The sequence below is a fragment of the Cellulomonas sp. EB106-03-03-XG116 genome (assembly GCF_058792015.1).
In genome coordinates this window covers 1-57671 of the sequence record NZ_JBYTEP010000011.1, presented here as the reverse complement: position 1 = coordinate 57671, position 57671 = coordinate 1, and the positions used below count along the sequence as shown (strand labels likewise).

Genomic DNA, 57671 nt, shown 5'->3' with positions numbered 1-57671 from the left:
GGGCCGGGGCGGGTGCCCCGGCGGGCGCGACGACGCCCGGGAGCCCGGTGACGCCCTCGGGTGCGACGACGCCGGCGACCCCGGTGGCACCGGTGGCCCCCGCTGGCCCCGCGGCCCCCGCTGCCGCGTGGACCCCCGCCGGCACGCCCGGCGACCCGGCCCCCGGCGACGTCCCCCCGCCCTCCCGGCGCAGCCGGCGGTTCGCCGCCGCGGACGACGCCGTGCCGTCGGAGCCGGTCGACCCCGCCGAGCGCACCGCCGCCCTCGCCCGCGCGGACGCCGCGCTCCAGGCCGGCGAGGCCCAGGCCCGCACCGCGGCCCTTCGGCGGGCGGACGCGGCGCTGCACGCCGCGGGCGCGGCGGACACGGCCGGCGCGCCTGGCACGGCCGGCGCGACCCCGGGCGGCGACGACCCGGACGGCCCCGACGCCGCGACGCCGTCCCGCGGCCGGCGCCGGTGGGTCGTCGTCGGTGCGATCGCCGCCGCGGTGCTCGTGCTCGGCGGCGCCGGTACGGCCTGGTTCCTCACGCGCGACGACGCCGGCGGCACGGCGGCCGCCCCGCCGGACGTGGTGCTGCCGTCGCCCACCGCGTCGGTCGCCCCGGCGGCCCGCGCGGCGACCACGGCGTTCGCGAGCGCGCTGCCCGGCACGCTGCTGCAGTACGCGCTGGCGTCCTCCGCCGACGACGAGGCCTGGCTCGCCCAGGGCGCCGTCGAGGCCTACGCCGAGACGTACACCGACGGGGCCGACGGCACCGTCACCGTGCAGGCCGGCCAGTGGGAGACGCCCGAGGAGGCCGCCGCGGCGCTCGCGGCGGTCACGGCGACGCTGCCGACCGCGGACGCCGCGGCCGCGGCGGACACCGCGACCGGGGAGGCCACCGCCGGCGCCTCCGCCGACCCCACCGCCGCGGGGGGACCGGCCGTCCTGCTGCAGGGCGAGGTCCTCGTCGGCGGTGCGCCCGCCGGGACGGTCACGGTCGTCGACGCGGGGGACGGCACCGGCGTCGCGGCGTGGAGCAACGGCACCACCGTCTTCCTCGTGCGCGGCCCGGCCGCGGACATCCGCAACCTGTACGCCGCGTACCCCCTCTGACGCACGGCGTCCGCGCGCCCGTCCCCGCGGGCCGGCCGCGCGCGGCGAGTCCCGCGCGGCCGCTCCGGGGCGGCGCCTCCCGCGCGGCACCCTCCCGCGCGGCCGCCGCCGCGCGCCCGCCGAGCGAGCAACCGACACGTCGACCGAGTAGTCAGCGGCTGCTCGCCCGACGCGTCGGCTACCCCCTCGCCGCGCAGCCCCGCACCGCACCGCCCCCGCACCCCGCGCCGCGCACCCCCGCGGCGCCGGGGGTGGGTCCGGCGGGCGGTCCCGTCGGGCGCCGCCGCGGCGCGTGGGGTAGACCGGAGACCGGCGGCCCCGACGGCGCGACCGCCCCCCACGCCCGCCGCCACCCCGCGGCGCGCCCCTGCGGCGCCGACCCCCCGGCCGGCGCCGTCCGACCGAGGAGGACCATGGCACGCATCGGCACCACCGACCTGGACGTCCTGCCGCTGAACCTGGGCGGCAACGTGTTCGGCTGGACCGCGGACGAGCGGGCCTCGTTCGCCGTCCTGGACGCGTTCGTCGAGGACGGCGGCAGCTTTGTCGACACCGCGGACGTCTACTCCGAGTGGGGCGACGGGCACGAGGGCGGCGAGTCCGAGGCGACGATCGGGCGCTGGATGGCCGCGCGCGGCAACCGCGCGGAGGTCGTGGTCGCGACGAAGGTCGGCAAGCTCAGCACGCGCCGCGGCACCTCCCGGGCGGTGGTCCGGGCCGCGATCGACGACTCGCTCAAGCGGCTCGGCACCGACTACGTCGACCTCTACTACGCGCACGAGGACGACCAGGACACCCCGCTGGAGGAGACGGTCGCCGCGCTCGGCGAGGTCGTCGCGGACGGCAAGGCCCGGTACGTCGCGGCGTCGAACTTCTCGCCCGAGCGGCTGGCCGAGGCGCTGCGGATCGCCGACGACCTCGGGGTGGCCCGGTTCGTCGCGCTGCAGCCGCACTACAACCTGGTGCACCGCGGCGCCTACGAGGGCCCGCTGCAGGAGCTCGCCGTCCGCGAGGGGCTGGGCGTGCTGCCGTACTCCTCGCTCGCGAGCGGGTTCCTCACCGGCAAGTACCGCGACGGGTCCCCGGCCGTCGACAGCCCCCGCGCCGGCTCGGCCGGGCGGTACCTGGACGACCGCGGGCGCCGGGTGCTGGCCGCCCTCGACGCGGTCGCCGCGGCCCACGGCACGTCGGTGACCGCCGTGAGCCTGGCGTGGCTGCGGGTGCAGCCGGGCGTCGTCGCGCCGATCGCGAGCGCGCGCTCCGTCGACCAGCTGCCCGACCTGCTCGCCGGCGCGGCGCTGGAGCTCGCGGACGACGAGATCACCGCGCTGTCGGACGCCTCCGCCTGACGAGGCCGCCGACCACCTCCCCGACGGAGGGATCCACTCGCACGGGCACGCCCGGGCGTGCCCGTGCGAGTCGATCCATCCGCGAGGGCGGAGCGAGGGGCGCAGGCCCCCGCGCGCGCCTCAGCCCGCCGCCGGCGCCCCCGCGGCGCCCACGGCCAGCGCGCCGGCCGCCCCGGCCAGCGGCAGCCGGACGGTGAACGTCGTCGCCCCGGGGGTGCCGTCGACCTCGATCGTGCCGCCGTGCGCCGTGACGACGGCGTGCACGATCGCCAGCCCGAGGCCCGTCGACCCCGCGGCCCGGTTGCGCGAGGCGTCGCCGCGGGCGAACCGCTCGAACAGCCGCGACCGCAGGGGCTCGGCGATGCCCGGGCCGTCGTCCCGGACCCGCAGCACGGCGCGGTCGCCCTCCCGCGCGACGGCGACCACCACGGTCGTGCCGGGCGGCGTGTGCACGCGGGCGTTCGACAGCAGGTTGACCAGGACCTGCCGGAGCCGGTGCTCGTCGCCGACCACCGACGCGGCGGGCGGCCCGTCGTCGTCCGCCCCGTCGTCCGCCGGGCCCTCCAGCGCCCCCAGGTCCAGCCGCCACGCGTGGTCCGGCCCGGCCGCGTGCGCGTCCGCCACGGCGTCGACGGCCAGCGCCGCCAGGTCGACCTCCTCGGTGTCCAGGTCGCGCCCCGCGTCCAGCCGCGCGAGCAGCAGCATGTCCTCGACCAGCGAGGTCATCCGGCGCGCCTCCGACTCCACCCGGCCCATCGCGCGCACGACGTCGTCGGGCAGGTCGCCCGGCAGGCGCTGCACCAGCTCGGCGTAGCCGCGGATCGAGGCCAGCGGCGTGCGCAGCTCGTGGCTGGCGTCCGCGACGAACCGGCGCACCTGCGTCTCGGACTCGTGCCGGGCGGTCAGCGCGGACTCGACGTGGCCGAGCATCCGGTTGAGCGCCGACCCCACCTGGCCGACCTCGGTGGCCGGGTCGGTGTCCTCGTCCGGCACCCGCTCGCGGATGTCGACCTCGCCGCGGGACAGCGGCATCTCGGAGACCCGGGTCGCGGTGGCGGCCACCCGGTCCAGGGGCCGCAGCTCGCGCCGCACCAGCACCGTGGCGAGCGCGGCGGCGACCAGCAGGCCCAGGACCGCGACGACCACCTCGACCACGACGTAGTCGTCGACGGTCGACGTGATGCCCGCGAGGGGGACGGCGGTGACCGAGGTGCTGCCGTTGCCGGACTCGACGGCGATCGCGCGGTAGCTGCCGAGGTCCGGGAGCTCCACGGTCCCCGGGTCCTGGCCCGGCTCGACCGCGAGCAGCGCGGCCAGCTGCTCGTCGGTGAGGCCCTGCACGTCGCCCGAGGCGTCCAGGTAGCCGGCGACCGGCGTGCCGTCCGCCGTCTCGAACACGCTCACGGTGCCGACGTCCTGGCCGGGCAGCCCGAACGCGGGCGGGACGCTGCCGCCGCCCTGCGTCCCGTCGTCGGCCTCGGACCCGGTCCCCGATCCGTCGCCGGACCCCGACCCGTCGCCCGACCCCGCCGTCGGCGCCCCCGACGGCAGCTGACCGGGCATCGTCCCGCGGTCGAGCCGGTCGGGCGCGGCCGCGGCCCGGCGGCTCGCGTCCTCCAGCCGCTGGTCGACCTGCGTCATCAGGGAGCTGCGCAGCGCGAGCGTCGACACCAGCCCCATGACGGCGGCGACGGTCGCCAGCAGCGCGACGACGACGGCCACCAGGCGCCGGCGCAGCGTCCAGCGCGGGCGGGCCGGCCGGGGGCGGGCGCTCACGCCGCGGGCTTGAGGACGTACCCGACGCCCCGCAGGGTGTGCAGCATCGGCGTCCGGCCCTTGTCGATCTTCCGGCGCAGGTACGAGACGTACAGCTCGACGATGTTCGCCTGGCCGCCGAAGTCGTACTGCCAGACCCGGTCGAGGATCTGCGCCTTCGACAGCACGCGCTTCGGGTTGCGCATGAAGTAGCGGAGCAGCTCGAACTCGGTGGCGGTCAGGCGGATGTCGTCGCCGCCGCGGCTCACCTCGTGCGAGTCCTCGTCCATCCGCAGGTCGCCGACGACCAGCACGGCCTCCTCGCGCTCCGAGACGGCGCCGGCGCGGCGCAGCAGCGCGCGCAGCCGGGCGACGACCTCCTCCAGGCTGAACGGCTTGGTGACGTAGTCGTCGCCGCCGGCGGTGAGGCCGGCGATCCGGTCCTCGACGGCGTCCTTCGCGGTGAGGAACAGCACCGGGACGTGCGGGTGGGTGGCGCGGATGCGGCGCAGCACCTCCAGGCCCGACAGGTCGGGGAGCATGACGTCGAGGAGGATCACGTCCGGCTCGAGGGTCCGGGCCTGCTTGATGGCGGCCTGGCCCGTGAGGGCGTGCTCGACCTGCCAGCCCTCGTACCGCAGCGCGGTGGAGAGCAGCTCGGCCAGGGTGGCCTCGTCGTCGACGACGAGGGCCCGCACCGGCTGGCCGTCCGGACGGGTGAGGGCGTCGCGCTGGAGCGTGGAGGTGGTCATGGCACGAGCATGGGCGCGCGACCTGGGGCGCCCCTGACGTCGTCCTGTGGGAATCCTGTGAGCCGCGCAGGTGCGCGCCCGGGGGTCGCTCAGTCGCGCTCGATCACGGACAGGACGTTCCCCGACGGGTCGGTGAACCAGGCGATCAGCGGACCGCCGCCCCGGAACACGCCGTCCTCGTCGGTCTGGGTGGGCGTGCCCTCGTACCGCTCGAACCGCACGCCGCGGCCGCGCAGCTCGGCGACGGCGGCCGGCACGTCGGCGACCGGGAAGTTCAGCACGGTGAACGAGGCGGGCACGTGCGCCTCGCCCTTGGGGTAGAGCAGCACGTCCCGGCCCGACAGGTGCAGCAGGAGCATCCCGTCGCGCTCCTCGGCGTCGAGGCCGAGCACGTCGGCGTAGAAGGCGCGGGCGGCGGGCACGTCCGCCACGGAGTAGCCGCTGAAGGACTCGCTGAGGTCGAGCATGACGGACTCCCTCGTCGTCGTGGCCCCGCGGCGGCGTGCGGGCCGCGTGCGGGCCGGGTCCGCCCAGCGTGCACCCGGGACGGCGCCCGCGGGAAGATCGGGCGGCGTCCGGCCTCGTCCGGCCCCGTCCCCGCGCACGGCCGTCGCCGACCTGGTGGAGGATTCGTGTGCGGCCCCGGCGCCGCCCGGACCGCGGCGACCCGCTCGCCTACCGTGGTCCCCATGCCCCGCCCGACCTCCGCCCCGGCGACCCCCTGGCGCGCCCCCGAGGCCGCCGACGGGGGCCCGGGCCGCGTGGACCCGCCGGCCCGCTGGCGCACCCCCGCCGGCACCGCGCGCCGGGTCGCGTCGGCCCTGCTGGTGGCGCTGGTCGCCGTCGCGGGCATCGGCGTCACGTGGCGGGTGTTCGTCGGCACCGAGCAGGGGCAGGCGGTCGACCAGGCGTCGCTCGACGGCGCGCACATCGGCCAGAACCGGCTCTGGGAGGTCGCCGAGCCGGTGCTGGACGTGGTCTCGGTCGGCTTCATCGCGGCGGCGATCGTCGCGTGCGCGGTGATCGCGTTCGTGCGGCGCCGCTGGGGTCTGGCGCTGGTCGCCGCGGGCGTGCTCGCCGGCGCGAACGTCACGACCCGCGTCCTGAAGTACGGGGTGCTCGACCGGCCGGACCTGGGCTACGGCCCCGAGTTCAACACGCTCCCCAGCGGGCACACGACGGCGGCGGCCTCGGTCGCGGCGGCCGTGCTGCTCGTCGTGCCGCCGCGAGCCCGGCCCTGGGCGGCGGTGCTCGGCGGCGCCTACGCGGGCGCCACGGGCGTCAGCACGCTCGTCGGGCAGTGGCACCGGCCGTCGGACGTCGTGGCGGGCCTGCTGGTCGTGCTGGCGTGGGGCGCGCTCGCGTGCGCGGTGCTGGCGCTCGGCGTCGACACCGCCACCGATCGCCGCCCGCCGACGGCCGCCCTGCGCACCGTCCCGCGCGCCGGCCGCCCCGCCCGCGGGGACGGTCCCGGCACCGCCGTGGCGGCGTGGCTGCTCGCCGTGGTGACGGCCCTCGCCGGGGGCGCCGCGGCGGTCGCGCTGCGCCGCACCTGGCTCTCCGACGACCCGGTCGGGTCCACGGCCGCGCTGCTGACGTCGTACGGTGGCGGGGCGCTGGGCATCGTCGCGGTCGCGGCCGCGTCGTCCGGCGCGCTGCTGGTGCTGCGCCGGTCGGCCACCTCGGGGTCGGACCGGGTGGGACCGACGTCGTAGAGTTCCCCCGCACCGGCGGTGACATGCTGTCGCCGCCCGCACGCCCGGTCACGGGTCGGCAGTCCGAAGGAAGCAGGAGCGCATGTCCGCAGGTCGCAAGCTGGTCATCGTGGAGTCGCCGGCCAAGGCGCGCACGATCGCCGGGTACCTCGGCGACGGCTTCGACGTCGAGGCCAGCGTCGGTCACATCCGTGACCTGCCGCAGCCCAGCGAGCTGCCCGCGGAGATGAAGAAGGGCCCGTTCGGCAAGTTCGCGGTCGACGTCGACAACGGCTTCGCGCCCTACTACGTCGTCGACTCCGACAAGAAGAAGAAGGTCACGGAGCTCAAGCGGCTCCTCAAGGACGCCGACGAGCTCTACCTCGCCACCGACGAGGACCGCGAGGGCGAGGCCATCGCGTGGCACCTGCTCCAGGAGCTGAAGCCCAAGGTGCCGGTCAAGCGGATGGTGTTCCACGAGATCACCCGCGAGGCCATCACCCGCGCGCTGGAGAACACCCGCGAGCTCGACGACCGCCTGGTGGACGCGCAGGAGACCCGGCGCATCCTCGACCGGCTGTACGGGTACGAGGTCAGCCCGGTGCTGTGGCGCAAGGTCCGCCAGGGCCTGTCCGCCGGCCGCGTGCAGTCCGTGGCGACCCGCCTGGTGGTCGAGCGCGAGCGCGAGCGCATGGCGTTCCGCGCCGCCGACTACTGGGACCTGACCGCGACCTTCGCGGTGGCCGACCCCGACGAGCCGTCCTTCGGCGCCCGCCTGGTGCAGCTCGGCGAGCGGCGCGTGGCCGCGGGCCGCGACTTCGGCGACGACGGCGTGCTCAAGGGCTCCGGCGCGTCCCGCCCGGTGCACCTGGACGAGGGTGCCGCGCAGGCCTGGGTGTCCGCGCTGGACGGCGCCGGGTACGCGGTGCGCTCGCTGGAGACCAAGCCGTACACCCGCCGCCCGGCGGCGCCGTTCACGACGTCGACGCTGCAGCAGGAGGCCAGCCGCAAGCTGCGGATGTCCTCCCGGCAGACGATGCGCACCGCGCAGACGCTGTACGAGAACGGCTACATCACCTACATGCGGACCGACTCGCCCAACCTGAGCACGCAGGCGGTCGACGCCGCGCGCCGCCAGGCGGCCGAGCTCTACGGCGCGGACCACGTCCCCGACGCCCCGCGCGTCTACGCGTCCAAGAGCAAGGGCGCGCAGGAGGCGCACGAGGCGATCCGCCCCGCCGGTGACAACTTCCGCACCCCCGCCCAGGTGGCGCGCGAGCTGTCCGGCGACCAGTTCCGGCTGTACGAGCTGATCTGGAAGCGCACCGTCGCCTCGCAGATGGCCGACGCCCGCGGTTCGACCGCCTCGGTCCGGATCGCCGCGACGGTGCCCGCCCCGGAGCTGCCCGCCGGCAGCACCGCGGCCGACGCCGCGACCGCCGGCGCCCCGACCGACGCGCTGTTCGCCGCGTCCGGCACCGTCATCACGTTCCGCGGGTTCCTCGCCGCGTACGAGGAGGGCCGGGACGTCGACCGGTACGCCGCGGACGCCGAGGGCAAGGCCGCCGAGGGCGCCAAGGAGACCCGGCTGCCGCAGATGGCCGAGGGCGACCCGGTCACCGAGTCCGACCTCACGGCTGACGGCCACCGCACGTCCCCGCCGCCGCGGTTCACCGAGGCGAGCCTGGTCAAGGCGCTCGAGGAGCGCGGCATCGGCCGCCCGTCGACCTACGCCGCGACGATCTCGGTCATCCAGGACCGCGGCTACGTGACCAGCCGCGGCCAGGCGCTCGTGCCGAGCTGGCTCGCGTTCGCCGTGACCCGGCTGCTCGAGGAGAACTTCGACCGGCTCGTCGACTACGACTTCACCGCCTCCATGGAGGAGGACCTCGACGCCATCGCCGCGGGGCAGAAGGACCGCGTCGACTGGCTGACCCGGTTCTACTTCGGCTCCGCGGCGGCCCAGGGCCCGGACGGCGACGGCCTGCGCGAGCTCGTCGCCAACCTCGGCGAGATCGACGCCCGCGAGGTCAACTCGATCGAGATCGGCGACGGGATCACGCTGCGCGTCGGCCGGTACGGGCCCTACATCGAGGAGTCCGGCGGCGAGCCCGGCCCGGACGGCAACCCGCGCCGCGCGTCGGTGCCGGACGACCTGGCGCCCGACGAGCTGACGGCCGAGAAGGCCCGCGAGCTGCTGGAGACCCAGCCCGAGGGCGACCTCGTGCTCGGCACCGACCCGGCCACGGGCACGACGATCGTCGCGAAGAACGGGCGGTACGGGCCCTACGTCACGGAGCTGCTGCCCGAGCCCGAGCTCGACCCGGGCCTGTCGGCGGCGGCGAAGAAGCGCGTGCTCGCGGCGGCGCCCAAGCCGCGCACCGGCTCGCTGCTGAAGTCGCAGTCGCTGCAGACGATCACGCTCGACGAGGCGCTGCAGCTGCTCAGCCTGCCGCGCGTCGTGGGCACGGACCCGGAGACGGGCGCCGAGATCACCGCGCAGAACGGCCGCTACGGCCCGTACCTCAAGAAGGGCACGGACTCCCGCACGCTGCCGTCGGAGGAGGCGATCTTCACCACGACGCTGGAGGACGCGCTGGCGATCTACGCGCAGCCCAAGCGGGGCCGCGGGGCGACCGCGACGCCGCCGCTGCGCGAGCTCGGCGAGGACCCGACGTCGGGCAAGCCGATCGTGGTCAAGGACGGCCGGTTCGGCGCGTACGTGACCGACGGCGAGACCAACCGCACCCTGCCGCGGGACACCACGCCCGAGTCGATCACCCGCGAGCAGGCGGTCGAGCTGCTGGCCGAGAAGCGCGCGTCGGCGCCCAAGAAGAAGCCGGCCGCCAAGAAGGCCGCGGCGCCCCGCAAGAAGGCGGCCGCGAAGAAGTAGGGGTCCTCAGACCTCGAGCACGACCCAGCCGGGCCCCGGGACGTCCACGGACGCGCCGGGGCCCGGTCGCGTCCCCGGCGCGACGGCCGGGTCGGAGTGCGCCGCCACCACGGCCCCGGCGGGCACCGCCAGCGGCCACGGCCCGGCGTCCAGGCTGAGCGCGACCAGCAGCGCGGCGCCGGACCGGTCGGACGCCCGCGCCTCGTAGGCCAGCCGGGTGTTCGTCACCTCGACGACCCGGGTCCGCGCGGTGTGCAGCCACGGGTGCCGGCGGCGCAGGCCGAGCAGGGCGGCGTGCCGGTCGTGCGTCGTCCGGCCGTCCGGCGCGACGTCGGGCCCGGCCAGGTCGGCCGGCGTCGGCGGGTACGGCGGGCGCACCTCGTCGTCGCCGCCCGCGCGGTCCTCCTTGACCCCGCGGTAGGCCTGCTCGTCGCCGTAGTAGACGGCCGGGGTGCCGCCGACCGTCGCGAGCACGACCAGCGCGTGCCCGGCGAGCGTCGCGTCGCCGACCCGGCTGGTGATCCGGGTGACGTCGTGGTTGCCGACGAACGTGTACGGCACGAAGTGGTCGAGGAACCCGTCGTGCCGGCCGAGCGTCCACACCAGCTCGTGGAAGTTGCGCTCGGCGATCGACGACCAGGTCGCCTTCCACAGCTCGTACTGGGTGACCGCGTCCAGCCCGGACCCCGCGACGAACGCCGGGTAGTCGCCGTGGATCACCTCGCCCACCAGGTACGCGTCCGGGTGCGCGGCGCGGACCCGCTCGGTCACCCGCGCCCAGAACGCCGTCGGCACCGCGTACGCCGCGTCCAGCCGCCACCCGTCCGCGCCCGCGTCCAGCCAGTGCGTCATCACGTCGGCGACCAGGTCGACGACCCGCGGCTCGTCGTGGTTCAGCGTGACGAGCGAGCGGTGCCCCTCGAAGCAGTCCCAGTCGGGGCCGTCGTCGGTCCAGCGGATCCGGAACAGGTCGGCCTCGGGGGAGCCGGGGCCGCCGGCCAGCGCGGCGCGGAACAGCGGGTGCTGGTCGCCGACGTGGTTGAACACCCCGTCCAGCAGCACCCGCACGCCCCGGTCGCGGGCCGCCGCGAGCAGCCGGTCCAGGTCCGCGCGGTCGCCCAGGCGCGGGTCGACCCGGTAGTGGTCGACGGTGTCGTAGCCGTGCGTGCCGGACGCGAACACCGGGCCGAGCGCCAGGCCGTTGAGGCCGAGGTCGACGAGGTAGTCCAGCCAGCGCTCGACGTGCCCGAGCCGGTGCGCGACCGGGGCCGCGGGGTCGAGGGCGCGCTCGGCGCCCGTGAACCCCAGCGGGTAGACGTGCCACCACATCGCGTGCTGCACCCACGGCGCGGCCATCGGCGTCCTCCCTCGTCAGCGGCTCCCGCGACCCTCGCAGGTCGCGGGCGGCCTGTCACCCCGGGAAGCGGCGCGCCCCGCGGCCGCGCGGCCTCACCCGCCGACGTAGCGCAGCGGCGGGCGCCCCGAGCTGCCGTACCGGGGCGCGCGCCGGCACGCGCCCCGGCCGGCGAGGTGCTCCAGGTAGCGGCGCGCGGTGACCCGGGACAGCCCGGTCACGGCCGCCGCCTCCTCCGCCGTCAGGCCGTCGGGCGCGGCGCGCAGCGCGGCCCGGACCCGGGCGAGCGACTCCGCCGCGAGGCCCTTCGGCAGCAGCTCGCGCGCCGGCGGGTGCAGCGTGGCGAGGAGCGCGTCCACCTCGCCCTGGTCGACGACGGCCCGGCGCCCCGTCGCGGCGGCGCGGTACGCGGCGTACGCGCCGAGCCGCTCGCGCAGCGTGGCGAACCGCAGCGGCGTCACCAGGTAGTGCACCGCGCCGAACCGCACCGCCGCGCGCACGGCGGCCCGGTCCCGGACGGCCGTCGCCACCAGCACGTCCGGGGCGCCGCGCAGGTGGTGCAGCGCCCGGCACACGTCGAGCCCCGGCCGGCCGGGCAGCGCCAGGTCGAGCAGGACGAGGTCCACCCCGCCGCGCACCGCCCGGGCGAGCGCGGCGTCGCCGTCGCCCGCGACGCCCACGGTGCGGAAGCCGGGGACCCGGTCCACGAGCCGGCGGTGCTCCCGCGCGGTGCCGGGACGGGCGTGGGCGACGAGCACGCGGAGGTCGCCGCCCGGCCCGGTGCCCGCGTCGGGCCTTGCGGCGCCGGACGGCGAGCGGGGCGGGCGCGGGGCGAGGGGGTCGTCGCCGGCCGGCATGCCCCCAGTCTCGGCGCGGCGCGGTACCCACCCAGGGGCGCTGAGTGGTCGGGGCCGGTCGGGCTAGGGGGTGGGCTGCGGGCGCGTCGCGGGGTGCGTCGCGGCGACCACAACGACCGCAACGCCCGGTTTACCCCGGTCTGCCACCCCCAGGGGGTCGCGGGGGCCACCAGGGTCGGGCACGTCCGGCCCCGGTGCACCGCCGCCCCGGGGCGCCGCCCCGCCACCGGAGGCCCGCCGCGCATGGACCAGGACACCGCCGCCCCCGGAGCGGGCAGCGCGCCCGTCGCCGATCCCGGCGCCGCTCCCGCCCCGGAGCGCCTGCGCCCCGTGCCGCTGGTCCGGGCCGCGGTCCCCCTCGTCGTCGGCCTCGCGCTGTGGTGGGTGCCGCCGCCCGCGGGCGTGGACGCGCCCGCCTGGCACATGTTCGCGATCTTCGTCGCGACCATCGTGGGCGTCATCGCCCGACCGCTGCCGATGGGCGCGGTCACGGTCGTGGGCCTGGTGGCGACGGTCGTCACCGGCGTCCTGGAGCCCGCCGAGGCGCTGCAGGGGTTCTCCAACACGACGATCTGGCTGATCGTCGTCGCCTTCTTCATCTCCCGCGGCGTGATCAAGACCGGGCTCGGCGCCCGGCTCGCGCTGTTCTTCGTGTCCCGGCTGGGCCGCAGCCCCCTGGGCCTCGCGTACGGCCTCGCCGCCACGGACCTCGTGCTCGCCCCCGCCACCCCGTCGAACACCGCGCGCGCCGGCGGGATCATCCAGCCGATCGTGCGGTCGATCGCGTCGTCCTACGGCAGCGAGCCCGGGCCGACCTCGCGCCGGATCGGCTCGTACCTGACCAGCACGGCGTTCCACGTGAACGCCGTGACCTCGGCGATGTTCCTCACCGCGATGGCCGGCAACCCGCTGGCGGCGCAGCTCGCGGGCGACCAGGGCGTCGACATCTCCTGGGGCACCTGGGCCCTGGCCGCGATCGTGCCGGGACTCGTCGCGCTGGTCGTCGTCCCCCTCGTGGTGAGCGCCGTCGACCCGCCGGAGGTGCGCCGCACTTCCGAGGCCGCCGAGCGCGCGCGCACGGCGCTGCGCGCGCTGGGGCCGCTGTCCGCGGGGGAGAAGGTGATGACGGGCACGATCGTCGGCCTGCTCCTGCTGTGGACGCTGGGCGACGCGCTGCTCGACCTGTCGGCGACCACGACCGCCCTGATCGGCCTGGTCGTGCTCCTGCTCACCGGGGTGCTGACCTGGGACGACGTGAAGTCCGAGACCCAGGCCTGGGACACGCTGGTCTGGTTCGCGGTGCTGGTGATGATGGCGACCCAGCTCAACGCCCTCGGCCTCATCCCGTGGCTGAGCGGGGAGATGGCCGCCCTGGTCGGCGACATGGGCTGGCAGCAGGCGTTCGTGCTGCTGACGCTCGTCTACTTCGCCACCCACTACCTGTTCGCGTCCAACACGGCGCACATCTCCGCGATGTACGCGGCGTTCCTCGCGACCGCGATCATGGCCGGCGCTCCGCCGGTGTTCGCCGCCCTGGTCCTCGGGTTCATCTCCAGCCTGTTCGCCTCGCTCACGCACTACTCCTGCGGCCCGGCCCCGGTGCTGTTCGGCTCCGGCTACGTCCCGGTCGTGCGCTGGTGGCGCACCGGCGGGGTGGTCGCCGTCGTGAACATCGCCGTCTGGATGGGCGTCGGCGGCCTCTGGATGAAGGCGATCGGCCTGTGGTGACGTCCCCGCCCACCGGCGACGCCCCGCCCACGGGCGACGCCCCGCCCACCGGCGACGCCCCGCCCACCGGCGACGCCCCGCCCACCGGCCGCACCCGGCGCCCGGCCCGACCCCCGCACGCCCCCACCCCGCCCGGACCGAGGAGAGCACCGTGACCGACACCCCGACCGAGATCCCCGCCGGCTTCCGGCTGGAGCACGACACGATGGGCGACGTCCTGGTGCCCGCGGACGCGTGCTACCGGGCGCAGACCCAGCGCGCCGTGCAGAACTTCGCGATCTCCGGCACCCGGCTGCACCCCCGGCACGTCGCCGCCCTCGCCGAGATCAAGCGGGCCGCGGCGCTCGCGAACGCCGAGCTCGGGGTGCTGCCCGACGACGTGGCGGCCGCGATCGCCGCCGCGGCGGAGGAGGTGGCGGCCGGGCGGTGGGCGGACCAGTTCCCGGTGGACGTGTTCCAGACCGGCTCCGGCACGTCGTCCAACATGAACGTGAACGAGGTGCTGGCCACCCTGGCGACCGCGCGGCTCGGCCGCCCGGTGCACCCGAACGACCACGTCAACGCCTCGCAGTCGTCCAACGACGTGTTCCCCGCCTCGATCCACGTCGCGGCGGCGCAGGCGGTGCTGACCGACCTGCTCCCGGCGCTCGGCCACCTCGCCGAGACCCTGGAGACCCGGGCGGCCGAGCACGCCGACGTGGTCAAGGCCGGCCGCACGCACCTCATGGACGCCACGCCGGTGACGCTGGGCCAGGAGCTCGGCGGGTACGCCGCGCAGATCCGGCTCGGCGTCGAGCGGGTGGTCGCGGCGCTGCCCCGGCTCGCCGAGCTGCCGCTGGGCGGCACCGCCGTCGGCACCGGCATCAACACCCCGCCGGGGTTCCCGCAGCGGGTCATCGCGCTGGTCGCCGACCACACCGGCCTGCCGCTCTCCGAGGCCCGGAACCACTTCGAGGCGCAGGGCGCGCAGGACGCGCTGGTCGAGACGTCGGGCGCCCTGCGCACGGTCGCGGTGTCGCTGGTGAAGATCTGCAACGACCTGCGCTGGATGGGCTCGGGCCCGCGCACCGGCCTCGCCGAGATCGCCCTGCCCGACCTGCAGCCCGGGTCGTCGATCATGCCCGGCAAGGTGAACCCGGTGATCCCCGAGGCGGTGCTCATGGTCGCCGCCCAGGTGATCGGGAACGACGCCGCGGTCGCGTTCGCCGGCACGACCGGCACGTTCGAGCTCAACGTGATGCTGCCGGTGATGGCGCGCAACCTGCTGGAGTCGGTCGCGCTGCTCGCGACCGGCTCGGCGCACCTGGCCGACAAGTGCGTGGCCGGGTTCGTCGCGGACCGTGACCGGTGCCGGCAGCTGGCGGAGTCGTCGCCGTCGGTGGTCACCCCGCTCAACCGGCTGATCGGCTACGAGGCCGCCGCCGCGGTGGTCAAGCACGCGGTGGCCCACGACCTCACCATCCGCGAGGCGGTGCTCGGGCTCCGGCACGTCGACGAGGGCCGGCTCACCGTCGAGCAGCTCGACGCGGCCCTCGACGTGCTGGCGATGACCTCCCCGGCGGCGCGCTGATGCAGACCGTCCGGACCGACGTCGCGGTGGTCGGCGGCGGGGGCGCCGGGCTCCGCGCCGCCATCGCCGTCGCGGAGGCGCACCCCGAGCTCGACGTCACGGTGCTGTCGAAGGTGTACCCGATGCGCTCGCACACCGTCGCCGCCGAGGGCGGGGCGGCGGGCGTGGTCGGCGCCGACGACTCGCTGGAGCAGCACTTCGCGGACACCGTCTCCGGCGGCGACTGGCTGTGCGACCAGGACGTCGTGCAGTACTTCGTCGAGCACGCGGCGCACGAGATGTACCGGCTGGAGCGGTGGGGCTGCCCGTGGAGCCGCACCGACGCGGGGGCGGTGGCCGTCCGGCGGTTCGGGGGGATGAGCCGCCCGCGCACGTGGTTCGCCGCGGACAAGACCGGGTTCCACGTGCTCCACACCTTGTTCCAGACCTCGCTCCAGCACCCCTCGATCGCGCGGGCGGACGAGTGCCTGGCGCTCGAGCTCGTGGTCCGGGACGGCCGGGTGGCGGGCGTGCTCGCGTACGACCAGCGGGAGGGCTGCCCGGTCCTGGTCGAGGCGTCCGCGGTGGTGATGGCCACCGGCGGCGCCGGCCGGCTGTACGCCCAGAACACGAACGGCGCGATCGTCACCGGCGACGGGATGGCGATGGCCTACCGGGCCGGGGCGCCGCTGCGGGACCTGGAGTTCGTGCAGTACCACCCGACCGGCCTGCCCGGCTCCGGCATCCTCATCACCGAGGGCTGCCGCGGCGAGGGCGGCACCCTGCTCAACGCGGACGGCCGCCGGTACCTGCAGGACTACGGCCTGGGTCCCGAGACGCCGGTCGGCGAGCCGCGCAACAAGCACATGGAGCTCGGCCCGCGCGACCGGCTGTCCCAGGCGTTCTGGCACGAGCAGCAGGCGGGCCGGACGATCCCGACCCCCCGCGGCGACGCCGTGCACCTCGACCTGCGGCACCTCGGCCGCGCGCACCTGCGCGAGCGGCTGCCGCTCATCTGCGAGCTCACCGAGCAGTACCTCGGCATCGACCCGGCCACCGCGCCCGTCCCGGTCTGCCCGAGCGTGCACTACTCGATGGGCGGCATCGAGACGGACGTGACGACCGCGACCCCGCTGCCCGGGCTGTTCGCCGTGGGGGAGTGCGCGTCCTCGGGCCTGCACGGCGCCAACCGGCTGGGGTCGAACTCGCTCGCCGAGCTGGTGGTGCTGGGCCGGGTGGCCGGGGAGCGGGCCGCCGCGACCGCCCTCGCGGACCCGACCCGGGCCGACCCGCGGGTGCGCCGGGACGCCGCGGACGCCGCCGCGCGGCACCTGTCGCTCATGGGCCGGGGCAGCGAGCCGCAGGTCGCGATCCGCGAGGAGCTCGGCCGGGCGATGGACGACGGCGTCGGCATCTTCCGCACCCGCGCGGGCATGGAGCGCACCGCCGCGGTCGTCCGCGGGCTGCGGGAGCGGTACGCCGACGTGCGCGTGGTCGACACCTGCCCCGTCTACAACACCGACTGGGCCGGGGCGGTCGAGCTCGGCGCGATGCTCGACGTCGCGGAGGCGCTGGTGGCCTCGGCACTGGCACGCGAGGAGTCCCGGGGCTCGCACCAGCGGCTCGACGGATTCGGCGAGCGCGACGACGAGCGGTTCCTCGCGCACACCCGCGCGTGGTGGACGCCCGACGGGCCGCACCTGGAGCACACCCCCGTGACGATCACGACCTCGCCGCCGGCGACGCGCGCGTACGGCGCCGCGGGCGCGGCGGCGGGCGCCGAGGGTGCGGCCGAGCGGGCCGAGGGGCCGGCCGCGCGCGCCGAGGGGGTGGGCCGGTGAGCGGCGAGGTGCTCGGCACGATCACCCTGCGCGTCCGGCGGTACCGCCCCGACGTCGACGAGGCGCCGCACCTCGTCGACTACGAGGTCCCCTGGGGCCAGGACACCTCGGTGCTCGACGCGCTCACCTGGATCAAGGACCACCTCGACCCGACGCTCGCGTTCCGCTGGTCCTGCCGGATGGCCATCTGCGGCTCCTGCGGGTTCGTGCTGAACGGCACCCCGCGGCTCGGCTGCGAGCACTTCGTCCGCGACTACGCCCCGGGCCCGCTCGTCGTGGAGCCGCTGGCGAACCTCGCCGTCGAGCGGGACCTCGTCGTCGACCTCGAGCCGTTCCTGGCGTCGCTGGAGCGGGCGCGGCCGTGGCTCGTGCCCGACCCGGACGGTCCGCCCGGCGAGACCGGGAACCGGCAGACGCCCGAGCAGATGCTGGCGTACCACGACTACGCGATGTGCATCGACTGCCTGCTCTGCTACGCCGCCTGCCCGCAGGTCGCGCTCGAGCCGGACTTCCTCGGGCCCGCGGCCGTCACGGCCGCCGTCCGGTACGACAAGGACTCCCGGGACCACGGCTCCGACGACCGGCTGCCCGCGCTCGACCGCGAGGACGGGCTGTGGGCATGCACGTTCGTCGGGGCGTGCTCCACCGCGTGCCCCAAGGGCGTCGACCCGGCGGCGGCGATCCAGCAGGCCAAGGCGGCGACCGCGGCGGCGTGGGCGGCGGAGTTCCTGCTGCCGCGCCGCGGGGGCCGGCCGTGACCGCCCGCCGCCCGTACCGCCCGCCCGTCCGCCGGACCTGGTTCCTGGCCACCGGCGGGTACCGGGCGTACGCGCTGCGCGAGGCGTCCAGCGTCGTCGTCGGGCTGTTCGTGCTCAACCTCGTGATCGGCCTCGTGTCCGCGCACCGCGGGGTCGACGCGTTCACCCGGTGGGTCGAGCTGCAGAGGTCGCCCGCCGTCGTCGTGCTCACCGTCGGGGCGCTGCTGATGGCGGTCGTGCACGCGACGACCTGGTTCCGGGCGACCCCCGCGATCATCCGGGTGCGGCGCGGCCGCCGGCACCTGCACCGGGGCTGGGTGGTGCTCGCGCACTACGTCCTGCTCGCGGCGTTCGCCGTCGTCGTCGTGCTCTGGCTCGGGAGGTCCTGATGCGTCGCTGGGAGGGGCGGACGAACGAGCCGCTGCTCTGGGCCCTGTTCGGGGGCGGCGGGATGCTCGCCGTGTTCACCGTGCCGGTGCTCGTGGTGACGTTCGGCCTGCTGGTGCCGTTCGGGGTGTTCGGCGAGCCCGCCGAGGTGCACGCGACCGTGGCCGGGTTCGTCACGCACCCGCTCGGGGCGCTCGCGATCAGCCTGGCGCTCGGGCTGGTGCTGTGGCACTGCTGCCACCGGACCTGGCACGCGCTGCGCGACCTCGGGCTGCACCCGCCGGAGGTGGTCCGCGCGGGGATCTACGGCGTCGCGCTGCTGACCCCGGCGATCACGTACGCGCTCTGCCTCGCTGCCTGACCGCCGCGGCGGGGCACCCCCGGGCCCCCCGGGAGTGCCCCGCGCGTCGTCCGTGCGCCGGGTCCGTGCTCCAGGTCAGTGCGCCCGGTGCGGCACCGGCTCCGGCAGGCCCGCGTCGGCCCGGACCCGGCGGGAGAAGCCCTCGATCGACCGCAGCGCGTCCACCAGCTCGGGCACCCGCACGGTGAACGGCATCGCGTGGATCGTCTCGCCCTCCGCCGTCGCGGCCTCGGCCACCCGGGTCAGGTCGTCGACGTCGCCGGGCGTCAGCCCGATCTCGGTCAGCGTGTTCGGCAGGCCGACCCGCGTCGTGAACTCCACGAACTCCCGGATCTCCTCGACCGGCGCGCCCTCCAGCACGAGCTGGGTCACCGAGCCGATGTTCACCTTCTGCCCGTGGGTCAGGCCGTGCGTCTGCGGCGCGGCGGTGAGGCCGTTGTGGATCGCGTGCGCGGCGGCGAGGCCGCCCGACTCGAAGCCCAGCCCGGACAGCAGCGTGTTCGCCTCGACGACCTTCTCCACCGACGGGGTCACCAGGTGGTCGCGCACGGCGTCGATCGCCGGCAGCGCGTGCTCCCAGAGGATGTCCCAGGACAGCCGGGCGAGCGCGGTGCCGGTCGCGGTCGGCAGCCCGCCGGCCATCGTCGTGCCGTCCCCGCGGGCCACGGCGCGGGCCTCGATCCAGGTGGCGAGCGCGTCGCCGACGCCCGCGACGAGGAACTTCACCGGGGCGTTCGCGACGAGCCGGGTGTCGACGAGCACCAGGTCCGGGTTGTGCGGGAAGAACCGGTACTCCTCGAAGCCGCCCTCGTCGTCGTAGATCACCGAGAGCGCCGAGCAGGGCGCGTCCGTCGAGGCGACGGTCGGCACCGACACCCAGCGCGTCCCCGCGAGGTGGCCCGCGGCCTTGACCGCGTCGATCACCGACCCGCCACCCACGCCCACCACGACGTCGGCGCCGACCTCCCTGGCGCGGTCGGCGATCGTCTCGACCGCCTGCGCCGTGGCGTAGACGCCGAACCCGTCGCGGGTCAGCGGCAGCCCGGCCACGTCGAAGGACCGGGTCACGGCGTCGCCGACGAACGACCAGACGGTGTCGTCGGCGACGACGAGCGGGGTGCGGCCGATCGGCGTCACCAGCTCCCCGAGCCGTTCGATCGCGCCCGGGCCCTGGGCGTACCGGGCGGGGCTGATGAGGGTGCGGACGGGCGGGTGCTCCTGGGTCGCGGACACGGCTCCTCCTCCTGGGGTCGCGTCGGCGCCGGGCCCGTCGGTCGCGGTCGTCTTCGGCCGCCGACACCTCCACCGTACGGACCACCGGTGCCGGTCCGCCAGCGGCATGGGCGCTGGTCGGGGGCGCGCAGTAGGGTCGCGGCATGGCACTCACCGAGGACCCGCGCACCGCACCGTCGATCCGCTGGGGCATCCTCGGCGCGGGGGGCATCGCCGCCGCCTTCGCCGACGCGGTGCGGAGCAGCACCCGCGCCCCGATCGTCGCCGTCGGGTCCCGGGACCGCACCCGGTCCGAGCGGTTCGCCACCGCCCACGGCATCCCCACCACGCACGTCGGGTACCGCGACCTGGTCGAGGACCCGCAGGTCGACGCCGTGTACGTCGCCACCCCGCACTCCGAGCACCGCGAGCACGCCCTGCTCGCGATCGCCGCCGGGAAGCACGTGCTGGTCGAGAAGGCCTTCACCCGCAACGCCGCCGAGGCGGAGGAGGTGTTCGCCGCCGCGCGCGCCGCCGGGGTGTTCGTCATGGAGGCGATGTGGACGCGGTTCCTGCCGCACGTCGCCGCCGTGCACCAGGTGATCGACTCGGGCGAGATCGGCGAGATCGTCGCCGTGCACGCGGACCACGGCCAGTACTTCCCGTTCGACCCGGCGCACCGGCTGTACGACCCGGCGCTCGCGGGCGGCGCGCTGCTCGACCTCGGCGTCTACCCGGTGGCGTTCGCCCAGGACTTCCTCGGCGTGCCCACCCAGGTCCGCGCGGTCGGCGCGCTGACCGAGACCGGCGTCGACGGGCAGCTCGCGATCGTGCTCAGCTACGGCGACCGGACCCAGGCCGCGCTCACCACGACGCTCTGGGCGAAGACCCCGACGACGGCCGCGATCTCCGGCACCGAGGGCAGCATCACCATCGAGGGGTCGTTCTACGCGCCGACGTCGTTCCGGGTGGACCGGCGTGACGGCCGGTCCTGGACGTTCGACCAGCCGGTGCAGCACGGCCTGCAGTACGAGGCGGCCGAGGTCGCGCGGCGGGTCGCCGAGGGCGCGACCGAGAGCCCGCGGATGACGTGGGCGGACACGCTCGGCGTGCTCCGGACGATGGACGAGGTCCGGGCGCAGGTCGGGGTCGTCTACCCCGGCGAGTGACCCCCGGGGGGCCGGGGTGTCGGCGGGGGTGGATACCCTGGCGCGCGTGACGCTGCCCCACCCGCCGACGCCCGCGCCCCTGCCGACCGTGCCCGGCGGCCTGTTCGTGTCGTTCGAGGGCGGCGACGGCGCCGGGAAGTCCACCCAGTCCCGGCTGCTCGGCGACTGGCTGACCGGGCTCGGCCTCACGGTCGTGCTGACCCGCGAGCCCGGCGGCACCGAGCTCGGCCGGGTGCTGCGCCGCGAGGTGCTGCACGGCGGGCACGTCGACCCGCGCACGGAGGCCCTGCTGTACGCCGCGGACCGCGCGCACCACGTCGCGTCGCTGGTCCGGCCGGCGCTCGCGGCGGGGTCCGTCGTCGTGACCGACCGGTACCTCGACTCCTCCGTGGCCTACCAGGGCACCGGGCGCGACCTGGGCGCGCAGGAGGTCGAGGACCTGTCGCTCTGGGCCACCGGCGGGCTGCTGCCCGCGCTCACGGTGCTGCTCGACCTCGACCCCGCGGCCGGGCTCGGCCGGCTCTCCGCGCGCCCCGACCAGCCGGACCGGCTGGAGAGCGCGGGCGACGACTTCCACCGCCGCACCCGGGAGGCGTTCCTGGCGCGGGCCGCGGCCGACCCGGGCCGGTGGCTCGTCCTGGACGCCGCGCGCCCGGTCGAGGAGATCGCCGCCGACGTGCGGGAGCGGGTGGCGGCGCTCCTAGGCCTCGCCGCGGGCGGCGCGCGATGACGACCGTGTGGGACGACGTCGTCGGCCAGGAGCCGGCCGTCGCCGTGCTGCGGGAGGCCGTCGCGGACCCGTCGAAGATGACGCACGCCTGGCTGCTCACCGGCCCGCCGGGGTCCGGCCGGTCCAACGCCGCGCGGGCGTTCGCCGCGGCGCTCCAGGACCCGTCCGGCGACCCGCGGAGCCCCGGGTGCGCCACCGTGCTCGCCGGCACGCACCCCGACGTGACCTTCGTGTCGACCGAGGGCGTCGTCATCCGCGTGGACACCGTGCGGCCGCTGGTCGAGCTGGCGCAGCGCGCGCCCTCCCAGGGCCGGTGGCGGGTCATCGTGGTCGAGGACGCGGACCGGCTCAACGAGACGTCCGGCAACGTGCTGCTCAAGGCCATCGAGGAGCCGCCGCCGCGCACCGTCTGGCTCCTGTGCGCCCCCAGCCCCCAGGACGTGCTCGTCACCCTGCGGTCGCGCAGCCGGTCGGTGGCGCTCCGGGTGCCCCCGGTCGAGGCCGTCGCGGACCTGCTCGTGCGCCGGGACGGCATCGACCCCGGCGTCGCCCTGGTGGCGGCCCGCGCGGCGCAGTCGCACGTCGGCGTCGCCCGCCGGCTCGCCCGGGACCCCGAGGCGCGCGCCCGCCGGTCCGCCGTGCTCCGGATCGCCCCGCGGCTGCGCGGCGTCGGCGACGCGGTGCTGGCGGCCGCCGAGCTCGTGGAGACCGCGCAGGCGGACGCGAAGGCCGCCACGGAGGAGCGCGACGCGGCCGAGCGGCAGCAGCTGCTGCACTCCCTCGGCGCGGAGGGCCTCACGACGATCCCGCCGGCGCTGCGCGGGCAGGTCAAGCAGCTCGAGGACGAGCAGAAGCGCCGCGCCACCCGCGCGCAGCGCGACGTGCTCGACCGCGCCATGGTCGACCTGCTGTCGTTCTACCGGGACGTGCTGGTGCTCCAGCTCGGCGCCGACGTGCACCTCGTCAACGCCGAGCACGAGGAGGCGGCGCGCTCGGTCGCGGAGTCGTCGACGCCCGAGCAGACGGTCCGCCGGATGGACGCCGTGGGGGAGGCCCGCACCCGGCTCGAGGGCAACGTCGCGCCGCTGCTGGCGGTCGAGGCGATGCTCATCGCGCTGCGCCCGCAGGCCTGACCGCGGGCGGCCCGGCGGGCCGTTACCGTGGTCCGGTGACTCCCGCCTCGAGAGCCCTCAGCCGACCTGTGCCCGCGACCCGCCGCCGCGGGCTCGTGCGCGCCGCCGCCGTGGCCGCGGTCGCCGCCCTCGCGCTGGCGGGCTGCACCGCCCCGCGGGAGCAGACCGAGGTCACGACCGCGCCGACCGCGGCCGACGTCCGGGGCCTGGACGCGATCTACGCGCAGGAGCTCGACTGGCAGGCCTGCGGCGACCTCGAGTGCGCCACGCTCGTGGTGCCGCTCGACTACGCGGAGCCCGACGGCGACACCATCGAGGTCGCCGTCAGCCGGCACCCGGCCGCAGGCGACCGGCTGGGGTCGCTGCTCATCAACCCGGGTGGGCCCGGGTCGTCCGGCATCGACGCGCTGTCCTCGATCGCCCTGCCGCGGTTCGGCCAGGAGGTCGTCGACCGCTACGACCTGGTGGGCTTCGACCCGCGCGGCGTCGCGTCGTCGACCCCGGTCACCTGCGTCGACGGCCCGGCGATGGACGAGATCGTCGCCACCGACTTCGACTTCGGCACCGACGCGGGGATCCAGGCGGCCGAGGACGCGTACGGCGCCTTCGGCGCGGCGTGCCTCGAGAACACCGGCCCGGTCCTGGAGCACGTGGACACGGTGTCCGCCGCCAAGGACATGGACGTGCTCCGCGCCGTGCTCGGCGACGACACCCTGAACTACGTCGGCTACTCCTACGGCACGCAGCTCGGCGCGACGTACGCGGCGCTGTTCCCGCAGCAGGTCGGCCGCCTGGTGCTCGACGGCGCCCTCGACCCGACGCTGTCCTCCCAGGAGCTCTCGGAGGGCCAGGCGCAGGGCTTCGAGAACGCGCTGCGCGCCTACGTCGCCGACTGCCAGGCCGGCGCGGACTGCCCGCTCACCGGCTCGGTCGACGACGGCCTCGCCCAGGTGCGCTCGGTGCTCGACCGGGCGCGGAAGTCCCCGCTGCCGACCGGCACCGAGCGGCCGCTCACCGGCGCCCTCGCCTTCAGCGGCATCGCGCTCCCGCTGTACGACGAGAGCTCGTGGAGCTACCTCACGATGGGCCTGGACGCGGCGCTGTCGGGCGACGGCTCGGTCCTGCTCCAGCTCGCCGACCTCTACTACGACCGGAACGCCGACGGCACCTACGCGTCGAACTCCACCCAGGCGTTCTGGGCCATCGGCTGCGCCGACGACCGCGGCACCACCGACGTCGCCGAGATGCGCGCCCAGGCCGCCGCGATCGAGGAGGTCGCGCCCACCGTCGGGTACTTCTTCGGCTACGGCGGCGTGATCTGCGCGCAGTGGCCCGTGCCCGAGGCGGGCGGCCTGGACGACTACTCCGCGGCGGGCGCCGCGCCGATCGTCGTCGTCGGCACCACCAACGACCCGGCGACCCCGTACGCCTGGGCGGAGAGCCTCGCGGACACCCTCGACTCCGGGCACCTGCTCACGTACGAGGGCGAGGGGCACACGGCCTACGGCCGGTCCAACGCCTGCATCGCCGACGCCGTCGACGCCTACCTGCTCGAGGGGACGGTGCCCGCGGACGGCACCCGCTGCTGACCGCGGTCGGGCCCGCCCGGGGCCCGTCGTCGGCGGGGTGACGCGGCTCGCTTTGGTCGAGGCGCCGTCCGCCAGGTACAGTATCCGTGCTCGTCCGCCGCATAGGTGGGCGCGCGCCGCCTTAGCTCAGTCGGCAGAGCGTCTCACTCGTAATGAGAAGGTCAAGAGTTCGATTCTCTTAGGCGGCTCAGCTGGAGGCCCGGGAGTCCTCGTGGATTCCCGGGCCTCTTGCAGCAGTCCGGACGGCACCCCACCCGGTGCCGTCGCCCCCACCCTCCGCCGACGTCGTGCGGAGTGAGAGCAGTCGTCAGATCATCACCCTCAGTACCCGCACCACCACCCCCGCCGACACCGCGCCCGTCCAGTGGCGCCAGGCGGACGAGAACCTCTGGGCCGCCACGGCCGCCGGCGAGTACGCCGGCCTCATCGCCCGCGAGCCCGACGGCCACCACGTCAGCGACCACCTGTCGCGCCCCGTGGCCGTGACCCCGACCTGGGACCAGGCCGTCGCCGCGCTCGCCGCGGCCCGCCGTCCCACCGCGCCCGCACGCTGCGTGCGCACCCACCACCGTCCGCGCCCCTCGGGGCGCGGCACCAGGATCCGCGTCCGCGGTTCCGGTCCTCGAACGAGAGAAGACATCATGACCACCGGCACCGTGAAGTGGTTCAACGCCGAGAAGGGCTTCGGCTTCATCGCCCCGGCCGAGGGCGGCCCGGACGTGTTCGCGCACTACAGCGCGATCGCCTCCTCCGGCTACCGCTCCCTCGAGGAGAACCAGCAGGTCGAGTTCGACGTCACCGAGGGCCCGAAGGGCCCGCAGGCGGCGAACATCCGCCCGCTCTGAGCTGACGCGCGAACGCCGGCCGCCCCCTCGGGGACGGCCGGCGTTCTGCTGCCTCGGGTCGCTCAGACCTGGCGGTAGCGCTGCACCAGCGGGCAGTCGAACGGGTTCCGGGCCGCGAGCCCGACGTCGTTCAGGTACCGCACCACGATCGCGTAGGACCGCAGCAGGGTCGTCTCCGTGTAGGGCACGCCGTTGCGGAGGCAGTGGTCGCGCACCAGCAGGCGGGCCCGCTTCAGGTGCGGGCGCGGCATGCTCGGGAACAGGTGGTGCTCCACCTGGTAGTTCAGGCCGCCCATCAGGGTGCTCATCGCGTGCCCGCCGGTGATGTTCCGGGACGTCAGCACCTGCTTGGACAGGAAGTCCAGCCGGCTGCCCTCGGGGATCATCGCCATGCCCTTGTGGTTCGGGGCGAACGACGCCCCCATGTAGACGCCGAACACCGCGAGCTGCACGCCGAGGAACGCGAAGCCGATCGCGGGGCCCAGGAACCACAGCACCGCCGCGGTGTAGACGCTGAGCCGCACGACGAGCATCGTCAGCTCCAGCGTCCGGGCACGGGACCGCTCCTGCGCCAGCAGGCTGCGGAACGCCGTCACGTGCAGGTTCAGCCCCTCCAGCGTCAGCAGCGGGAAGAACGCCCACCCCTGCACCCGGGTCAGCGCCGCCATCACCCGGCTCTGCTTCGCGGCGTCCGCGTGCAGGAACACGATGGTGTCCGGCGCGATGTCCGGGTCCTTGCCGACGTGGTTCGGGTTCGCGTGGTGCCGCGAGTGCTTGGTCATCCACCACGAGTGGCTGATCCCGACGACGCCGTTGGCGAGGATGCGCCCCAGCCGGTCGTTCGCCGGTCCGGACGCCAGCACCTGCCGGTGCGACGCCTCGTGCGCGACGAACGCGAACTGGGTCAGCACGATGCCGAGGCCGCCCGCGATCAGCAGCTGGAACCAGGACCGGCCCAGCAGCACCGAGCCCGCGACGAGCGCCGCCAGGGCGATGCCCAGGCCGATCAGCAGCAGGACGTAGAAGCCCGGCGTGCGGTTCAGCAGGCCCGCGTCGCGGACCTGGCGGGAGAGCTCCTGGTAGGAGCCCGTCGACGCGGCCTGGTTCGGCCGGGCGGGCGCCGCGGTCGCGGCGGCGGGTGCGGGGGGTGTCACGAAGCGCGCTCCGAACGTGGGGGGTGGTCGACTTCCCAGCCGCTGGCGTGAGCGCGGACGCTCGTCGTTCGGATGCGTTCCACGCTACGTGCTCGCGCGCGCGAGCACCCGGGGGCTGTCCCCCCGATCGCGGGTGGATGTCGTGGAGGCACGGTAGGAAGGCGGTATGGAGCCGCGGATCAGCGTGGTGACGCTCGGCGTCACGGACCTCGACCGGCAGTGCGCGTTCTACGAGGCGATGGGATGGCCCGCACCACGCCGACCCGACGGGGAGGTGGCGTTCTTCCAGGCGGGCGGGATGGTGCTCGCGCTGTGGACCGGCATCGAGGGGCGCGGCGCGCCGGGGCTCGAGCTCGCGTACAACGTCCGGGCGGCCGCGGAGGTCGCGCCGGTGCTCGACGCGGCCGCGGCGGCGGGCGGGTCGGTCGTCCGGCCGGCGGCCCTCGCGGAGTGGGGCGGGACCTCCGGGGCGTTCACCGACCCCGAGGGGTACGTGTGGGAGGTCGCGCACAACCCGGAGTGGCCGATCGGGGAGGACGGGTCGGTCACGATGTGAGGGGCCAGGGCGGGCGCGGGTGTCGGGGGTCGGCGGGCCCGGGCCCCGGCGCGGTCCGGCGTCGTGGTGTGCCGCCGGTACGCTCGCGGCCGTGCCGTCGTACCGCGTGACCCTGGGCGTCGGGATGCTGCTCCCCGGCGTCGACCCCGCCACCCTGCTGCCCGCCGCGGCCGACGCCGCCCGGGCGCTGACGAAGGTCGAGGCGCAGGACGTCGCCGTGGTCGCGGGGGAGGCGCGGGTGGTCGTGCGGTACCTCGCGGGGGACGACGACTCGGCCACGAGGATCGGGCGGCGGGTGGCGGCCCGGGCGCTGGAGCTGGCGGAGGTGCGGCGGGCCGATGTGGCACGGCGGTCGGGGCCGCGCTGGGTGGCGGTGCGCGGGGTGGGGTGAGTACGGACCTCTGTCCCATCGTCGGTGGGGGGGCCGGCTCTCGCGCGGAGCGCGATTCGCGTCGGGGCCCCGTCGCCGGCGTCGTGCGCGCCTCCGGGAGCGGGACTGCGACCACGGCCTCACATGCCCGGGAGGTACGCCCGGACCCGGGCGCACGCCGCGTCGTCCCCGTCGTCGCACGCCAGGGAGTCCGCGACGGCCGCCGCGTACTCGTCGTCGTCGAGGTCGAACGCGAGCCACATCCCCTCGTAGAAGCTCTGCCAGTAGCTGCCCTCGTACGTGCCCGGATCGATGTCGAGCGTCTCGGCGAGCTCGGCCAGGTCGTCGAGGTAGCTCGTCTCCGGCGCGAACTCGCCCAGCCACGCACCGGATCCGCGGTCCTCCTCGGGATCGAGCGCGTCGGTCCCGGGCGCCGCGGTCGCCGGGCCTGTCGATCCGGCCGCCGTACCGCGCTCCGTCGCGACCGACCAGGGGGCCAGGCTCCCGGTGACGACCAGGACCACACCCCACGCGACGGACAGCACGACGGCGGTCCACGCCTGCCCGCGTCCGGCCCCGCCCAGGCGACGGGCATCGCGCAGCCCGAGCACCGCGAGGACGAGTCCGGGCAGCGCGGCGCCGCAGGCGCCGAGGACGACGGCGAGCAGGGCCAGCACGTTCCGAGGACGGGTCGCGGGCGGCGTCGGCGGCACCGCGTACGGGTCGTGCGGCGGGGGCAGCGGTCCTCCGGCCGGCGGTGGTCCAGCGGGCACGGGCGGAGGACCGGACGCCGACGGAGGAGTCGGTCCTGCGGGGTGCTGCGGAGTGGTCATCGGGGTCTCCTTCTCAGGTAGTCGGGGTGGTCGAGATGGCGACGTCGTCGAGCCCGGTCCAGCCCGCCCCGGGAGCGGCGGTGCCGGCGCTGAAGTCTGGCGCGTGGGGTGTCACGCGCGGTGTTCCACAGCGCACCGAGAACGACCGCCGAAGCGGCGGCGAGGCAGGTCGCGAGGACGCGTGGAGCGTCCGGCGGCGTGCCGCGGACCGGCGGACGCCACGTAGGTGGGGGCGGTCGTTGCTCGCCCTCCGTGATCTTCGCGTTGCGCGTTCGGCACTCGGTGCTCGACGGTGTCGTCAGTCACGGGCGTCGTCGTGCGGATCTCGCCGTTCAGAAGATCCACGGCTCACCGGTCTCGGGATCGATGCGGACCTCGCCGGTCTTCTCGTTGATCCAGGTCCCGTCATGCATCCGCCCCTGCAGATCGGGGACCGGCACTCCGTCGGGTCCCAGGAAGTCGCCGCCCCACACTTCCTGGCCGAAGGGAGGTGCAGGATCGAAGAAGCCGGGTCTCACCCCGGAGAGATCGCAGGCACCGGGATTCTCGTACGACCAGCTGGCGCCGGCGTCCGTGACCCGGATGTGTCCGGAGGCGTCCCGCTCCAGGCGATGCCACATGGGGTTGCCGCTCTTCAACGTGAGTACGTCATCGAGCGTCATCGGTTCGGTCGAGTACCAGTGCCAATGCAGCTTCGGGGTGGGAGAGAACTCGCACGTGAACACCGTCGCCTCGTCCCCCGCGGAATCCACGCTCATCACCTTCATGAGGTTGGGACCGGGTGCGTACTGATACTCATTGCGCTCCCTTCCGCTCCCCAGCGAGTAGGCGCCGCTCCGAGCCCTCCGGGCGAGGAGCATCAGGTGGTCGTCCTCCACGAGCTCCTTCAGGGCGGGGTTGGAGAAGTCGTGCGCATTCTGCGCCGAGACGTGGGCCGCGTCGGCCTTGTACAGGGCAGCCACCCACTCGTCGGACATGTTCGGTGCGCCGAGCGGCCAGTCGATCGCCGGGACGCCGTCGACGACCTCGTCGGGCTCCCACCTCGCCGGCTCGTCGTAGGGCGAGCACGCCGACACGAGGGCGATGCCGACGGCGGCCGCGATGCTGGTCAGGCTGGTTCTGCGCCGGGCGGCGGTCATGCTGTCTTCGCCTCGTCCAGGCGGCGGACCTTGTCGTCGTACCACCCCATGATCGAGTCGAGGTACTGGTCGGCGGACTGGCCGCCCTTGTGGACGACCTCGGGCGGGACCCATCCCTCGATGAGACCCAGCAGTGTTTCCCGGGCCTCGTCGGCTCGTTCTTTCGCCGGGCCCGTGTTCCGCCAGAGGTCATCGAGTGCGGTGTCGTACTGGTTCGCCCAGCTCTCCAGGGCGAGGTGCTCGGCCCCGGCCAGCACCAGGCTCGCGGCGATCCCGCCCTTGCCGGCCAACTCGCCCGCACCCAGCCCGGCGGTCGCCAACGTTCGCTCGACGGTACGGTCGCGCATCGCCGCTACCGCGAGCTCGTTCCCGAGCTGAGCGCCGTCGATCATCCCGAGCAGTCCGGCGATGCGCTCCAGGGCGTCGTTGTGAGTGAAGTCCGCCGTGGAACCGACCGAGGCGACGAGCCTGCCCTGGAGGTCCTTCGTCGCGTCCAGCAGCGCCCCGGAGGCCGCGTCGCTGCTCCGCACCTGGCCCAGCAGGAACGAAAGAGCGTCCCGTGAGATCTGCGTGGTCCAACCCTGCATGCCGAGCCAGTGGACGACTTTTCCGTCGGTCGCGACCGTCGAGCTCGACTCCAGAGTCGTGGTCGAGTCCGCCCAGACCGGTAGCTGGGCAGCGATCACTCCCGCCAGGGCGAGCAGCGCCTCGTCGTCCATGACTCCGGAGAACCGCGAGCCGCGATCCGTCCAAGCATCGATAATCGCGGCGTTGACCTCCGCGAGCTTCCTCGCGACACCCGGGTCCATGTCGGGTCCGAGAAGGCCCCCCGGGACGGTCTGAAGCGCTTCCCAGACGAGCATCGGCCCGGCGTAGCCGCCCGCGTCGTGCCAGTTGCGCTCCTGGTACCAGTGAATGATCCGGTCGTGGCCGCGCGTCGGATCGGCCAGCCAGTCGAGGGTCGACTGCGGATCACGAGCGAGGTGGCGGAAGATCGAGTCGGCCGGGTCGATGACGCGGGGGCCCTCGCCGAGCATCCGGTAGACCAGGTCAGGCGCCATGCCGACCCTGGGCACGACGTTGAGGACGAGGGCGTACAGGGTGCCGTTCTTGCGCTCCCAGTCCAGGATCGCGTCGGCTGCGGCCTGGACGAGGGTGCTGCTCATCGGCGCGACCTCGGGATCGCCGAAGAGATAGGCCACGGAGAGCGTGCTGCCGGGGGCATCGATGAGCGCCGAGATGTAGTCGGCCGCCTCCGAGGCGCTCCACATACTCGATGCCGACGACAATGCGTCGCGGAGTGCCGACTGGACGTCGCCCGCGATGGCGCTGCGGCCGTCGATCAGCGCTTGGTCCAGCACCATCAGCATCCGTACCAGCCCCGACCCCCCGAGGCCCTCGAGGAAGTCCCGCATCATCGAGGGGTCATCTGCCCAGGTGTCGAGGAGTGCGAGCAGGCCGGGGAGCGAGGTCGTGTCGCCTTGCAGCGTCAGCGTGCAGAGGTCCAGCAGCGCTCGACGGATGGATTCGACGTCGAAGTCGGCCGGTCGGCGAACTCCTGCCTGGGCGAGGGCCGACCCGGCGGCCGCCCAGTCGCCGATGGCGACACCGCCAAGAGCCGCTGTGACCTTGATGTCCGCCGCCTGGCGTCTGCGAACGAGCTCGGCTCGCTCCAGGGCAATGGTGGCCAGTGCAGACTTCGCGGCTGTGCGCGGGTCCGGCACGCACGCGCGGCCCGAGGACTTGGCCGCGTTGGTGGCGGCTGCCGTGTTGGGCGAGACGTAGGCGGGGGCTGCGGCGAGCTGCTCCTGTGCGGCCTCGGTCCGGAGCTTCAGCGCCCGGGTCTCCTCGGCGATGGATTCGACCTCGTTGGCGTAGATCATCAGTGCGGCGCTGTACGGTGCGAGCGCGTTGATGAAGGAGTTCAGGCGCGACAGGTGCGCTGCGCACGATCCACGGAAGGCGTCTCCAGCGGCTCCCTTCCACTCGTGCGTGGTGACAGGCTCGTAATGCGCACGGAAGGTCGTTCGTGCGTGGTCGAGGGTCAGGACGATGGTGTTCATCGCCCCCGAGCGAGCGCGGAGCGCTCCGGTGTCGCCCGATCCCGGGTCCTGGCTGGTCCAGTTCATCTCGACCTCCTCCTAGAGCGACGCGTCGGTCGTTCGGTACACGTCGACCGCGCTGACGGCGCCCTGCCCGAGTCGGAACATCTCGGCGGCGGCGCCGAGCAGCTGCTCCCCGACGGTGACGGACAGCGAGGCGAGGGCGGCGTCGACCGCGGGGCTACCCGACGCGCACGACGGTCCCCATCCGGGGCCGGGCATGAGCTGTGCCGCCGTGCGGATGCCACCCCCCGCGGCGGTCACAGCAGAATGGTTGACGGTCAGCTCGGTCATGTCAGAACTCCTGTCGATGTGGCACCGGGCTCGACGACCAGCGATCCCAGGTCGGGGAGCGGCAGCTGGACGCGGCTGACTCGGCCCGATGCGACGAACATCCCGCGCCCGGGGGTGAGATCTGTGGGCCGGGTCCTCGGGAGCGAGACCCCGACGAGACCGGGACCGTCGTCCTGCGCGGGTTGGAGGAGGAGGGCGCGCTTGGCTTTCCGCGCCTCCAGCACCGGACTGCTGAGCGATGACCACGAGGTGCTCTCCGCCTCCGCCAGGACGAGGTGCCCGTTCCGTCGCGCTGAACGGATGGCAGCGCTCAGCGGCATCTCGAGCTCGGTGCTCCCCAGATCAGCGAACCCTTCGATCGCCAGCGTCAGCGGAACGCCGTCCTCGGCGGGCTGCTCGAGGTCTGCCTGGACCTCGAGCAGGAGAGCGCGCATGTCGTCGACGCGATGTGCGCCTCGCCGCCACCACGGAGCCCGGCCGGCCGCGGACCGCGCCGGTCCCAGGAAGTAGAGGGGGGCATCCGGTCGGTGCCGGTGGAGCGCGAGCCCGAGCGCCACCAACGCGGTCGTCCGCCCGGATCCTGAGCCTCCGGCGATCATGAGAACGCCACGTCGGTCGAAGCCGAGCGGAGCGAGCGTCGCGTCGTCCACCCCGAGAACCGGGTCGTCCCCCACCGCCGCAGGCATGGATGCCGCCGGGATCACGGGCTCCAGCCTGCGCACGGCAGGCGCGGTCGGGACACCGGCGTGGCGGAGCTGATCGGCGATCTTCGCCACCTCGGCAGCCTGCACGGCGAGATCCGCGGCCCCAGCCGGCACCGCGATCTGCACCTCATCGGCAGTCCCGGCGAGAGCACCGCGGCCGGAGGGAGCGTCATCGCCCAGCACGTCGCGCGCTAGCCCGAGCTGGGTCTTGGTGTTCTCGTCGCTCTGGCGCAGGACGAGGCGGAACGGCATCGAGGCCGACATGGCGGTGGGGATCGCCGCCGGCCGTTCCGCCGCGAGTACGGCGTGCACTCCCAGCGGTCGACCTTCGGCGACGAGCCGGGAGATCCCCGCGACCACGTGCATCGTCTGACTGTCACTCTCCAGCGCCTCGCGAAGCGCTCCGATGCCGTCGACCAGAAGGTAGACGCGAGGCTCGTCGACACCGGAGAGCGCTCGGTACTCGTCGACCGACGAGGCGTGGCTCGCCGCGAAGCGGGCCGCGCGCGCGTCGAGCAGTGCCACGAGATCCGAGACCAGCCGTGATACCCGCTCGACGTCGGCGATCGAGACGACGCCGCCGACCTGTGGCAGCTCCTCCAGCATCCCCAGTGCGCCACCAGCGGCGTCGAGCCCGTAGATCCGCACGTGCCCTCGGGCAGAGGCGGCGGCGACCGCGACCGTCCGCAAGAAGGTCGACTTGCCTGCGCCCGATGTGCCGAAGACGACGCAGGCCCCGTCTCGGTCGGGTCGGTACGTGAACGTGCGTTGCGTCTGCTCGTCCGGGACGTCGATCACGCCCAGCGCGAGCTCTCCGTCTGCGCACTGGCCCTCGACGTCGAGGGGGATGAGGTGAGGGAGCGAGGGCAGCCACGGTCGCCGCGGCGCTGGGACCCCGGCCTGCTCCGCGGCGCGCCGCAGCGTCGCCACCACCCGCGCGGCGTCGGTCGGCCCCTCCGCTGGCCGCTCGAGCAGCGCCTCCGGCGGCGGTGGCACCGTCCACTCCTCCCCGGGCCCGAACGCCAGCGTCTCGATGCCCACCGACACCGGCGGGGGTGCGCTGTCGGACCGCCCGCCGACGTAGCCGGTCTGGAACATCGCGAGCCGCCCCGGCCCGGTCCGCACGGCGCCGCGCCCCGGGATCCGGGGGTCGAAGTGGGCCGCCATCGGGGAGCCGAGGACGTCGCTGGAGTCGGCCTCGTCGGCCATCCGCAGGGCGATGCGCAGGTTGGTGTTGGCGCGCAGGTTGTCCTTGATGACCCCGGCGGGGCGCTGGGTCGCGAGGACGAGGTGCAAGCCGAGGGAGCGCCCGCGCTGGGCGACGTCGACGACGCCGTCGACGAACTCGGGGATCTCCTGGACGAGGGCGGCGAACTCGTCCACGACGATCACGAGGGCCGGCGGGGTGCGGGGGTCGCCGGTGCGCTCGAGCGCGAGCAGGTCCTTGGCGCCGGCCTGGGCGAGCAGGTGCTCGCGGTGCCGGAGCTCGGCGCGCAGCGAGGTCAGGGCACGCCGGACGAGGTGGCCGGCGAGGTCCGTCACCAGACCGACGCAGTGCGGCAGCTCGACGCAGTCGGCGAAGGCGGCGCCGCCCTTGTAGTCGACGAACAGGAAGGTGACCCGGTCGGGGGAGTGCGCGGCGGCCATGCCGAGGACCCACGCCTGGAGGAACTCGGACTTGCCGGCGCCGGTCGTCCCGCCGACCAGGGCGTGCGGTCCCTGGGACCGGAGGTCGAGGACGAACTCGCCGTCGGTGCCCTGCCCGACCACGCCGCGCAGGTGCGCGTCGGACGACCGCCGGGCGGGCGGAGCCGTGCGGTCGAGGACCGACCCGGTCTCGTGCCAGCGCTCCACGACGGCACCGGCGTCCTCGGCGATCTCCGGCCCGGCGATCGCGAGGTAGCCGGCGGACCGGGGCAGGTCGGACTCGTCCAGGGTGAGGGCGCCCGCGTCGGTCACGCCCGCCAGGTGCCGCCCGAGGGCCGTGGCGGTCTCGGCGTCGAGGGTCTCGGGGTTGACGTCCCACCACTGGCCGTCGGCGGTCCGGCCGGTGCGCGCGCCGCGCTCGTCGGCGACCAGGACGGCGCGGCAGGAGGCCGGCAGCCTGCGCTGGGTGTCGGCGCGCCAGACGACCACGACCCCGGCGGCGAGCCCCTCCTCGGCGATCCGGACGAGCCGGCCGCGCTCAGCCGGGGCGTCGTCCTCGACGAGCAGCACGACCCAGGGCAGCGCGGTCCCACCGCGGGGCCGGGAGCCCTCGAGGCGGTGGGCGATGAGCTCCTCGACCTGCGTGACGACGGTCGCGCACGCGGCGGGGCTGGACGCGAGGTGCGCCCCGAGCGGGGAGTGCGCCGAGTCGACGTGCGGCAGCCACGACAGCCACTCCCAGCGGGACGCGCTGCTCCGTGACGCGAGGCCCGCGACCACCACCTCGGCCGGCGAGTGCAGGCACGCGACCTGCGCGAGCAGCGCGCGGACGACGGGGACCGCGTGCTCGGGGTCGCCGGCGACGCCCAGCACGCCGAGGTCGGTCAGGTCGACGGTGTGCGGGACGCCGTCGACGTCCCGCAGCTCGTCCAGCACGTCCTGGAGCTCCTGCCACAGGCCGGCGTCGGCGGAGCCGCGGGACGGCTCCTCGACCGTGGTGCGCGACGGTGCGGTGCCGGTGCCGACCCGGACCGCGAGGAACCCGGGCTCCCCGGGGCGGGTCGACCACAGGACGGGCGCGAGGCCGAGGGCGGCTCCCACGCTCTCCCGCGTCGCGGGGGCCTCCGCGAGCCGCGACTGCCGCTCGGTCTCGTGGTCCGCGCGGACCTGCGCGCGCAGCAGGTCGAGCCCGTCGTGGAAGGCGGCGGTCTCGGTGACGAGCTTCCGCTTGCCCGTGCTCCGGCCGTTCCACCAGTTGGCCACCATCATGAGCGGGCTGAGCGCCACGAACATGAGCGACATCGGGTTGCGGGTGAACGCGTACATCGCGGCGCCCATCACCATCGGCCCGACGAGCATCAGCGCCGGGAAGCGCGAGGGCGTCGGCGGGGTGGGCACGTCCGGCGCGGGGACGGTGCGCTCGGGGTAGCGGGCGACCAGCCGCGGCGAGCGGTTGTAGGCCATCACCGCCCCCGACGCCCCGGCGGTGTGGGTGCGGGCCTCGGGGTCGATCACGAGGACCTGGAGCTCGGTGCCGCCGAGCACGAGGATGTCGTCGGGACGCAGGACGCCGCGGGTCACGGCGCCGTCGCCGATGACCACGCCGTTGGCGGAACCCGCGTCGACGACCTCCACGACGTCGCCGACGAGCAGCCGCGCGTGCAGGCGGGAGACCTGGGGGTCGGTGAGGCGCAGGTCGCAGTCGGGGCCGCGGCCGATCGTGGCGGTGCCCGCGGGAAGGTCGAGCTCGCGGCCGGAGTCGGGGCCGGCGACGACGACCAGGCGGACGACCGCGGGCGCCTCGGCGCCCTCCTCGCGGTGGTCCGCCGCGGCGACGGTGATGGTCGACCCCGCGCGGAAGCCCGACTCGCTGAGGGTGGTCGCGGGATCGAGCGTGCGGAGCTCGACGTCGTCGGGCCGGTGGATGCGGAGCACGCGAGGTGGGGGCGGGGCGCCGACGGGATCCGCACGGACCAGCGCGTCGGCGAGGTCGCCCGTGGTGGCCGTGGCGTCGGTGGTGATCGTCACCGGGGTCGCCGGCGCGTGCGGTCGGCGCAGGACGACGCGGGTGCGCATGGCTCCTCCGGGACGGGACGGGACGGGAGAGGACGGTGGGCCGGTGCGCGCTGCGGCGGGTGCCGCGCGGGTGCGGCGCGCGCGACAGCCGTGCGGGAGGGTGGCACTCCTCCCGCACGGCGGACACGGTCAGCCGCGCAGCCGGGCGGCGAGCTCCGTGTCGGTGTCGCGGAGCACCTGGGCGGTCGTCCGCAGGTTCAGCGAGATCTGCGTGAGGTTCTCCACGGTCGTCGTGGCTGCGGTCGTGAACTGCTCGTAGCTCTGGTTGAACGCGCCAGAGGCCTGGTCGGTGACGAAGCCGGAGGAGACGAGGTTCTGGATGAACGCACGGAGCTGCGTGAGCTGGTCCGTGAGCTGGTCTCGTCCTGTGGTCAGCCTGTCGGCTGCCACGGTCATCTCCTCGAACGTCACGTTCATGTTGGCCATGGGGGACTCCCTCGTCGTCGGTGGCGGGCAGGGGTATGGGTGAGCCCGGGGTCCGGACGCTAGCGCGGTCCTCGGTGCCGCCGGAAGAAGGTTGAGTGCCCGCTGGGGAACAATGAGTGTCCTGCCGAAAGACCTAGGTGTCGAAAAGGGGCAGAAGGGGCGGTCCTGCTACCTGAGAGGTTGCAGCTCTGAGCGTCGTCGGAGGCGGTGAGTGGCAGGACCTGCGCCGCGGTGAGTGGTGCCTGGGTCCGTGACTCCGCCGCTGGCGGTCGTCCTGACCTGCGGGTCCGCTACTGTCCCGTTCGCCGGGGCGCCCGGCGCCCCTCGGCACGCGGGTCGAGGGACCGTCGCGCCGACCGTCCGACGAAGGGGTTCGCGTGTCCGCCAGTCCTGCAGCATGGAAGGCGTTGTCGGGTCGCCGTCGAATTGTCGTGTGCGCGGCCGCGATCGCCATTCTCGCGCTCGTTTCCGTGCTGCTCGTCCCGCGGCATTCCGCCGCCTCCGAGCAGCACGGTCTGCAGACGATCGGCGTGCGGCTCGGGACCGACGGCGCGATCCGGGCGGTGTCGACGGCCAGTGTCGTCCAGGACGAGGACGGGCGGGTCGCGGAGCACCACGAGGACCTGGAGCCCGCGCAGGCCGCGGCGCTGCTGCCGGTGCGGGTGCAGACCGCGTGGTGGCACGAGGGGACCTCGGGCACCGACCTGGCCGACCTCGACGGCAGGTCCGGGCGGTTCGTCGTGCAGGTGGTGATCCAGGACCTCACGGCAGAGCCGACCGACCTCGCGTTCGAGACGGACGGCGCGCGCTACCAGCAGCAGGCGCTGGTGGGTGTGCCGCTGACCGTGGTCGCGAGCGCGACGGTGGGCGCCGGGGACCGGGTGATCCAGGTGGACGACGGCTCGCAGGACGACGCGCGGGTGACCGACGGCGTGCTGGTCGAGACGACCGAGGGCGATCGGTCGGTGCAGTGGGCAGCGTTCCTCGCCGCCCCCATGCTGTCCCCGACCGCCGACCTCACCCTGGTGGTCGAGTCCTCGGCCTTCCGGGTGCCGTCGTTCGACCTGACGGTCCAGCCGGGGCTGGTGACCGACCCCTCCGTGGGCGCGCTCATCGACCGCGCGTACGGGGCGGACGGGTACGCCGCGCGGCAGGAGGGCGCGGCGATCGCGCTCGTGCAGCGGGTGGGGCGGAGCCTGTCCGACGCGCTCGACTTCGTCGACCAGGTGCACGAGGCGCTCGGGCAGGACGTCGCGCACCTCGGTGAGCGGACGTATCGGAACCTGGGCTCGAGCTCCGAGGACGTGCTGGACCACCTCGGGCGCACGGCCGAGGACCTGGACGTCGTGCTCACCGACGCGCGGTCCGGCCTCACCCGGGTCGGTTCCGACACGCACCGCGGCGTGCAGGACCTGGCGCGGTCGGTCGCCGAGATCCTCGGCTCGCCCGGGCTGCGCCCGACGATGTCCGAGACGGTCGTGGCCGGCTGCTCGGTCACGATGCCGACCCTCGCGGACGGCGAGGCCCGGACCGTGTCCGCCACCGTGCAGGTGGCGAACGCGCAGCTCCGGGCGGTGGCGGACCTGTTCGCCACGGGCTGGGACGCCCCGCCCGACAACTGCCGGACCGCGCTGCACGACCTCGTGCTGGAGACGGTGGGCGACCCGGCCGCGCTCGAGGACCCCGAGGCGGCGGCCCGCTGCGACGCGACCCCCGAGCACCAGCGGACCATCGCGTGCACCCTGGCGGTGGCGCGCCGTGTGCTCGCGACGGACTTCCGGCTGCTCGCCGCCGACCTGGAGGACGTGCTGGACCTGGCGGACCGGCTGGGTGTCGGGGCGCTGACCGGCGCGCTGGGGGGCGCGCAGGGGCTGGCCACCTCGTTGACCACGCTGCGCGAGGAGGTCACCGCGGCCCGGGCGGAGTCCGGGTCCGTCGGGGAGGACCTCGCCGGCTGGGCGTCGCGCATCAGCGACGCGGTGGACGACGCCCGCGCCGCGTCCGCGGCGGCGCGCGTGGGACTGGCCGGCACGGCGGCGACCGTGGACCGGCTGCGCTCGGTACGGGACGACGTGCGCGCGGCGCTGTTCGACGCCGACGACGGCCTCGGCGCGGCGCTGGACGCGCTGACCGGGGCCGGAGAGATGCCCGCCGCCACTGGCGAGTGGTTCCTCGCGTCGCCGTACCCGGGCGCCCTCGACGACCTGGTCGAGACCCTCGGCACCGACGAGTGCCCCCGGGACTGGGCCGAGGACCTCGGCCCCGACTCGTCGGCCGAGGAGGTCGCGCAGTCGCTGGAGCGGCTCGGCGAGGCCGACTGCCCGCTCGGCGACCTGGCCGCGGCGACCGCCGACCTGGTGGCCGGCTACGCGAGCGCGATCGCGGCGACCGACCTGCTGGCGGACGGCGCCGCCACGGCGCGGGCCGCGCTCGACGCCGTCGAGGACGCTCTCGACGCCCTCGACGCGGCGGTCGAGGAGCTGCACGCCCAGACCGGTGCCTCCGGGCCGATCGCACAGGCTCTGCTCGCCCTCGACGACCCCGACGCGGGCACCGGGGCGCTCGCGGCCGTCGCGGCGGAGATCGAGGAGGTGCGCGCCCTCGTCACCGACGGCGGGGACCTGGACGCGCTCGACGAGCGGCTGGCAGGCCTGGTGACCCTGGTGACCGGGATCTGGCCCGACGACGCGGTCCTGCCGGTCTCCGGCACCGAGGGCTGCACCGCCGTGCAGCCGCCCCCGACGGGGCGGCCCGGGCCCGCGGCGCAGGCGGTGGTGTGGCTGGCGAACCGGCTGCTCTGCCTCGAGGCCGACCTCGGGGCACGGCTGCACGACCTCGACGACCGGCTGGGTGCGGTCGGGCAGGGTTCCGACGCGCGGCTCGCTCTCACCTCCAGGCGCACCCTGGACGCCGCCGACCGCGCCCACGAGCAGATCGACCTGCTCGCCTCCGGGCTCGTCGCCGAGGTGACCGCGCAGCGGCAGGAGGCCACCGCGGCGTCGCAGGCGCTGGTCGCGGCGGCCCGCGCACAGGTGCGTGAGGAGATGGACGCGGTCCTGGCGGGGTACGACCTGGCGACCAGCGGGGTCCTGCAGCAGCTGACCGACGCGATGCAGCAGTCGGGCGCGCAGTCGCTCGCCGTGGCGGGGTCGCTGGGCGCGGACTTCGCGGACCTGCTGGCGAACCTCGGCTCACCGGACCCGACCAGTCGGGGCGGCCTGCTCGGCAAGCTGCACAGCATCACGACCCAGGTCGGCGAGACCGGTGGCGTCCTGGACGTGGTGCACGGCGCCACCTCCGCCTACGGCAGCGTGCGGTCGGGTGAGCTGCGCGACCTCGACCTGCGGGCCGCGCAGTTCGCCGCGGCCGAGGAGCGGCTCGCGGAGTACCGGCCGTTCGCCGACGTCGACGACGACCTGGAGACGGTGTTCGTGTTCCAGGTCCGGGGCGACCGGTGACCGCGCGCGGTGTGCGGGCCGCCGTCGCCGGGGTGGTGGCCGCCGCGCTGGCCGGGCTCGGGGGGTGCACCGCCCCCGAGCCCCCGGGAGCGGTCCCGGCGCTGCGGCCCGAGCTATCCCGCTCCGGGGAGCTGGCGGAGCCGGTCCGCCTGGGGGTCCTGGTCCCTCCGCTGGAGGGTCCCGGGTCGGAGTACCGCCCACTGGTCGAGGGGGCCCGGGTCGCGGCGTACCGCTTCGGGCTCGGCGGCGACTCCGTGGAGGTGAGCGTCGGGCTGGACGACGGCACGCCGGACGGCGCGCTGCTGGCGATGCGCGCGCTGCTCGACGCGGGGGTTGCGGGCGTCGTCCTGGCCTCGCCCGGGCCGCACACCGCCGACGCCGTGGCGGCGGCCGACGAGGCCGCGACCGCCGTCGTGCTGCCGTACGGCTCGGCCGCCGGGCCCGCCCCCGGCGCCTGGTCGCTCGCGCCGAGCCCCGACGTCGTCGCGGAACGGGTGCACGACGCGCTCGACGGGCTCGCGGCGCGCCGGCCGTACCGGGTGGTCGCTGCCGACAGGCCGACCCCGGCGCGCGACGACGCGCAGCCCGAGGACCCGGCCGGCGGTGCCGGGTCGCCCGACGAGCCGTCCTGGACGGGCACGCCGGACGACCCGGAGGCCACCGCCGCAGAGATCGTCACGCTGCTGGAGCAGCGTCTGGTGGACGCGGTCGTGGTGGACGCCCCCGCGGTCGACCAGGCTGCGCTCGTGGTCGCGCTGCAGGGGCGGCTCGGGACCCGCCAGCTCCCGGTGGTGCTGAGCCCGGACGCGCTGACGCCGGTGTTCGGGGACCTCCTCGCGGCCGCGGGCACCTCCGGCGGCCGGCTCGTGGGTGTGGGTACCGACGCGCAGGACCACGCCGCCCTCACCGGTTCGGGCGCCGGGTCCCGTACCGCCTCGTTCCTCGCGGCGGTACGGCTCGCGGCCGGCGACCCGGGGTGTCGCAACGTCTACGACGACGACGCCTGCGCGGCCGGCGTGCCGAGGGCCGACGCCGCGAGCCACGACGCCGCGCTGGCACTGGTCCGGGCGGTGGACGCGGCGGGCTCGGTCGAGCCGGCGCGGGTCCGGGAGGCGCTCGGCGGCCTGCGGCTCGGCCGCGGCGACGGCCTGGCCGGGCCGGACCTCGACTTCGGGACGGCACAAGCCCTTGCGGACGACGACGTGGTGGTCCTGCACGCCTCGACGTCCGACCCCGGCGTGCGTCCCACCGCGGCGGACGGGACGCGCCCGGCCCTGTCCTGGTTCGCCGGGGCCGCACCGTGACGGAGCCGGCCGCCGCGGGCCGCGCCCTCGGCAGCCGGTACGTGCTGCTCGAGCGGATCGGGCGCGGTGCGTCCGGGGAGGTGTGGCGGGCGCACGACCGCCAGACCGGCGGCGACGTGGCGGCGAAGCTGCTGTGGCCGCAGCACGCGGCCGACCCGGAGATCCTCGCCCGGTTCGTCCAGGAGCGGTCGGTCCTCCTCGGGCTCGACCACCCGCAGGTGGTCCGGGTCCGCGACTTCGTCGCCGAGGGCCGGGACCTCGCGATCGTGATGGACCTGGTCGAGGGGCCGAGCCTCGCCGGGGTGCTCCGGGAACGGGGCACCCTGGCGCCGGCGGCCGCGGTCCCGCTGGCCGCGGCGGTGCTGGACGCTCTGGACGCCGCGCACCGCCGCGGGGTGGTGCACCGCGACGTCAAGCCGGACAACGTCCTGCTGGCTCGGCCGGGCAGCCTCGCGGCCGCGGACGTCCGGCTGGCCGACTTCGGTATCGCCGGGATCGTCCAGGACGAGGGGGCGTCGGGCACCGAGCTGGTCGGCACGCCCGCGTACATGCCGCCGGAGCTGGTGGCGTACGGGAAGTTCGGGCCGGCGTCGGACGTCTACGCGGTCGGGGTGCTGCTGTACGAGCTGCTCGCCGGCAGGACGCCGTTCGCCGGCGAGGGCACGCACATGACCCTCGGCATGCGCCAGGTGGAGGACGCCCCGCCGCCGCTGCCGGTCGCCGAGCCGCTGCGGGAGGTGCTGCACCGTCTGCTGAGCAAGGACCCCGGTGCGCGGCCGACCGCCGCGGCGGCTGCGCAGGTGTTCCGGTCGCTGGACGACCCGGCGCTCGCGGGACCGGCGCTTCCGCCCCAGCCCACCCCCGCGTCCTGGTCGCGGAGCGCGTCGTCGCTGCCGGGCAAGCGTGCGGTGGAGGCGGCCCTGCGCGGGTCGACGGCCGCGGCAGGCGACCGCACCACCCACGGCGGCGGTGCGGCAGGGGCGCGGGACGGGGCGCGGGCCGGTGCGCCCGACGACTTCGACGCCACGTCGTTGCGCGCCGCGCCACCGGTGCGCCCCGGCCGGCCCGCGGCCGGCGAGGCAGATCCGGAGCCCGGCGACGGCTCCACGATGATGCGGGCGACCGCGCCCGACGTGCGGCTCGTCCCGCGGAGTACGACGGGCCGCAGGCTGTCGACGCGCACCCGGGTGCTGATCGGCCTGGGGTCGGCGCTCGCGGTGGCCGGCGCCGGCGCCGGCGTGTGGGCCTCGGGTGTTCTCGACCGCGAGCCGGTCGACCCCGAGCTCGACATCACGACGGCGGCCGCGCACCGGAGCGGAAGCCACCTGCCGACCGGGCTGCGGGTGGACCTCGACGCCTCCTGGGACGCGTCGGACCGGGTCACCCGGTTGCGTGTCGCGCTGTCGGCGGCTCCGAACGCACCGCTCCGCGGCGACGTCCTGGTCGTCACGCCGGCGCCGGACGGCGGCTGCGCCGACGTCGCCGAGGAGGAGGGCGTGGTGCGGCCGGTGCGGGCGTCCAGCGACGGCGTGGACCTGGCGTGCGGCCAGCGGCTGCTCGATGTCGACCTGTCCGGCGGGTCGACGGCGGTCGTCGACCTGGCCGTGGACCTCGCGCCAGTCGACGCCGAGGGGACGGCCGCCGACGACTACGGTCCGTGGCTGGAGACGGTCCAGCAGGCCACCGACGCGGCGCTCCCCGGCCTGCCGGGTACCGCGTTCGCGCTGCAACGGGTCACCGGGGTCCGGGTGGAGCCGACCGGGGTGACGCTCACCGGGGCCGCGACCGCGGTCCCGTACCGGGTGACCGCGCTCTGGGCGGGCGGCGGCGAGGCCGGTGCGACCGAGCTGTTCACCCAGGACACGAGCGACGGCATGGAGACCGAGCTGCTGCACCAGCTCACGGGGGACGCAGGGCTCGACGGCGTGTCGGTGTCGTCCTGCTACGCGGCCCAGGTCGTCGGCATCCGGGTGCTGGCCGAGCAGCCCGAGGCGTCGTGCCACGTCCGGGCCGTCGTCGGCGCGCTCGACTCGGGCGAGGCCGGCTTCGCGATCCGGATGCGCTGACCCGGGCTCGCACGAGCGCGACGCCGGAACGCGCCGGCTCCGTGCGCGGGCCCGCGACCACCGCCCTCGACCGGGCAGGTGTGTCCGGGCCCGGGCGCGGTGGACGCGGTGCGGGTCCGTCAGACGAAGGAGAGCGGCACGGCGCCCTCGTGCTGGTCGACCCAGTTCCCGGGGTCGCGCCAGACGACGCGGGCCTCGACCGAGTCGGCGTGCGTGCTGATGGTGAAGGAGAAGCTCTCGCCGGGGGCGAAGGGGTACCGGTAGTCGTCCGCGATCTCCTTGATCGCCGAGGCCACGAGCCCGAGCTCGTCCTTGTAGTCCCACGGGATGGTCGGTCCCGCCGGTGCGTTGAGGTAGTCCCAGCCGTCCGGGAAGAGGTCCACCGACATCCCGCCGCCGAGGACGATCGTCTCGTCGGTCTGGTTGGTCACGACCACGTTCAGGTGGTGGATCGGGTCACCGGCCGCATACAGCGTGAAGTTCCCGTCGGACGCGCTGACCTCCTGGGCGCGGTCGGCGGGGAACGTGTCGAGGTACCGGAGGTCCACGTGCAGCCCGTCGACGACGACCTCGCCGACGGACTCGCCCGCGCGGGACAGTCCGCCCGCCCACGCGGGCACGCTCCCGTCGGAGGCGGTGGTCGTGCCCGGATCCTCCTCGACGGGCTCGGGCACCGGGCTCGCGGTCGGGGTGTCCTGGACGACGGGTGTCGGGTCGGGCTCCTGCGGCGGCGACGCCGTGCAGGACGCGAGGGCGACGCTGGCGACGGCCACGAGCAGGAGCGGACGGCGGGTGCGCCTCATGGTGCGGGTCCTCCGAGGGTGCGGGAGCCCGCCGACGCCGACGGGCAGCCACCACAGTGGTCACCACCGACGCCTGAGTGGCGGCGCTCCGGAACTTCCGTAGGTGCTCCCTCCCAGGTCGGCGCGTCCCGAGGCGTCGATACTCAGCCCGCCCGGCCGCCGTAGTGCGCCGCCAGCCGCGCGAACCCCTCGTCCAGGCTCACGGCCGGCGTCCACCGCAGGTCGGCGCGGGTCGCGCGCTGGTCGAACCAGTGCGCCGTCGACAGCTGCTCGGCGAGGAACCGGGTCATCGGCGGCTCGTCCGTCCCGGGGCGGAGCCGCCAGACGGCCTCGACCAGGCCGCCCGCCGCGCGGGCGAGCCCGGCGGGGACGCGCCAGGCCGGGGGCCGCACCCCGCCCGCGCGGCAGATGCCGGCGAGCAGGTCGGCGACGGTGCGGGGCTCGCCGTTGGTCAGCACGTAGGCGTGCCCGTGCACCTCGGGCGCGCCCGCCCGGTCGAGCGCGGCGACGATGCCGTCGGCCGCGTTATCGACGTACGTGGTGTCGATGAGGGCGGCGCCCTGGTCGAGCAGCGGCAGCCGGCCGCGCGCGGCGCGGTCGAGCACGCGCTCGACGAGCTGGGTGTCCCCGGGGCCCCAGACGAGGTGCGGGCGCACGGCCACGACGGCCATCCCGCCGTCGCCGCCGCGGTCGCGGTCGAGCGCCAGCAGCTCGGCCGCCGCCTTCGTGCGGGCGTAGTCGCCGCGGGCGTGGGCGGGGTCCGCGGGCTCGGCCCCGACGCCGACGAGCGACGAGCCGCCGTGCGCGACCGACGGCGACGACACTTGGACGAACCGCCGGACGCCGGCGCGCTCGGCGGCGTCGAGCAGGGTGGTGGTGCCGCCGATGTTGACGGCGTCGAACTCCTCGCGCGGGCCGGCGAGCGACACCCGCGCCGCCAGGTGCACGACCGCGTCGACGCCGTCGAGCGCCGCGGCCACGGCAGCGGGGTCGGTGACCGAGCCCGCGACGTCCCGGACCCCGGGCACCCCGGAGGGCCGGCGCTGCAGCGTGCGGACGTCCTCGCCGCGGTCGGCCAGCACGCGCGCGACGGCGCCGCCGAGCAGCCCGGACGCCCCGGTCACCAGGACGGTCACGGTGCGCCCACCGGCCCGCCGGACAGGACGCGCGAGGCCCACGCCGCCAGCCGGGTGCGGTCGATCTTCGAGTTGTGCCGGACGTCGGTCGGCATCCGCGGCGCGACCAGGACGGCCGCGAGCGGCACCGGGGAGGCGGCGCGCGCGGCCTCCGCCAGGTCCGACGGGGCCAGGCCGGCGCGCCGGAGCGCCTCGTCGGCGGGCGGCTCCACGACGGCGACGGCCTGCTGCACACCCGAGGGCCCGACGCCGACGACCGCCGCCCGGCGCACGCCGGCGACGCGCTCGACGTGCTGCTCCGGGCCGACCGGCGCCAGCGGGCCGTCGGCGGTGACGAGGACGTGCGCCAGCCGGCCCTCGATCCACAGCCGGCCCTCGGCGTCGAGGTGGCCGACGTCGCCCGTGCGGTGCCAGCGGCCGTCGGGCACGTCGCGCTCCGCGGCGCGGTCGGTCAGCCACAGCCGGTCGTAGTGCTGCTTGAGGTGCGGCGCGCTGATCAGCACCTCGCCGAGCACGCCCGGGGCGTCCGACGGCGCACCGGTCGCGGCCCCGTCGGCGTCGAGCGCGCTGACGAGCACCCGGCCGGGGCCGACCGGCCGGCCGACGCAGACGCCCGCGTCCGGCGCGGCCGCCGCCGCCCGGATGCCGTCGAGCGTGATGTCGGTGACCAGCAGGCACTCGGTCATCCCGTACGGCGTGTGCGCCTCCGCCGCGGGCATCAGCGCGGCGGCGGACCCGAGCAGGTCGGCGCTGATCGGGGCGCCGGTGGACAGGAACGTCCGGACCCGGGCGAGCGCGGCGCGGTCGTCGGCGTCGAGGTCGTCCGCGGTCGCGACCACGTTGAGGATCGCGGCGGGGGACAGGAACACGATCGAGCCGTCGGCGGCCCGCACCGCGTCGGCCACCGCGCGGGCGGTGAGCGTGCGGGGCGCGGACACGTCCATGTCGGGCGTCACCGAACGCGTGCCCAGCGCCGGCCCGAGCAGGGCGAACGGGGCGAAGCCCGTGACCAGGCCGGTCTCCGGGCCGACGTCGAAGTGCGTCGCGAGCACGTCCCGGAGCGCCGACAGCTGGGCGTGCGTGTAGACGACGCCCTTCGCGGGGCCGGTGGAGCCGGACGTGAACAGGATCGCCGCCTCGTCGGCGGGACCGGGCTCGGCCGGCAGCGCCTCGTCGCGGCCGAGGTCGGCGACGTCGACGAGCAGGTGCGCCACGCCGAGCGCGCGCCGGGCCGCGGGGCCGAGGGGCTCGGCCGCGATCCGCACGCCGGGCCAGCCGAGCGCGCGCGCCGCGAGCAGGCCCTTGGTCTGCCCGACCACCCAGTCGGGCTGGGCGCCGCGCTGCGCGCGGGTCAGGCCGCGCGGGCCGAGGCCGGCGTCCGCGACCACCACGACGGCGCCGATCCGGAGGCAGGCGTACACCAGGGCGGTGAGCGTCGGGCCGGGCTGCACCAGCAGGGAGACCCGGTCGCCGCGCTCGACGCCCACCCGCCGCAGGCCGGCCGCGATCCGGCGCACCTGGCGTGCGAGTAGCCGCCAGGACACGGTCCGCGGGCCGCCGTCGGCGCCCATGTCGAGCACCGCCGGGCCGGGGTCGTCGGCGCGGGCGTCCAGCCGGTCCCACAGGGGGGTCCAGGGGGCCGCCTCGTCGGGCGCCTCGTCGGCCGGCATCGCCCGGTCCGGGGCGGCTGCGGCGCCCCCGGCGGAGGAGCCCGGCACCGCCTCTGCGAGCCAGTCGACCATCGGCGTCGCCCAGTCCACGTCCTCCGCGACCAGGTGCCCCGCGCCCTCGTGCCGGTGCACGCGCGCCTGCGGCAGCCGGTCGACCAGGTCGTCCAGGTACCGGTCGCGGAACACCGGGTCGCGCGGGCCCCACTGCAGCAGCGCGGGGACGTCGAGCCGGGCGACGCCCGCGGCGATCCGGCGCAGCTCCGGCGCGCTCGGGTGGTCGCGGTGCCCGGGGATGTCGGCGACGAAGCCCTCGACCCCGCCGCGGTCCGCGGCGTGCCGGTAGGGGGCCCGGTACGCGTCCGCGACCTCCCGGGCCAGGGGCGGGTGCGCCAGGGCGAGCGTGGTCTCGAGGAACGCGGGCGTGGTCGACGTCGCCAGGCGCAGCACCGGCCCGGCGGTCGCCGCGCGCAGCGGCGCCGGGATCGGCTCGCCGTCCGGGTGGGCGACCGCGGTGTTGAGCAGCGCGAGGCCCGCCAGCAGGTCGGGGTGGTCGACCGCCCAGCCCATGGCGACGACCCCGCCCCAGTCGTGCCCGAGCACCACGACCGGCCCGGTCAGCCCGAGGGCCGTGGTGAACGCGTCGAGGTCCCGGACCCGCTCGGGCAGCGTGCGGTGCCGCCCGGTGCGCGCGGAGAAGCCCATGTCGAGCTGGTCGACCGCCACGACGCGCCACGCCGGCCGGCCCGCGGCCGCGGCGTCGAGCGTCGCCGGGATCAGCGACCGCCACAGGTAGGACCAGGTGGGGTTGCCGTGCACGGCGAGCACCGTGCCGACCGGGGTGATGCCGCGCGCGGCCAGCTCGGGGCCGGTGTCGAGGTGGTGCCAGGCGGGCTCCCCGACGCCGAGGCCGGTGTCGGGGGTGCCGTCGGGGAGCGGCAGCAGCCGGCTGAACCGCGGGTCCAGGCCGGGCAGCCCGGCGGGCGGGGCGGAGGCGGGACGGACGCGGAGCGGGGCAGTCACCAGGCGAGCTCCATCATCGCGGTGTTGATGCCCGAGCCGACGCCCATGAGCAGGACCCGGTCGCCCGACCGGAGGGAGTGCTGCTCCTCGACCAGCGTGATCGGGATCGACGCGGGGCCGACGTTGCCGAGGTGCGGGAAGGTGGTGGGGACGCGCTTCCGGTTCAGGCCGACCGCCTTGACGATCGCGTCCGTGTGCACCCGGGACACCTGGTGCGTGACGTACCGGTCCATCGACGACCAGTCCCAGTCGCGCTGCGCCTCGTGCCAGGCGTCGACCACGAGCTCCAGCCCGCCCTCGAGCAGCGCCCGGGCGTCGGTGAGCATCGCGTCGGCGCTCCCGACGCACAGGTCGTGGAACCGCGTCGCCGCGCGGGTCACGCCGCCGAGCACCCGGTGCCCGCCGGGGTTCTCGTCCGTCCGGCCGAGGACCGCGGCCGCCGAGCCCGAGCCGAGCGTCAGCGTCGCGAACTCCTCCATGAAGTCCTCGCGGCCGACCTCCGGCCGGAGCAGGCGCTCGACGGTGGTCCGCTGGATGTCGTCGGCGTCCTCGCCGTTCACCACGACCGCGTACCGCACCTGGCCGGACTCGATCATCGTGGCCGCCAGGCTCATGCCGTTGATGAACCCGAGGCAGGCGTTCGCCACGTCGAAGTTCACCGCGTGGCTGCCGAGACCGAGCCCGTGGTGCAGCCGCACCGCGACGGACGGCTCCAGGTGCTTGCGGGTCACCGACGTGTTGATCAGCAGGCCGACGTCGCCGGGGTTCACGCCCGCCTCGCGCAGCGCCGCGGTGCCCGCCGCGATCGTCGCGGTGTCGGCGTCCTCGCCGGGCCCCCAGTTGCGACGCTCCTCCACCCCCGCGACGCGCTCCAGGACCGTCCGCGGCAGCCGCAGCCGGCGCAGCGCCGACCCGAGCCGCTCGGAGATCTCCGCGGACGTGGTGATGCGGCTGGGCAGCCGGCTCGCGACGGAGAGCAGCGAGACGTTGCCGAACCGGGTGGTGGCGTTACCGGACACACGGGCTCCAGACGGGCAGAGGACGAGCGGGGGCTCGCGGCGTACTGAGGGAGCCAGCATGCTGCACCCGGCTCCAGCGCGCGCCACGAAGGTCCTGGTGCGACGGAGCGGACCTCTCTGCCGGGAGGTCCGGGACGGGGCACCACGGGGGGAACGACCGCGGGGCGGCGCGGGTTCCGGCGCGCGCACGTGGTGTCGGACACGTCCGGCCCGGGCCGACAGGGGAAGCGCCGTCCCTGGTGGCGGGGCCGCGGACGCGCCTAGGTTGGGTGCCATGACCGACGTGCTCGTGACCGCCGCCGACCTCGCCCGCGAGCTGGACGGGCCGACGCCCCCGCGGCTGCTCGACGTGCGCTGGGCGCTCGGCGGCCCGCCGGGGGTGGACGCGTACCGGGCGGGCCACCTGCCGGGCGCGGTCTTCGTCGACCTCGACACCGAGCTCGCCGCGCCGCCGAGCGCCGCCGAGGGCCGGCACCCGCTGCCCGACGTCGCGGACCTGCAGGCCGCGGCGCGCGGCTGGGGTCTGCGGGCCGGCGAGCCGGTCGTGGTCTACGACGACTCCGGGGCCACGTCGGCCGCGAGGGCGTGGTGGCTGCTGCGCTGGGCGGGCGTCGCCGACGTGCGGATCCTCGACGGCGGGCTGCCGGCCTGGGTCGCGGCCGGCGGGGCGCTCGACACGGCCGAGGCCGCGCCGGAGCCCGGCGACGTGACGCTGACCGGCGGGCAGCTGCCCGTGCTCGACGCCGACGGCGCCGGCCGGTGGGCCGAGGAGGGCGTGCTGCTCGACGCGCGCGCCGCCGAGCGGTTCCGCGGCGAGGTCGAGCCCGTCGACCCGCGGGCCGGGCACATCCCCGGCGCCGTGAGCGCGCCGACCGGGGACAACCTGGACGCCGACGGCCGGTTCCGCCCCGTCGACGACCTGACCGCGCGGTTCGCCGCCCTCGGGGTGGCCGAGGGCGGCGAGGTCGCCGTCTACTGCGGCTCCGGCGTCACCGCCGCGCACCAGGCGGCGGCGATCGTGCTGGCCGGGCGGACCCCGGTGCTGTACCCGGGGTCGTGGTCGCAGTGGTCGGCCGACCCGGACCGCCCGGTCGCCGTCGGGGAGTGAGGCCGGGGGTCAGCCCGCCGTCCGGCCGCCCGCGGACGCCGCGCCGAGCCAGGTGTGCGGGTTCCGGTCCCAGCACCAGCCGAGCTTGGGGCGGCGCTCGCTGATCCACACCGCGGGCACCCGCTGGTTCCCGGCCCGGGAGCCCATCAGCGAGAAGCACCGGTTCGGCCGCAGCATGTCCGGCCGCACCGCGACCAGCGCGATCCCCTCGGCGACCGTGAGCGGCGTCCGCCCGCGCCCCCGGACGGTCGCCAGCGCGTCCTCCGGCCGGGTGCTGCAGAACTCGCTCCCGGTGTCGACGTCGAGCAGCAGGTAGGGCGCCGCGGGCACGTCGAGGTCGGGCAGCGGGCGGTAGCCGGCCATCTCGTCGTCGTCGATCACGCTGACGCCCGGGCGCGTCCCGCGGCGCAGCGCCGGCACGGACGCGTTCGCCCGGGCGGTGCCGCCGTCGAGGACCAGCACGAACGGCACGTGGTCGTCGGGGTCCACGGCCGACGGCCCGGCCGCGGCGCCGGCGGCGAGGGCGGCGCGCAGCGGCGCGACCGCGGCGACGAGGTCGGCGGGGGACAGGCCGTGCACCGCGGCCAGCCCGAGGTCGAGCTGCGCGCGGACCTGCCGGTCGAGCTCGGCGGCCGCCGCGGCGCCGGGGTCGTAGGGCTCGGGCGCGCGGTCGGCGGCGGCGACGGTGGGCCAGGCGGGGTCGGGGGCGATGACGGGGACGGGCACGGGCGCTCCTCGGGGTCGTCGGTCCGGGAGGGGGTGAACGCCCGGCGCGCCCGCCGGGTTCCCGGGGCCCGCCTCAGTCCTCCGCCGGCTCCTTCGGACGGTCGCGGTCCTTGCTCGGCTGCACCCGCTTCGGCTCGCCCGGCATCTTCGGGTACTCCGGGGGGTAGGGCAGGTCGCCGAGGTCGTGGTCCCGCTCGTCCTTCGCGGCGAGCTCCAGCAGCCCGTCGAGGACCCCGGGCGCGACGGCGTCGGTGCCCTCGGCCGGCGAGGTGCGCGCGACCAGCGGCGCGAACAGGTCGCCCACCTCCGCGAACCGCGCGGGCATCGTCGTGACGTCGAAGTCGTCCGGGTGCACGTCCGGCACCTCCTCCCAGCGCAGCGGCGCGGAGACGGTGGCGCGGCGGTTCGGGCGGACGGAGTACGCGGACGCGATCGTGCGGTCGCGGGCCATCTGGTTGTAGTCGACGAAGATCGCCTCGCCGCGCTCCTCCTTCCACCACTTCGTGGTGACCTGCCCGGGCAGCCGGCGCTCGAGCTCGCGGCCCAGCGCGATCGTCGCGCGCCGGCACTGCGTGAACGACCAGCGCGGCTCGATCGGCACGAAGATGTGGATGCCCCGGCCGCCGGAGGTCTTGGGGAACCCGGTCAGCCCGTGCTCGGCGAGGATCTCGCGCACGTGCGGCGCGACCCGGGCGGCGTCGTCGAAGTTCGTGCCGGGCTGCGGGTCCAGGTCGATGCGCAGCTGGTCCGGCGCCTCGACGTCGGCGCGGGTCACCGGCCACGGGTGGAACGTCAGCGTGCCGAGGTTCGCGGCCCAGGCGACGACGGCGAGCTCGGTCGGGGTCACCTCGTCGGCGGTGCGGCCCGACGGGAACGTGATCGTCGTCGACTCGACGTAGTCCGGGGCGCCCTGCGGGACCCGCTTCTGGAAGAACGCGTCGCCCTTGTTGTCCACGCGCGTCGAGAGCTTGGCGCCCTCGAACCAGCCGCGCGGCCAGCGCTCCAGCGTCGTCGGCCGGTCCCGCAGCGCGCCGAGGATGCCGTCGCCGACGCTCACGAAGTACCGGACGACGTCGATCTTGGTCAGGCCGCGGTCGGGGAAGTAGACCTTGTCGGGGTTGGAGACCCGCACGGTGCGGCCGCGCACCTCGATCTCCTCGGCGGGCACCTTCGACGGGCTCATGGGGGTCACGCTAGGGCCGACCGCCGACACGCGCACCCACCCGGGCGAGATGAGCGCGCGCCCTGGGGCGTCAGGCCGCGGGGTCCGCGCCGTCCGCCGCGAGCGCGGCGTCCAGGTCCTCCAGGATCCGCCGGCACTCCTCGACGTCCCAGGGCGTGCCCGCGATCTCGAACTCGAACAGCACCGGCCGCCCGGACCGGGCCGCGACGTCCCGCGCCGCGTGCTGGTAGTACCGGCCGAAGTTCCGGTTCCCGCTGCCCATCACGCCGACCATGCGGCGGCGGTTCACCTCGGAGCGCAGGAACCGGCGCACCGCCTCCGGGATGGTGTCGTTGGCCTCGTTGCCCGTCTTGTACGACGGCGTGAGCAGCACCCACGGCCCGTCGGCCTCGCTGAGTCGCACCGCGCGCTCGGACAGGTCCCGCACGGGCCGGTCGAGCCGCAGCGCGAACGACCGCACGAGCCCGGAGCTCGACGAGTATAAGTACACCGGGGTCTGCCGCACGCTCACGCCTCCGACCCTCCCCGCACGGCGCCCGCGCCGCCGGGGACCAACGTCCCGCGCCCCATCGTGCGCCGCCGGGTCGCCGAGTCTCCGCTTCTCGTCTGCGGTCGGGGGCACGCGCACAGTCCGAGAACGGAGACTCGGCGACGACCGGGCGGGGGACGCAGAACGGCCGGGCACCCCCGCAGGGGTGCCCGGCCGTTCTGCGTCAGCTCGGCGTCAGAGCTGGTCGCCCGTGCCGCTCTCCGACGGGGCGCTCGCGTCCGAGGCCGGGGCGCTGCCGCCGCGGGCCGCCGCGATCGACTCGTGCGCCGCCGCCACCACGGCGTCCGCCGTGATGCCGAACTCCTCGTAGAGGGTCTCGTACGCGGCCGAGGCGCCGTAGTGCTCGAGCGACACGGCGCGGCCGGCGTCGCCGAGGATCTTCCACCAGGACAGCGCGATGCCGGCCTCGACGGAGACGCGGGCCTTCACCGAGGACGGCAGGACCGACTCGCGGTAGGCCTCGTCCTGCTCGGCGAACCACTCCAGCGACGGCGCGGAGACCACGCGGGTCGGGACGCCGGCGGCCTCGAGGGTCTCGCGGGCCGCGACGGCCAGCTGCACCTCGGAGCCCGTGCCGATGAGGATGACCTCCGGGGTGCCGGTGGACGCCTCGAGCAGCACGTACGCGCCGCGGGCGACGCCCTCGGCGGACGCGAAGCCCTCCTCGCCGCGGGGGAACGTCGGGACGTTCTGGCGCGTGAGGATGAGCGCGGCGGGGCCGTCGGTGCGCTCGAGGATCGCCTTCCACGCCTGCGCCGTCTCGTTGGCGTCGGCGGGGCGGACGACCGCGAGGCCCGGGATGGCCCGGACCGCGGTGAGGTGCTCGACCGGCTGGTGGGTCGGGCCGTCCTCGCCGAGGCCGATCGAGTCGTGCGTCCACACGTAGATGGCCGGCACGCCCATGAGCGAGGCCAGGCGGACGGAGCCGCGCATGTAGTCGGAGAACGTGAAGAACGTCCCGCCGTACGGCCGGGTCAGGCCGTGCAGGGCGATGCCCGACAGGATCGCGCCCATGCCGTGCTCGCGGATGCCGAAGTGCAGCGTGCGGCCGTACTGGTCGCCCGCGAACTCGTGGGTGGAGCGCTCGGCCGGGATGAAGGACGGCTCGCCCTTCATGGTGGTGTTGTTCGAGCCGGCGAGGTCGGCGGAGCCGCCCCAGAGCTCGGGCAGCACCGGCGCGAGGGCGGACAGCACCTCGCCGGAGGCGGCGCGGGTGGCGACGGCCTTGCCGGCGGGGAACGTCGGCAGCGCGTCGGCCCAGCCGGCCGGCAGCTTGCCCGCGCGCAGGCGCTCGAGCAGCTCGGCGCGCTCCGGGTTGGCCTCGCGCCAGGCGTCGAAGCCCTTGCTCCACTCGGCCTTGGCGGCGGCGCCGCGCTCGAGGGCCTTGCGGGTGTGCGCGATCACCTCGGGCGCCACGTCGAAGGACTTCTCGGGGTCGAAGCCGAGCACCTCCTTGAGGCCGCGGACCTCGTCGGTGCCCAGCTTGGAGCCGTGCGAGCCGTGGGTGTTCTGCTTGGTCGGCGACGGCCAGGCGATGATCGTGCGCAGGCCGATGAACGACGGGCGGTCGGTGACGGCCTTGGCGGCCTCGATCGCGGCGTGCAGCGCGTCCACGTTCTCCGTGTACTCGCCGCCCTCGGTCCAGTCGACGAACTGGACGTGCCAGCCGTAGGCCTCGTAGCGCTTGACGACGTCCTCGGTGAACGCGATCTCGGTGTCGCCCTCGATCGAGATGTGGTTGTCGTCCCAGATCGCGATGAGGTTGCCGAGCTTCTGGGTGCCGGCGATGGACGACGCCTCGGAGGACACGCCCTCCTGCAGGTCGCCGTCCGAGCAGATCGTGTAGACGAAGTGGTCGAACGGGCTGGTGCCCGGGGCGGCCTCGGGGTCGAGCAGGCCGCGCTCGCGGCGGGCCGCCATCGCGAAGCCCACCGCGGAGGAGATGCCCTGGCCGAGCGGGCCGGTGGTGATCTCGACGCCGTCGGTGTGCTTGTACTCGGGGTGGCCCGGGGTCTTGGAGCCCCAGGTGCGCAGCGCCTCGATGTCCTCGAGCTCCAGGCCGAAGCCGGCCAGGTAGAGCTGGATGTACTGCGTCAGCGAGGAGTGGCCCGCCGACAGGATGAACCGGTCGCGGCCCAGCCAGTGCGGGTCCGCCGGGTCGTGCCGCAGCACGTTCTGGTAGAGCAGGTACGCGGCCGGGGCCAGGCTGATCGCCGTCCCGGGGTGGCCGTTGCCGACCTTCTCCACCGCGTCCGCGGCCAGGACACGCACCGTGTCGACGGCCTTGACGTCGAGCTCGGTCCAACCGACCTGCTGGGCCACAGGAGCCTTCGCGTTCACCGCACCTCATTTCCGCCCGGACCTCGGCGGCCCGGATCATCGGGGGTTGCTGCTCGCCCGGTCGCGACGGACCGGCCGCGGGCACTGCCTCCGAGCCTAGACTCCCCCGCGGTCACGCGGGACATCGGGCCCAGGGGTCCGGCCCGCGGACGAGGTAACCGACAGGCGGACACGCGTCTCGTGCGTCGGACGGTTGACCTACGCTTGACCGGTGACCGACCCCCAGCCCTCGCTCGAGGCCCGCCGCGGCCTCGCGCGCCACGAGGTCCCCGACCCGTTGCGCAACGACGTCCGGATGCTCGGCGAGTTCCTCGGCCGCGTCATCCGCGAGTCCGGCGGCGACGACCTGTTCGACGACGTGGAGCGCGTCCGCGCGCTGACCATCCGCGCGCACGACGAGCAGGACCTGTCCGCGCTCACGGAGGCGGAGGAGCTCGTCGACTCCTTCTCCATCGAGCGCGCCCAGCAGGTCGCCCGCGCGTTCACCTGCTACTTCCACCTGGCGAACCTCGCCGAGGAGCACCACCGCGTCCGGGTGCTGCGCGCCCGCGAGGCGGAGCTGCCGGCCGGCGAGCTCATGCAGGACGACTCCCTGCCCGCCGCGATCGACGCGCTGGCCGGCGAGGTCGGCCGCGACGAGGCCGTGCGCCGGCTCCAGGAGCTCGAGTTCCGCCCGGTGCTCACCGCGCACCCGACCGAGGCCCGCCGCCGCTCGGTGTCCCGGGCGATCCGGCGCATCTCCGACCTGCTCGCGGAGCGCGACGCGCTGGCCGCCGGCGGCACCTCCCGCGCGGAGAACGACCGCCGCATCCTCGAGGAGATCGACACGCTGTGGCGCACGTCGCCGCTGCGGGCGCAGAAGCCCACGGTGCTGGACGAGGTCCGCACCGTGATGAACATCTTCGACACCACGCTGTTCGACACCTTCCCCACCGTGTACCGCCGCCTGGACGACTGGCTGTCCGGCGAGGGCGCGGGCCGCCGGCAGCCGGCGGTCCGCCCGTTCGTGCGGCTCGGGTCCTGGATCGGCGGCGACCGCGACGGCAACCCCAACGTCACCGCCGAGGTGACCCGGGCCGCCGCCGCGCTGGCGAGCGAGCACGTGCTGACCGCGCTGGAGGAGTCGGCGCGGAAGGTCTCCGCGAAGCTCACGCTGGACGACACCGGCACCCCGGCCAGCGCGGAGCTCACCGCGCTGTGGCACCGGCAGCGGGACCTGTCCGAGGACGCCGCGACCAAGGCCGCCGCCGAGGTGAAGCACCAGCCGCACCGCCGCGCGCTGCGCATGGTCGCGGAGCGGCTCGCCGCCACCCGCCGCCGGGACGCGGACCTGTCCTACGCGGGCCCGGAGGAGGTGCTGGCCGACCTCGACGTCGTGCAGCGCTCCCTGGAGGCCGCGGGCGCGACCCGCGTCGCGTTCGGTGACCTGCAGAAGCTCATCTGGCAGGTGCAGACCTTCGGGTTCCACCTCGCCGAGCTCGAGGTGCGCCAGCACTCGCAGGTGCACGCCGCCGCGCTCGCGGACGTCGCGGCCAAGGGCCTGGACGGCGACCTGGAGCCGCGCACCGTCGAGGTGCTCGACACCTACCGCGCGATCGGCGCCGTGCAGCGCCGGTACGGCGTCGCCGCCGCCCGCCGGTACATCGTGTCGTTCACCCAGGCGCCGGAGCACCTGGCCGCGGTCTACCAGCTCGCCGAGCTGGTGTTCCCGGACCCGGCGACCCGCCCCGTCATCGACGCGATCCCGCTGTTCGAGACCTTCGCGGACCTCGAGGCCAGCGTCGACATCCTCGAGTCGATGCTCACGCTGCCCGCCGTGCAGCAGCGGCTCGCGGAGAACGGCCGGCGGGTCGAGGTCATGCTCGGCTACTCGGACTCGTCCAAGGACGTCGGCCCCGTGGCCGCGACCCTGGCGCTCGACGTGGCGCAGAGCCGGATCGCCGAGTGGGCCGCGAAGCACGACCTCAGCCTCACGCTGTTCCACGGCCGCGGCGGCGCCCTCGGGCGCGGCGGCGGCCCGGCCAACCGCGCCGTGCTGGCCCAGCCCCCGGGCTCGGTCGACGGCCGGTTCAAGCTCACCGAGCAGGGCGAGGTCATCTTCGCCCGGTACGGGAACCCGACGATCGGCGCCCGGCACATCGAGCAGGTCGCCGCGGCGACCCTGCTGGCCGGCGCCCCGTCGACCGAGCAGCGGAACGCGGCCGCCACCGCCCGGTTCGCCGACCTTGCGTCGGCGCTGGACGCGTCGTCCCGCACCAGGTTCTACGAGCTGGTGCGCGCCGACGGCTTCCCGCAGTGGTTCGCCCAGGTCACGCCGCTGGAGGAGATCGGCCTGCTGCCGATCGGCTCCCGCCCGGCGCGCCGCGGCCTGTCCGTCGAGTCGCTGGACGACCTGCGGGCGATCCCGTGGGTGTTCTCCTGGTCGCAGGCGCGGACCAACCTCGCCGGCTGGTTCGGGCTCGGCACCGCGCTGGAGTCGGTCGGCGACCTCGCCGAGCTGCAGGCCGCGTACGCCGAGTGGCCGCTGTTCAGCACCATGATCGACAACGTCGAGATGTCGCTGGCCAAGACGGACGACCGGCTCGCGGAGCGCTACCTCGCGCTGGGCGACCGGGACGACCTGGCGCAGCTCGTGCTCGAGGAGATGGCGCTGACCCGGCAGTGGGTGCTGGCGATCACCGGCTCCGACCGCATCCTGTCCCGCCGCCGGATCCTCGGCCGGGCCGTCCAGCTGCGCAGCCCCTACGTGGACGCGCTGTCGCTGCTGCAGATCCGGGCGCTGCGCGCGCTGCGGACCGGCGAGTCCGAGGAGCTGGTCGAGGAGTACAAGCGGCTGCTGCTGCTCTCCGTCAACGGCGTGGCCGCGGGCCTGCAGAACACCGGCTGACGGGGCCCGCCCCGGACGCGCGACGGCCCGGCACCCCCTCGGGGTGC

The 57671-nt window shown here is 75.7% G+C and carries 43 protein-coding genes and 1 tRNA gene (1 of these 44 running past the window's edge); 23 read left to right on the top strand and 21 right to left on the bottom strand.

What is annotated here, in order from left to right:
* Window positions 1–1097 carry the 3' portion of a hypothetical protein gene (locus tag AC3WUG_RS07020; RefSeq protein ID WP_492327020.1) on the top strand. The gene continues 118 nt to the left of window position 1, outside the view, so 1097 of the gene's 1215 nt are visible here — the last part of the coding sequence; its start codon lies off the left edge, out of view; it ends in the stop codon at window positions 1095–1097.
* Window positions 1098–1510: 413 nt separating this feature from the next.
* Entirely contained in the window at window positions 1511–2446 is a 936-nt protein-coding gene (locus tag AC3WUG_RS07015; RefSeq protein WP_492327019.1) for an aldo/keto reductase, read from the top strand.
* Window positions 2447–2566: 120 nt separating this feature from the next.
* Here the strand turns inward: AC3WUG_RS07015 and AC3WUG_RS07010 are convergent, their stop codons facing one another.
* From AC3WUG_RS07010 to AC3WUG_RS07000, 3 genes are all read right to left on the bottom strand, one after another.
* Window positions 2567–4222: a sensor histidine kinase gene (locus AC3WUG_RS07010; protein ID WP_492327018.1), complete on the bottom strand. Its 1656-nt coding sequence runs from the start codon at window positions 4220–4222 to the stop codon at window positions 2567–2569.
* On the bottom strand, window positions 4219–4953 hold the full coding sequence (locus AC3WUG_RS07005; RefSeq protein WP_324844592.1) for a response regulator transcription factor: 735 nt from the start codon (window positions 4951–4953) through the stop codon (window positions 4219–4221). Before AC3WUG_RS07005 ends, AC3WUG_RS07010 begins: the two co-directional genes overlap by 4 nt.
* 89 nt (window positions 4954–5042) lie before the next feature.
* Window positions 5043–5420: a VOC family protein gene (locus AC3WUG_RS07000; protein WP_492327017.1), complete on the bottom strand. Its 378-nt coding sequence runs from the start codon at window positions 5418–5420 to the stop codon at window positions 5043–5045.
* 222 nt (window positions 5421–5642) lie between these two features.
* Between AC3WUG_RS07000 and AC3WUG_RS06995 the strand changes: the two genes are divergently transcribed.
* Together AC3WUG_RS06995 and topA are read left to right on the top strand one after the other, a co-directional pair.
* The gene (locus AC3WUG_RS06995; RefSeq protein WP_492327016.1) at window positions 5643–6668 is read left to right on the top strand and encodes a phosphatase PAP2 family protein; all 1026 of its coding nucleotides are present in this window, start codon (window positions 5643–5645) and stop codon (window positions 6666–6668) included.
* A gap of 82 nt (window positions 6669–6750) precedes the next feature.
* Window positions 6751–9540 (top strand): type I DNA topoisomerase, encoded by a 2790-nt coding sequence (gene topA / locus AC3WUG_RS06990; protein WP_492327015.1) that lies wholly within the window; start codon window positions 6751–6753, stop codon window positions 9538–9540.
* A 6-nt stretch (window positions 9541–9546) separates the two neighbouring features.
* Here the strand turns inward: topA and AC3WUG_RS06985 are convergent, their stop codons facing one another.
* Window positions 9547–10896, bottom strand: a complete 1350-nt coding sequence (locus AC3WUG_RS06985; RefSeq protein ID WP_492327014.1) for an alpha-amylase family protein — start codon at window positions 10894–10896, stop codon at window positions 9547–9549.
* Between the two features lie 93 nt (window positions 10897–10989).
* Window positions 10990–11751 (bottom strand): response regulator, encoded by a 762-nt coding sequence (locus tag AC3WUG_RS06980; protein WP_492327013.1) that lies wholly within the window; start codon window positions 11749–11751, stop codon window positions 10990–10992.
* Between the two features lie 243 nt (window positions 11752–11994).
* Between AC3WUG_RS06980 and AC3WUG_RS06975 the strand changes: the two genes are divergently transcribed.
* The 6 genes from AC3WUG_RS06975 to frdD all read left to right on the top strand — a co-directional run bounded on the left by AC3WUG_RS06975 (window position 11995) and on the right by frdD (window position 18375).
* Window positions 11995–13479 carry an anion permease gene (locus tag AC3WUG_RS06975; protein ID WP_492327012.1) on the top strand — a complete coding sequence of 495 codons (1485 nt, stop codon included), beginning with the start codon at window positions 11995–11997 and terminating at the stop codon, window positions 13477–13479.
* A gap of 151 nt (window positions 13480–13630) precedes the next feature.
* The gene (locus AC3WUG_RS06970) at window positions 13631–15049 is read left to right on the top strand and encodes a class II fumarate hydratase (protein ID WP_492327011.1); all 1419 of its coding nucleotides are present in this window, start codon (window positions 13631–13633) and stop codon (window positions 15047–15049) included.
* Complete coding sequence (gene frdA, locus AC3WUG_RS06965) at window positions 15049–16869, top strand: fumarate reductase (quinol) flavoprotein subunit (protein WP_492327010.1); 1821 nt, start codon at window positions 15049–15051, stop codon at window positions 16867–16869. Before AC3WUG_RS06970 ends, frdA begins: the two co-directional genes overlap by 1 nt.
* On the top strand, window positions 16866–17627 hold the full coding sequence (gene sdhB, locus AC3WUG_RS06960; RefSeq protein ID WP_492327009.1) for a succinate dehydrogenase iron-sulfur subunit: 762 nt from the start codon (window positions 16866–16868) through the stop codon (window positions 17625–17627). The genes frdA and sdhB overlap by 4 nt, the downstream gene beginning before the upstream one ends.
* Window positions 17624–18016, top strand: coding sequence for a hypothetical protein (locus tag AC3WUG_RS06955; RefSeq protein WP_492327008.1), 393 nt, complete (start codon window positions 17624–17626; stop codon window positions 18014–18016). The genes sdhB and AC3WUG_RS06955 overlap by 4 nt, the downstream gene beginning before the upstream one ends.
* Complete coding sequence (gene frdD / locus AC3WUG_RS06950; protein ID WP_492327007.1) at window positions 18016–18375, top strand: fumarate reductase subunit FrdD; 360 nt, start codon at window positions 18016–18018, stop codon at window positions 18373–18375. The genes AC3WUG_RS06955 and frdD overlap by 1 nt, the downstream gene beginning before the upstream one ends.
* 75 nt (window positions 18376–18450) lie before the next feature.
* Here frdD and AC3WUG_RS06945 read toward each other — a convergent pair whose 3' ends face one another.
* Window positions 18451–19608 carry a glycerol dehydrogenase gene (locus AC3WUG_RS06945; RefSeq protein WP_492327006.1) on the bottom strand — a complete coding sequence of 386 codons (1158 nt, stop codon included), beginning with the start codon at window positions 19606–19608 and terminating at the stop codon, window positions 18451–18453.
* Between the two features lie 143 nt (window positions 19609–19751).
* On the opposite strand from AC3WUG_RS06945, the gene AC3WUG_RS06940 reads away from it, so the two are divergent.
* The 6 genes from AC3WUG_RS06940 to AC3WUG_RS06915 all read left to right on the top strand — a co-directional run bounded on the left by AC3WUG_RS06940 (window position 19752) and on the right by AC3WUG_RS06915 (window position 25053).
* On the top strand, window positions 19752–20756 hold the full coding sequence (locus AC3WUG_RS06940; RefSeq protein WP_492327005.1) for a Gfo/Idh/MocA family protein: 1005 nt from the start codon (window positions 19752–19754) through the stop codon (window positions 20754–20756).
* Between the two features lie 46 nt (window positions 20757–20802).
* A complete protein-coding gene (gene tmk, locus AC3WUG_RS06935) occupies window positions 20803–21486 on the top strand; it encodes a dTMP kinase (protein WP_492327004.1) in 684 nt (227 codons plus the stop codon).
* Window positions 21483–22619, top strand: coding sequence for a DNA polymerase III subunit delta' (locus tag AC3WUG_RS06930; RefSeq protein ID WP_492327003.1), 1137 nt, complete (start codon window positions 21483–21485; stop codon window positions 22617–22619). The genes tmk and AC3WUG_RS06930 overlap by 4 nt, the downstream gene beginning before the upstream one ends.
* Window positions 22620–22687: 68 nt before the next feature.
* Window positions 22688–24208, top strand: coding sequence for an alpha/beta hydrolase (locus tag AC3WUG_RS06925; protein WP_492327002.1), 1521 nt, complete (start codon window positions 22688–22690; stop codon window positions 24206–24208).
* 115 nt (window positions 24209–24323) lie between these two features.
* Window positions 24324–24396, top strand: a tRNA-Thr gene (locus AC3WUG_RS06920).
* A gap of 453 nt (window positions 24397–24849) precedes the next feature.
* The gene (locus tag AC3WUG_RS06915) at window positions 24850–25053 is read left to right on the top strand and encodes a cold-shock protein (protein WP_147796946.1); all 204 of its coding nucleotides are present in this window, start codon (window positions 24850–24852) and stop codon (window positions 25051–25053) included.
* A gap of 62 nt (window positions 25054–25115) precedes the next feature.
* Here the strand turns inward: AC3WUG_RS06915 and AC3WUG_RS06910 are convergent, their stop codons facing one another.
* A complete protein-coding gene (locus AC3WUG_RS06910) occupies window positions 25116–26207 on the bottom strand; it encodes a fatty acid desaturase family protein (RefSeq protein WP_492327001.1) in 1092 nt (363 codons plus the stop codon).
* Window positions 26208–26373: 166 nt separating this feature from the next.
* Between AC3WUG_RS06910 and AC3WUG_RS06905 the strand changes: the two genes are divergently transcribed.
* Both AC3WUG_RS06905 and AC3WUG_RS06900 read left to right on the top strand, forming a co-directional pair.
* Window positions 26374–26763, top strand: coding sequence for a VOC family protein (locus AC3WUG_RS06905; RefSeq protein ID WP_492327000.1), 390 nt, complete (start codon window positions 26374–26376; stop codon window positions 26761–26763).
* A 91-nt stretch (window positions 26764–26854) separates the two neighbouring features.
* A complete protein-coding gene (locus tag AC3WUG_RS06900; RefSeq protein ID WP_492326999.1) occupies window positions 26855–27154 on the top strand; it encodes a hypothetical protein in 300 nt (99 codons plus the stop codon).
* Between the two features lie 119 nt (window positions 27155–27273).
* Here AC3WUG_RS06900 and AC3WUG_RS06895 read toward each other — a convergent pair whose 3' ends face one another.
* The 6 genes from AC3WUG_RS06895 to AC3WUG_RS06870 form a co-directional block, all read right to left on the bottom strand.
* Complete coding sequence (locus AC3WUG_RS06895; RefSeq protein ID WP_492326998.1) at window positions 27274–27810, bottom strand: hypothetical protein; 537 nt, start codon at window positions 27808–27810, stop codon at window positions 27274–27276.
* A 488-nt stretch (window positions 27811–28298) separates the two neighbouring features.
* Window positions 28299–29105 carry a hypothetical protein gene (locus AC3WUG_RS06890; RefSeq protein ID WP_492326997.1) on the bottom strand — a complete coding sequence of 269 codons (807 nt, stop codon included), beginning with the start codon at window positions 29103–29105 and terminating at the stop codon, window positions 28299–28301.
* A complete protein-coding gene (locus AC3WUG_RS06885; protein WP_492326996.1) occupies window positions 29102–31234 on the bottom strand; it encodes a hypothetical protein in 2133 nt (710 codons plus the stop codon). The genes AC3WUG_RS06890 and AC3WUG_RS06885 overlap by 4 nt, the downstream gene beginning before the upstream one ends.
* A gap of 12 nt (window positions 31235–31246) precedes the next feature.
* Complete coding sequence (locus AC3WUG_RS06880; protein WP_492326995.1) at window positions 31247–31501, bottom strand: hypothetical protein; 255 nt, start codon at window positions 31499–31501, stop codon at window positions 31247–31249.
* On the bottom strand, window positions 31498–35928 hold the full coding sequence (locus AC3WUG_RS06875) for a type VII secretion EssC family protein (RefSeq protein ID WP_492326994.1): 4431 nt from the start codon (window positions 35926–35928) through the stop codon (window positions 31498–31500). Before AC3WUG_RS06875 ends, AC3WUG_RS06880 begins: the two co-directional genes overlap by 4 nt.
* A gap of 129 nt (window positions 35929–36057) precedes the next feature.
* On the bottom strand, window positions 36058–36354 hold the full coding sequence (locus AC3WUG_RS06870) for a WXG100 family type VII secretion target (protein ID WP_239198244.1): 297 nt from the start codon (window positions 36352–36354) through the stop codon (window positions 36058–36060).
* Between the two features lie 470 nt (window positions 36355–36824).
* Between AC3WUG_RS06870 and AC3WUG_RS06865 the strand changes: the two genes are divergently transcribed.
* From AC3WUG_RS06865 to AC3WUG_RS06855, 3 genes are read left to right on the top strand one after another with little or no spacing between them, the layout of a single operon-like run.
* Complete coding sequence (locus tag AC3WUG_RS06865; protein WP_492326993.1) at window positions 36825–39812, top strand: hypothetical protein; 2988 nt, start codon at window positions 36825–36827, stop codon at window positions 39810–39812.
* Complete coding sequence (locus tag AC3WUG_RS06860; protein WP_492326992.1) at window positions 39809–41116, top strand: type 1 periplasmic-binding domain-containing protein; 1308 nt, start codon at window positions 39809–39811, stop codon at window positions 41114–41116. The genes AC3WUG_RS06865 and AC3WUG_RS06860 overlap by 4 nt, the downstream gene beginning before the upstream one ends.
* Window positions 41113–43182: a serine/threonine-protein kinase gene (locus AC3WUG_RS06855; protein ID WP_492326991.1), complete on the top strand. Its 2070-nt coding sequence runs from the start codon at window positions 41113–41115 to the stop codon at window positions 43180–43182. The genes AC3WUG_RS06860 and AC3WUG_RS06855 overlap by 4 nt, the downstream gene beginning before the upstream one ends.
* 119 nt (window positions 43183–43301) lie before the next feature.
* Here AC3WUG_RS06855 and AC3WUG_RS06850 read toward each other — a convergent pair whose 3' ends face one another.
* The 4 genes from AC3WUG_RS06850 to AC3WUG_RS06835 form a co-directional block, all read right to left on the bottom strand.
* Window positions 43302–43985, bottom strand: a complete 684-nt coding sequence (locus AC3WUG_RS06850) for a hypothetical protein (RefSeq protein WP_492326990.1) — start codon at window positions 43983–43985, stop codon at window positions 43302–43304.
* Window positions 43986–44128: 143 nt separating this feature from the next.
* A complete protein-coding gene (locus AC3WUG_RS06845; RefSeq protein WP_492326989.1) occupies window positions 44129–45121 on the bottom strand; it encodes an NAD-dependent epimerase/dehydratase family protein in 993 nt (330 codons plus the stop codon).
* Window positions 45118–47811 carry an alpha/beta fold hydrolase gene (locus AC3WUG_RS06840; protein WP_492326988.1) on the bottom strand — a complete coding sequence of 898 codons (2694 nt, stop codon included), beginning with the start codon at window positions 47809–47811 and terminating at the stop codon, window positions 45118–45120. The genes AC3WUG_RS06845 and AC3WUG_RS06840 overlap by 4 nt, the downstream gene beginning before the upstream one ends.
* Window positions 47808–48830 (bottom strand): 3-oxoacyl-ACP synthase III, encoded by a 1023-nt coding sequence (locus AC3WUG_RS06835; RefSeq protein ID WP_492326987.1) that lies wholly within the window; start codon window positions 48828–48830, stop codon window positions 47808–47810. The genes AC3WUG_RS06840 and AC3WUG_RS06835 overlap by 4 nt, the downstream gene beginning before the upstream one ends.
* Before the next feature lie 274 nt (window positions 48831–49104).
* On the opposite strand from AC3WUG_RS06835, the gene AC3WUG_RS06830 reads away from it, so the two are divergent.
* Entirely contained in the window at window positions 49105–49938 is an 834-nt protein-coding gene (locus AC3WUG_RS06830; RefSeq protein WP_492326986.1) for a sulfurtransferase, read from the top strand.
* A 9-nt stretch (window positions 49939–49947) separates the two neighbouring features.
* Here the strand turns inward: AC3WUG_RS06830 and AC3WUG_RS06825 are convergent, their stop codons facing one another.
* From AC3WUG_RS06825 to tkt, 4 genes are all read right to left on the bottom strand, one after another.
* Window positions 49948–50664, bottom strand: a complete 717-nt coding sequence (locus AC3WUG_RS06825; protein ID WP_492326985.1) for a DUF5701 family protein — start codon at window positions 50662–50664, stop codon at window positions 49948–49950.
* 73 nt (window positions 50665–50737) lie between these two features.
* Window positions 50738–51847 (bottom strand): non-homologous end-joining DNA ligase, encoded by a 1110-nt coding sequence (gene ligD / locus AC3WUG_RS06820; RefSeq protein WP_492326984.1) that lies wholly within the window; start codon window positions 51845–51847, stop codon window positions 50738–50740.
* Window positions 51848–51917: 70 nt separating this feature from the next.
* Complete coding sequence (gene nrdI / locus AC3WUG_RS06815; protein ID WP_492327046.1) at window positions 51918–52352, bottom strand: class Ib ribonucleoside-diphosphate reductase assembly flavoprotein NrdI; 435 nt, start codon at window positions 52350–52352, stop codon at window positions 51918–51920.
* Window positions 52353–52571: 219 nt separating this feature from the next.
* Window positions 52572–54737 (bottom strand): transketolase, encoded by a 2166-nt coding sequence (gene tkt, locus AC3WUG_RS06810; protein WP_492326983.1) that lies wholly within the window; start codon window positions 54735–54737, stop codon window positions 52572–52574.
* A 211-nt stretch (window positions 54738–54948) separates the two neighbouring features.
* Here tkt and AC3WUG_RS06805 point away from each other — a divergent pair, with 211 nt between their 5' ends.
* The gene (locus tag AC3WUG_RS06805; protein ID WP_492326982.1) at window positions 54949–57624 is read left to right on the top strand and encodes a phosphoenolpyruvate carboxylase; all 2676 of its coding nucleotides are present in this window, start codon (window positions 54949–54951) and stop codon (window positions 57622–57624) included.
* The last annotated feature ends 47 nt before the right edge of the window (window positions 57625–57671 follow it).

Bases quoted from the DNA above. Each gene is read 5' to 3' on its own strand.
- AC3WUG_RS07015 (WP_492327019.1), top strand. From the start codon at position 1,511: ATGGCACGCATCGGCACCACCGACCTGGACGTCCTGCCGCTGAACCTG.
- AC3WUG_RS07005 (WP_324844592.1), bottom strand. From the start codon at position 4,953: ATGACCACCTCCACGCTCCAGCGCGACGCCCTCACCCGTCCGGACGGC.
- AC3WUG_RS07000 (WP_492327017.1), bottom strand. From the start codon at position 5,420: ATGCTCGACCTCAGCGAGTCCTTCAGCGGCTACTCCGTGGCGGACGTG.
- AC3WUG_RS06995 (WP_492327016.1), top strand. From the start codon at position 5,643: ATGCCCCGCCCGACCTCCGCCCCGGCGACCCCCTGGCGCGCCCCCGAG.
- topA (WP_492327015.1), top strand. From the start codon at position 6,751: ATGTCCGCAGGTCGCAAGCTGGTCATCGTGGAGTCGCCGGCCAAGGCG.
- AC3WUG_RS06985 (WP_492327014.1), bottom strand. From the start codon at position 10,896: ATGGCCGCGCCGTGGGTGCAGCACGCGATGTGGTGGCACGTCTACCCG.
- AC3WUG_RS06980 (WP_492327013.1), bottom strand. From the start codon at position 11,751: ATGCCGGCCGGCGACGACCCCCTCGCCCCGCGCCCGCCCCGCTCGCCG.
- AC3WUG_RS06975 (WP_492327012.1), top strand. From the start codon at position 11,995: ATGGACCAGGACACCGCCGCCCCCGGAGCGGGCAGCGCGCCCGTCGCC.
- frdA (WP_492327010.1), top strand. From the start codon at position 15,049: ATGCAGACCGTCCGGACCGACGTCGCGGTGGTCGGCGGCGGGGGCGCC.
- frdD (WP_492327007.1), top strand. From the start codon at position 18,016: ATGCGTCGCTGGGAGGGGCGGACGAACGAGCCGCTGCTCTGGGCCCTG.
- AC3WUG_RS06940 (WP_492327005.1), top strand. From the start codon at position 19,752: ATGGCACTCACCGAGGACCCGCGCACCGCACCGTCGATCCGCTGGGGC.
- AC3WUG_RS06930 (WP_492327003.1), top strand. From the start codon at position 21,483: ATGACGACCGTGTGGGACGACGTCGTCGGCCAGGAGCCGGCCGTCGCC.
- AC3WUG_RS06915 (WP_147796946.1), top strand. From the start codon at position 24,850: ATGACCACCGGCACCGTGAAGTGGTTCAACGCCGAGAAGGGCTTCGGC.
- AC3WUG_RS06905 (WP_492327000.1), top strand. From the start codon at position 26,374: ATGGAGCCGCGGATCAGCGTGGTGACGCTCGGCGTCACGGACCTCGAC.
- AC3WUG_RS06890 (WP_492326997.1), bottom strand. From the start codon at position 29,105: ATGACCGCCGCCCGGCGCAGAACCAGCCTGACCAGCATCGCGGCCGCC.
- AC3WUG_RS06885 (WP_492326996.1), bottom strand. From the start codon at position 31,234: ATGAACTGGACCAGCCAGGACCCGGGATCGGGCGACACCGGAGCGCTC.
- AC3WUG_RS06880 (WP_492326995.1), bottom strand. From the start codon at position 31,501: ATGACCGAGCTGACCGTCAACCATTCTGCTGTGACCGCCGCGGGGGGT.
- AC3WUG_RS06875 (WP_492326994.1), bottom strand. From the start codon at position 35,928: ATGCGCACCCGCGTCGTCCTGCGCCGACCGCACGCGCCGGCGACCCCG.
- AC3WUG_RS06870 (WP_239198244.1), bottom strand. From the start codon at position 36,354: ATGGCCAACATGAACGTGACGTTCGAGGAGATGACCGTGGCAGCCGAC.
- AC3WUG_RS06850 (WP_492326990.1), bottom strand. From the start codon at position 43,985: ATGAGGCGCACCCGCCGTCCGCTCCTGCTCGTGGCCGTCGCCAGCGTC.
- AC3WUG_RS06830 (WP_492326986.1), top strand. From the start codon at position 49,105: ATGACCGACGTGCTCGTGACCGCCGCCGACCTCGCCCGCGAGCTGGAC.
- ligD (WP_492326984.1), bottom strand. From the start codon at position 51,847: ATGAGCCCGTCGAAGGTGCCCGCCGAGGAGATCGAGGTGCGCGGCCGC.